Source organism: Duganella sp. Leaf61 (assembly GCF_001421905.1).
GTDB classification, from domain to species: domain Bacteria; phylum Pseudomonadota; class Gammaproteobacteria; order Burkholderiales; family Burkholderiaceae_D; genus Rugamonas; species Rugamonas zoogloeoides.
In genome coordinates this window covers 1-55133 of sequence record NZ_LMLM01000009.1, presented here as the reverse complement: position 1 = coordinate 55133, position 55133 = coordinate 1, and the positions used below count along the sequence as shown (strand labels likewise).

Genomic DNA, 55133 nt, shown 5'->3' with positions numbered 1-55133 from the left:
GCCGCGCTGACCTCGGCGCAAGTCGCTGCCCTGACCACGGCCCAGGTGCAGAGCCTGAGCACGACGGGCCTGGCCGCCCTGACCACGGCCAATATCGCCAACGGCCTGACCACGGACCAGATCGTCGCTCTGACCTCGAGCCAGATCGCCGGCCTGACCACGGCCCAGGTTGGCGCCTTGTCCACCAACAGCATCGTTGCGCTGGAAACGGCCGACCTGGCCGGCCTGACCACCGCCGGCGTCGCGGCACTGAAAACGGCGCAAGTTGCCGCGCTGACGACCGACCAGGTGGTTGCCTTGTCGAGCACCCAGCTGGCTGCCGTGACCACCACCGGTATCGCCGCGCTGACCACCGACCAGGTCGTCGCCTTGACCACCGGCCAGGCCAACGCGCTGACCACCGCGCAAGCGGCAGCCCTGTCCACCAACGCCATCGTGGCGCTGGAGACGGCTGATTTCGCCGCGCTGAAAACCGCCAGCCTGGCCGCGCTGACCACCAGCCAGATCCGTGCCCTGACCACCGACCAGATCGTGGCCCTGAGCACCACCGCTGCCAACGCGCTGACCACCCAGCAAGTCGCCGCCCTGACCACCGACGCCATCGTGGCGCTGGAAACGGCCGACCTGGCCGCGCTGAAAACCGCCGCCATTGCCGGCCTGACCTCGGCGCAAGTGGCCGCGATCACCACCGCGCAAGTGCAGGCGCTGACGACCGCGTCGCTGTCGGCCCTGTCCACGGCCAACATTGCCAACGGCCTGACCACCGACCAGATCGTGGCGTTGAGCTCGAGCCAGGTCGCTGGCCTGACCACCGCGCAAGTGGGTGCGTTGTCCACCGCCAGCATCGTTGCGCTGGAAACGGCCGACCTGGCCGGCCTGACCACCGCTGGCGTTGCCGCGCTGAAATCGACGCAGATCGCCGCGTTGACCACCGACCAGGTGGCAGCATTGTCCAGCACCCAGCTGGCGGCCTTCACCACCGCCGGCATCCGTGCCCTGACCACCGACCAGGTGGTGGCGCTGACCACTGCCCAGGCTGGCGCACTTGGCACGCTGCAAGTGGCTGCACTGACCACCAATGCGGTTGCCGCGCTGGAAACGGCCGACCTGAACGCGCTGAAATCGACGTCGATTGCCGCGCTGACCACCACCCAGCTGCGTGCACTGACCACCGACCAGATCGGCAGCCTGACGACCGCGGCACTGGGCGCGCTGACCACGGCGCAAGTGGCCAACGGCCTGACGACCGACCAGATCGTTGCGCTGGGCACCAGCCAGGCCGCTGCGCTGAGCACCTTGCAGGTCTCGTCGCTGAGCACCACCAGCGTTGCTGCACTGGAAACGCAGGACCTGAACGCGCTGAAAACGGAAGCGGTTGCCGCCCTGCGCACCAACCAGCTCGCTGCCATCACCACCGTCCAGCTGGCGGCGCTGACCACGACCCAGATTGCCAGCCTGAGCACCACTGCCCTGGCCGCCGGCCTGACCACTGCACAAGCGGTGGCGCTGTCGAGCGACCAGATCAACGCGCTGACCAGCACCCAGCTGCGCGCGCTGTCCACCAGCAGCATCGCTGCCCTGGAGACGGCCGACATCGTGGCGCTGAAAACCGCGTCGCTGGCGGCGCTGACCACGCAGCAGTTCGTGAAGTTGACCACCGACCAGTTCGTGGCACTGTCCACCGACCAGATCAAAGCGCTGACCATGGCCCAGGTCGATGCGCTGTACGCCACGACGACGCTGAAAGCGGTGATCACGGCCGACCAGCAAGCAGCGATGCCACTGTCGAGCCCTATCGTTCTCGATCTGAACGGCAACGGCATCAACACCCTCAACCTGTCGGCCGGCGTGCAGTTCGATCTGCTGGCCACCGGTAACAAATCCAACGTCGGTTGGGTGGGTGGTGGCGATGGCCTGCTGGTCCTGGACCGCAACGGCGACGGCGTGATCAACGACGGTAGCGAACTGTTCGGCGAAGGCACCACCCTGGCCAACGGCCAGAAAGCGGCCAACGGCTACCAGGCGCTGGCGGAGCTCGATGCCAACGGTGATGGCGTGATCGATGCCAAGGACACCCAGTTCAACAACCTGCGCGTGTGGGTCGATGGCAATGCCGACGGCGTCAGCCAGGCCGATGAACTGAAGTCGCTGGCCGACCTCAACATCGCCAAGCTGAACCTCGACGTGCAGAAAACGTCCATCGTCGATAACGGCAACCTGATCGGCATGGTCTCGACCTACGAGACCACCGACGGCGCTGTGCACCAGGCAGCGGACGTCTGGTTCCAGGACAGCAGCAAGACTGCCGGCAGCCTGACCTCGTCGGTGAGCAGCCTGTCGAACGCCTTGTCGAGCTTTGACGCGGCAGCCACCAGCACCGCCAACACGGCCAAGCTGGAACTGCCATCGAGCGTGAACTCGCAAGTGGCCGCCATGGCCAGCGCCATCGGCAACTTCGAGCACAAGCTGACCGCCTCGACCCACCAGGCGGCCACCGAAGACTCGCTGCGCCTCAAAGCGCTGCAAGGCGGCCATGGCCAGGGCATCCTGGCAGCCAAGTAAGCTGACGTAGTTGCACCATGAGAGCGGCAAGACCTGCGGGTCTTGCCGCTTTTTTTTCGGAGCGCGCAGCGATTTCATCCGTCGAACAGAAATGTAAAATGGGTTGTGCTTCCAAACAACAAAATCCCCCGAAGCAACACCTTGGCGGGTAGAATTCCAAGGCTGGTATCACTCCGGTTCCCCACTCCCACCAGGCCCTATGCAAGATAAATTTCCCCACACCGCGGTACAGTGCCTGACAGCGATCGCACAGCATCACGGCCTGCAAATCAACCCCGAACGCCTGATCGACGAGTACGCGCTGCGCGCGGAAGAGCCGGGCAACGGCATGCTGCTGCGCATGGCGTCCGAGATCGGCCTGAAAGCCAAGGCCGACAAGCTGACCTGGTCGCGCCTGCTGGCGCAGGGCGGCGTGTTCCCGCTGATGGCGCGCCTGATCAGCGGCAACATGGTCATCATCGTCGGCGTCAAGCCGGGCGAGGACGGCGCCCCCGACCAGGTGGCGGTACTCAATCCGGCGCTGGCCAACGCCACCGTGATCATGGTCGCGCGCGCCGAGTTCGAGCAGCGCTGGCAGGGCGAGGTGCTGTTCGTCAAGCGGGAGCACAAGTTTACCGACCCGCACCAGCCGTTCGGCCTGCGCTGGTTCATTCCCGAAATCCTGCGCCAGAAGGCGGCATTCCGCGACATTTTCATTGCCGCCATCGCCATGCAGATCCTGGCGCTGGCGTCGCCGATCTTCTTCCAGCTGGTGATCGACAAGGTACTCACGCACCAGAGCGTGACGACCTTGCAGGTGCTGGCCGTGGGCATCACCATGGCGCTGGTGTTCGACGCGCTGTTCGGCTTCCTGCGCCAGACCCTGACGCTTGCCGCCAGTAATAAAATCGACATGCGCCTGACGCGCCGCGTGTTCGGCCACCTGCTGTCCCTGCCGATCGACTTTTTCGAGACCACCAGCGCCGGCGTCATCACGCGCCACATGCAGCAGCTGGAAAAGATCCGCAGTTTTCTTACCGGCCGGCTGTTCTTCACCGCGCTTGACCTGATCTCGCTGCTGGTGTTCATTCCGATCCTGTTCAGCTACTCGTTCAAGCTGACCCTGATCGTGCTGCTGTTCGCGGCGCTGATCGGCGGCGTGGTGCTGGCCATGGTGCCGACTTTCCAACGCCGCCTCAACGCCCTGTACACGGCCGAAGGCCAGCGCCAGGGCATGCTGGTGGAAACCATCCACGGCATGCGCACGGTCAAGGCGCTGGCGATCGAGCCGTCGCAGCGCCGCACCTGGGACCAGCGCTCGGCCGAGGCGATCACCATGCACTTCCGCGTGGGGCAGATTTCGATCGCCGGCAACGCCGTCACCGATTTCCTCGGCAAGCTGCTGCCGGTCACGCTGATCGTGGTGGGCGCGGCCGACGTGTTCGACAGCACCCTGTCGGTCGGTGCGCTGATCGCGTTCCAGATGCTGTCGGGCCGCGTCACGCAGCCGCTCATTTCGCTCGTCGGCCTGGTCAACGAATACCAGGAAACCGCGCTGTCGGTGCGCATGCTGGGCGAGGTGATGAACCGTGCGCCGGAAGGCCGCGCCGGCGCCACCGGCCTGCGTCCGCAGCTGGAAGGCGAGATCAGGTTCGACAACGTGATCTTCCGCTATCCCGGTGCGCAGAACCTGGCCCTCAACAAGGCCAGCTTTACCATCGAGCAGGGCACGGTGGTGGGTATTGTCGGCCGCTCCGGGTCCGGCAAGACCACCTTGACCAAGCTGATCCAGGGGCTGTACCCGCTGCAGGAAGGCATCGTCCGCTTCGACGGCATCGACGCGCGCGAAATCGAACTGTCGCACCTGCGGCGCCAGATCGGCGTGGTGTTGCAGGAGAACTTCCTGTTCCGCGGCACGGTGCGCGAAAACCTGTCGGTGACCAAGCCCGACGCCCCGTTCGAGGAACTGGTGGCGGCAGCGGTCGCGGCCGGCGCCGACGAATTCATCGAGCGCCTGCCCCAGGGCTACGACACCATCCTGGAAGAGAACGCCTCCAACCTGTCCGGCGGCCAGAAGCAGCGGCTGTCGATCGCGCGCACGCTGGTGGCGCGCCCGCGCATCCTTATCCTGGACGAGGCCGCCTCCGCGCTGGACCCGGAATCGGAAGCAATCTTCATTAAAAATCTCTCGAAGATCGCCGTGGGCCGCACGGTGGTGATGATTTCGCACCGCCTGTCCACGCTGGTCAATGCCGACAAAATCATGGTCATGCAGCAAGGCTCCCTGGTGGATGCCGGCCGACATGAAGAACTGCTTACCCGTAGCGACACTTACCAGCATTTATGGAACCAGCAAACAAGCCACCTGTAAATCCGGGCAAGGTCCGCCAGCAAAAGGACCAGACCGAGATCGACTTCCTGCCGGACGCCGACGCCATCGAGCGCGGCCCGCTGCCGCGCTTCGTGCAACTGACCCTGCATTTGCTGGTGCTCACGCTGGTCGGCTTCATCGTCTGGGCCAGCGTTTCGCCGATCGACAAGGTCGTCATCGCCCACGGCCGCCTGGTCAACCCGCTGCCGAATATCGTGCTGCAGCCGCTCGATACGTCGATCATCCAGAGCATCGACGTGCGGGTGGGGCAAATCGTCAGGAAGGGCCAGTTGCTGGCCACGCTCGACCCCACCTTCAGCGCGGCCGATGAAAGCCAGCTGCGCATCCGTCTTGACAGCCTGAACAACCAGGCCGCCGGCCTGCGTGCCGAACTGGGCGGCAAGGCCGGCAGCACCGAGGCGGGCAGCGACGACGCGCGCCTGCAGCAGCAGCTGTCGGTGGAACGGCGCGGCAACTACGAAGCGCAAAAATCGAAGATGGACCAGAACATCGCACGCCTGCGCGCCGGCCTGGAAACCAACAAGCACGACCAGGTGGTGCTGGCCCAGCGTGTCAAATCCCTGCGCGAAGTGGAGGCGATGCAGGAGCAGCTGGTTGCCGAGAACTTCGGCGCCAAGATGCACCTGCTCGAAGCGCGCGACCGCCGCCTGGAAGTCGAGCGCGACATGGACATGCAGCGCAACAAGGCGGTCGAGATGGCCAGCGAACTGGCGTCGGTACAGGCCGAGCGCGCCGCGTTCGAGCGCAGCTGGCGACAAAAGGCGATGGAAGATCTGCTGTCCGCCACGCGCGACCGCGACGGCATCAACGAGCAGCTGTCGAAGGCCGACAAGCGCCTGAAAATGGTGCAGATGGTGGCGCCGGCCGACGGCGTGGTGCTGGAAATCGCCAAGTTCTCGGTGGGGTCCGTGATCCGCGAGGCCGAGCAGATGTTCACGCTGGTGCCGCTGGGCGCCGAGCTGGAGGCGGAAGTGCAGATCGACTCGGTCGATATCGGCTTCATCAAGACCGGCATGCCGGCCCACATCAAGGTCGATGCGTTCACGTTCATGAAGCACGGCATGCTGGAGGGCAAGGTGCGCACGGTGAGCCAGGACTCGTTCAAGCGCGACACCGCCGACAAGAACGGCGGCGGCCTCGACACCTATTACCTGAGCCGGATTCCGTACACGGGGGCATTGAAGAAGGTTGCGCCAGGCACGCAGCTGCTGCCCGGTATGACGGTCTCGGCGGAAATCGTGGTGGGCCAGCGCACCGTGATGTCGTACCTGCTGTACCCGCTCACGCGGGCGCTGGACGAGTCGATCCGCGAACCCTGAGCGAAATGGCGCAGCCGTAAACTAAAACCGCCGCTCAAGCAACTTGAGCGGCGGCAGGGGCATCCGGTGTCGATGTGGCGTTACGCTGCCGTGGCAGGCGCACCAGGCGTCAGATAGCGGATCACGCGCGCAGGATTACCGGCCACCACCGCGTTGGCGGGGACCGAGCGGGTGACCACCGAACCCGCGCCCACCAGCGCGCCAGCGCCAATGGTAAGGCCGGGCAAGATTGTGGCGCCGCCACCGATCGAGGCGCCTTCCTCGAGTACGGTCTGCGGAAATTCCCCCGGATACTGCTTGGAACGGGGATACATATCGTTGGTAAACGTCACGTTGGGTCCAATGAAGACCCGATCGGCCACCCGCAAGCCATCCCACAGGTAGTTGCCGCATTTAACGGTTACCTGGTCGCCGATGACCACATCGTTCTCGATGAAGCAATGGGCGTTGATATTGCACTGCGCACCGATGCGCGCGCCTTTCAGGACCACCGTGAATTGCCAGACCTGGGTGTCGGCGCCGATGTCGGTTGATTGCACATCGGCCAAGGCATGAATACGCGTCATGGCGGGCCTTACAGGCAGGCCGCGCGCACGGCGCTGACCACCTCGGCGGCGTCTGCTGCCGTCATGGTCGGTCCCATAGGCAGGCTCAGCACTTCGTCGTGGATGATTTCGGCGATCGGGAACTGGCCGGCATGGTAGCCCAACTCGGCATAGGCTGGCTGCAAATGCGGTGGCAGCGGATAGTGGATCACCGTGCCGACGCCGGCGGCAGCCAGCTGCTGCGCCAGCAGGTCGCGTTGCGGGTGACGTATCACGAACAAGTGCCAGGCCGACTCGGCCCATTCGGCCACTTGCGGCAGCACCAGGCCGGGAATGCCGTCCAGTTCGCGCAGGTAGATGGCGGCGATCTCGCGGCGTTTCTGGTTAAACTGGTCGAGCGTGGTGAGCTTGACGCTGAGGACCGCTGCTTGCAGCTCATCGAGGCGCGAGTTAAAGCCCGGCACTTCGTTATGGTATTTCTTTTGCGAGCCGTAATTGCGCAGGGTGCGCAACTTTTGCGCCAGATCGTCGTCGTCGGTGGTGATCGCACCGCCATCGCCAAGTGCACCCAGGTTTTTGCCCGGATAGAAGCTGAACGCGGCCGCGTGGCCGAGCGAACCGACCTTGCGGCCGTGGTACAGGGCGCCGTGTGCCTGGGCGCCGTCCTCGATCACTTTCAGGTTGTGCTCGCGCGCCAGCGCCATCAGTGGATCCATGTCGGCCGACTGGCCGTACAGGTGCACCGGAATGATGGCGCGGGTGCGTGGTGTGATGGCGGCGGCCACGCGCGCCGGGTCGAGGTTGTACGTGCCTTCGACCGGCTCGACCGGCACCGGCGTGGCGCCGCAGTGCGATGCCGCCAGCCAGGTGGCAATGTAGGTATTGCTCGGAACGATGACTTCATCGCCGGGACCGATGCCGTAAGCTTTGAGGATCAGGAAGATCGCGTCCAGGCCGTTGGCCACGCCGATCGCGTGGCGGGTGCCGCAGTAGGCGGCGTAGGCCTTCTCAAAAGCATCGACCTCCTTGCCGAGCACATACCATCCCGAGTGCAGCACCCGGCGCATGGCCGCTTCGATATCGTCCTGCTGGGCAAGGTTAATGGCTTTTAAGTCGAGGAATGGAATGGTCATGCTTGCTCCTGGGAGGTGGCAGCGCGCTTCTCGGCGACGAACTCGTTGTAATCGCGGATGTAGTCGCCTGCTTCGTAATAGTCGGATGCGAACACCATCAGAACGGCATCGCTGGAATACTTGTATTGAATGCCCCACGTCATGGGGGGCAGGTACACGCCGAGGTCCGGCGAGTCGAGCAGGACTTCGCAGCGCTGCTCGCCGTCGTCTACCACGACCGCGCAACTGCCTTTGACGCAGACCAGGAACTGGTGGCATTCGCGGTGGGCGTGCTCGCCGCGCGTTTTATCGCTGGGCACGTTCATCACCAGGAAATAACGCTTGGGCAGGAACGGGATTTCTTTTGCAAACTCGCCCACCGACAGGTCGCCGCGCGGGTCTTGCAGGAACTTGAAGCGGTGCAGGGTGACGCCGGACATGCCGAGCGCAACCACCGATGGCTGCTCGGGGAAGTTGGCGCGCTGGTGCCAGGCCATCAATGGCGCTTCGCTGGCTTTTTGCACATAATCGGTGATGCGGGCCGGCGCACCGGAAACGACGGCGTAAGGTGGAACATCTTGCGCCACCACGGCGCCTGGCGCCACGACCGCGCCCTGGCCCACGCGCACGCCGCGACAGATCAGGGCGCCGGCACCCACGCGCGCCTGGGCGCCGATGACGATGCTGGCGTTCTGGCTGGCACCGGACACCTCGGGCGCTTCCAGCGTTACGCCGGGGCCCAGTTCGGCGCCGTCGTCCAGGCGCACACCGCTCCACAATTGGGTAAAACCGAGGACGCGGCAGTTTTCGCCCACTTCTGCGCCCGGATAAACAACCACGAAATCGCCCAACGTGGCACTGCCGGCAACAAGCGCGCCGTCGTGCACTCGGGTGTTTTCTGAATGAGACATGAATGCTCCAACAAATTAATCAGTAAGTATAGTGAAATTATTGCTCCAACGCTATCTTACAGCAGCGCGTCGCGGTAGGCCGTATAACGCGCGAACGCTTGTCCCATCTGCTCGAAAACACCGGACAGGCGGTCGGTGACGGACACCAGCGTGTCGTGCATGCCGAGGAATTCGGCGGTCGAGATTGCGCCCGTTTCGTGGGCCGAAACCACCAGGTCGATGTAGTCGGAAAAATTGTTGCCGAAAAACGGATTGGAGTTGGCGTTGGAGTTCGATTGCAGGCGTTGGTCGTGGCGGAAATAGCTTAGTTCCTCGTCGATGTAGAACAGTGCGGCATTTTCGGTGAAATTGATATAGCTGGCGATATCGGCCAGGCCCTTGGTGAAGTCGTGGCTGCCGCGCTGGAATACCTTGTGCCAGCCCAGGTCCCACAGCTTGGCGCGGCGGAACATCACGGTGCTCAGTTCGCCGATGTGATTGGTCAGGTTGAGCACCATGTGGCGGTGCATGTCGATGCCCTTCATGTGGCCGCTAGCCTGGTACGCGCGCCGGGTCTGGGTGCGCATATTGTTAATGTCGATTACTTGCGAGGCCGAGAACGCGAGTTCGATGTCGGATGCCGACTGGAACGCGGCTACCATGCGCTCTATGCAGAACGGGTGCAACAGGTCATCGTCGAACAGCGGCTTGATGAACTCGCCCTTGCCGGAATAAAACGCCGAGATCACGTTCTGTTCGCGCACGGCGGTCGAACGCTGGTAGATCACGCCGGGGAAGCGTTTGCAGATGTCGCGGATTTCCTCGGTGGGGCAGTTGTCGCTGACCAAGATTTCGGTATTCAGGTAGCTCTGGCCAATGGCCGAGCGCAGGCAGGCCTCGAAGTGGCCCGGCTTGTACGAAGGAATGACGATGCTGACTAAGGGAAGGCTCATGGTTGCTCCTGTATTGTTCTTGCTCTGGTCTCAGGCCGCGACAGCGGTCACGATGTACTGCCACGGCAACGCATCTTCTACCGCCTGTACCGGATCGATGCCCGACGCGCCGGCCATCAGGCGGATCGCTGCCAGGTACTTTTCACGGGCCGGCTCGTCGATGATGCGGGCGCTGCCGCCGCTGACCTGGAAGCCCGCCTGCTGGAACAGGTCGAGCGCAGTGCCGCGCGTAAATACCCGCTTGCGCGACTTGTCCAGTCCATCGGCGCCGTAGCGCAGGTCGCCCGCATTCAGCCGTGCCTGGGTGCTCCAGTGCTGGAAGTTGTTGATGGTGGCAACGATCTTGCCGCCGGGGGCGATGCTGGTGCGGATTTTTTGCAGCAGGCTCCACGGGTCGTCCATGTGCTCGAGCGACTGGTCCAAAAACCAGCAGTCGGCGCCGCGCACGTGGTCCCAGAAGGCCGCGCCGGTGGTGTCGATGTGGTCGTGAAACACGAAGTCGCAATGCTGGCGGGCGGCCTGGGCCGGGCCTGGTTCCGCCTCGATGCCGGTGATGTTGCAGACCGGGTTGCGCTGGCGGTACGCGCGCGCGAAGGTGCCATCGCCGCAGCCCACTTCCACCAGCTTGCGCGCCGTTACCGGCACGAATTGCAGCAGATCGACATTGACCGTGGTGGCGGCGCCGGGCAGGTCGTAGTGGTGGGCCAGGACCGGCTTTACCGCACCGGCTGCGGAGCGCTGCAGGAAGCGGGGCGTGTGGGCACCGGCGCCGCCTGCGAGATCGGCACGCACCCAGTCGAGGTGCCTGATCAGGTCCGGATTGCCGCCGTGGTCGAGGGCCAGCATGGCGGCGATCAGCGGCGCGCCGTGCTTGATCGGCAGCGGCCACTGGCGCACCACGTCGAGGTTGACCAGCAGGCAGGCCGGGTCCAGGTAGCGCAAGGCGCCGTCTGGGCGGGCATAACCGAGTTCGTTGACCGCGTGGATGGCGCCCACGCCATACATGCCGGGCGCCAGTTCGGCGTGCAATGCCGCCAGCAGGCCGTCGTTGACCAGCTCCACGTCGGGGGCGAGCAGCAGCGCCTCGCCCGACAGGCCCAGGTGCTCGATGGCCCAGGCCAGGCCGGGGCCCTGGCCGATGTCGTAGCCAAAAGCGATGAACTCGACATTGTCATACCGGGTGGCGATGGCGCGGATGCGCTCGGCGACGTCCGGGTTGGAGCCGTCGATGATGGTCACGCGGTTGCTGTGGAAGCGGCGCACACTAGCCAGCAAGGTGTCGATCTGTTGCGGCGCATTGTGCGAAACGGTGATGATCGGGATCTGGTCCAGCCTGGCCGGCACGGTTGCCGGCGAGGGTCGTACGGCGTGCGCCGGCGCGGGCAGGCGCGGCGCTGCCGGTTTGGCCACGCGCTGCAGGGCCGCCTCGAAGTTGCGCACGAAGCGCGGGCTGTCGAAGAGCGCGCAGTTGAGGCGGTTGGTGGCCAGCTGGCGTTTCATGGCGGCGATGCGGGCCGGGTCGTGGGCCAGCGCCACGGCCAGTTCCTCGTAGTCGGCCAGGTTGTCGGTGATCAGCTGCGGCAAGTCCACCGCGCGCAGCAGGCTGCCGGCCATGCGCGACGAGAAGGTGCGGCCGGTGCGGGTGATCAGCGGCAGGCCGGCCCACAGGGCATCGCTGGCGGTGGTGCCGGCGTTGAACGGATACGTATCGAGGAACAGGTCGGCCAGCTGGTAGCGCGCCAGGTACTCGGCCGGCACTGCGCGGCTGTTGAAGATCAGGCGCCGGCGGTCGATGCCGGCTTGTTCCGCGTAGCGCCACAGGTTGTCGCGCACTTCGGGATAATCGGCCACCAGCCACAGCACGCTGTTCGGTACGCGGCGCAGGATGTTCATCCAGCTGGCGAACATCTCCTCGGTGAACTTGAAGTTGTTGTTGAACGAGCAGAACACAAAAGCGCCGTCGGGCAGGTTGACGCTGGCGCGCGTGGGCGTGGGCGCGATCGGGCGCTGGCGGTCGTTGATCTGGAATGCGTCGGGCATGGTCAGCGGCTTTTCGCTGAAATGCTCGGCCATTTCCGGCGTGATCAAAAATTCGTCCGCCACCACGTAGTCGATGCCGGGCAGGCCGGTGCTGCCGGGAAAGCCCAGGTAGGTCATCTGCACCGGCGCCGGCCGGTAGGCCAGGATGTTGGGCCGTGCGCCCAGCGTCAGGCCGTGCAGGTCCACCAGGATGTCGATTTCATGGGCGCGGATGGCGCGTGCGGCCTGCTCGTCGGTCAGGTGGTCGATGCGGATGTAATGGTCCATGGCCTTGACCACGCGCGCCCGCAGCGGCGAGCCGTCCTCGCGGCTCCAGCTGAAGGCATAGACCTCGACCTTGTTGCGGTCGTGCAGTTCGTACAGCTCGGCGGTGAGGATCGAGACCGCGTGCGAGCAAAAGTCCGACGACAGGTAGCCGATGCGCAGGCGCGCGTGGTCGTAGCCGTGTTCGCCGGTCAGCGGGGCGACGGCGGCGTTGACCTTTTCCACCACGAAACGGCGCGCGGCGGCCAGCTGCATGGCCGGATCGTCGGACGCGCTGAGCATGGCCAGCGCCGACGTGCCCTCCAGCATGGTGGCCTGCGAAATGTGCTCGAGGCCGCTGTACACGGGCCAGGCGCACTGCTTCTGGCGCAGGTGCACCCAGTGCGTCATCACGTTGGCTTGCTGCGGATCGACGTGCAGGCTGCGCGCCAGCATTGCTTCCGCTTCCGGGTAGCGTCGGCGGATTTCCAGCAGGCGCCCCAGGTTGTTGAGGGTTTGCACGTACAGCGCGGGCGTGGTCTTGATGTCCGGCACCAGGCCGTCATCGAGGATCGATTGCCACATGGCCAGCGCCGCATCGGGACGGCCGGTGCGCTCGAGCAGGCTGCCCAGGTTCAGGCGCGCCTCGACAAAATTGGCATTGTTGGCGATGGCTTGGCGCAAGGCTGCCTCGGCGCCCACGTCGTCGCCGGTCTGGGACAGCAGCACCGCCAGGTTGAAGCAGGCTGCATAGATCAGCCTGGTGTCGCTGTGGGCGATCCAGGTGTGGTACAGGGCGATGGCCACCTGCGGCTGGCCGCTTTCGGTCAGTACCGCCGCCGCGCCGAACAGGTCGGCGATCGCCAGCCGCCCTTGCGCCGCCAGCGCCATCACATTGTCCAGCGCACTGGTGGGGGTGTTCGTCACGGAAGCAGGGGCGGCAGGGGCAGGAGTGGTCATGAAGGCAGGTCAGATGGAGAAAAAGACGGCGCAAGTGTTCACCTATCATACCGTTTAGCCGCAGGGACATGGTCACATTTTGGCCGTGAAGCAACAACGTAAAACCCTGCCTGATCAGGGGATGGCGATGGGCAAATCTGAAAGGCGGTAAGATGGGACCCCGCCTGTTACCGAGCCCGCCTTATGCTGTCTACGCCCGCCACCTTCGAACCCCTGATCCGCCCGCAAGCGGCCGACGCGCCGCGCACCTTTGTCTTCCACCGCGGAGAGTTGTTGCTAAACAACGCCACGCTCGGCTTGCCGGCGCCCGCCATCGTTGCGGCGTTGCCGATTGCCCCCGAACGCATCCATGCGCTGGGTTTGTGGGAAGGCGTTTACTACCAGCTGGCCTGGCTCGATGCGCCGCTGGCGCCGGACGCGGAGCACGGCTACCACGGCCTGCGTTCGCTGTTCGGAGTGCTCGATGACGGTTTCCTGGGACTGGCCGGGCGCGCCTTCCAGCTGGCCGAATGGGCGCGCACCCACCGCTATTGCGGCGTCTGCGCGACGCCGATGGCACAGCTGCAGGGCGAGCGCTGCTACAAGTGCCCGAACTGCGGCATGATGGCCTACCCGCGCATTTCGCCAGCCATGATGGTCCTGATCCGCAAGGGCGACCAGGTGTTGCTGGCGATGCACACCAATTCCCCGTACAAGCGCTATACCGCGCTGGCCGGCTTCGTCGAGGCCGGCGAATCGATCGAGGAAGCGGTGCACCGCGAAGTTTATGAGGAAGTGGGCCTGCGGGTACACAACCTGCAATATTTCGCCAGCCAGTCGTGGCCGTTTCCCCATTCGCTGATGATCGCGTTTACTGCCGACTACCTCGACGGCGAAATCCGCCTCGATGACAGCGAGATCGCGGATGCGCGGTGGTTCGGGCCGGGGGATGAATGGCCGGAGTCGCCGGTGGTGGTGTCGATTGCGGCCAGGTTGCTGGCGGCGTACAAGCCCGGTTAGCGTTTGAACTCGGCCTTTTCGCGCCACACGGGACCGTCCTTGCCCTGCGCGAACTGGTACCCGGCCTCGAACAGCAGGTTCATGTCCTGCACCGCGCCCCGTAAATCCCATTTCGGATCCACCACGTCGTGCACCGTGTGGTAGACCTGGGCGTGGTAGCGCATCAGCTTGTCCTTGCCCCAGGCCGGCGGACGGCCGACGTAGTCCGGGCTCTCGCCCAGGGCGACCACCGGCACGCCGGCGCGGGCGAATTCGAACTGGTCGCCACGGTAGATGTTGCCGAATTCGAGCGGGCCTTCCGGGCGCAGCGCGCGGCCCTGGCGCCGCGCCACGGCAATCACTACATCGTCGGCGCTGGACTTGCCCATGCCGCGCAGCAGGACCGAGCTGGTGCGGCCCCAGACGTTGAGGCCGTGGATGTTCAGGTTCACCACCGTGTTTTTTAACGGATACAGCGGCTGGCGCGCGTAGTGGCGGGCGCCCAGCTGGCCGCGTTCCTCGGCGGTGGTGGCCAGGAATACGATGGTGCGCTTCGGTGGTACCGGCAGCGCCTGGTACGCTTTGGCGATTTCGAGCAGCGCGGCCACGCCGGCAGCGTTATCGCGCGCGCCGTGGAAGATCTGCTGCGCGCGCGGGCCGGGCAGGGTGTCGTCGTGGCCGAAATGGTCCCAGTGCGCGCTGTACAGCACCACTTCGTGCTTCAACTGCGGGTCCGATCCTTCGATGCGCGCCACCACGTTGCTGGTGGCAACCGTGCGCCAGGCGTTCACTTCCGTGAAATTGAGCGTGGCGCCCAGCGGCACCGGGTGAAAGTCGCGCTTGCCGGCCTGCCTGGCCAGCTTGTCGAGGTCGAAGCCGGCGGCCTTGACCAGCGCCCGGGCGCGGTCGTGCTGCAACCAGCCCGGCACCAGCGGAAAGTCAGGGTTCGGCTCTTTGCTATCGAGGAAGAAATTTTCGTTGGTCCAGGTATTGCGCAGCACTTCGTAGGAGGCGCCGGCCGTCTTCGGATCGTGGATGAGCAGCGCCCCGGCCGCACCGAGCCGGGCCGCCATCTCGAACTTGTAGGCCCAGCGGCCGTAGTAGCTGCCGGCGCCCGTGCCGAACTCCTTCGCCCCGGGCGGATCGCCGGCCAGCATGACCAGGGTTTTGCCCTTGAGGTCGATACCTTTGTAGTCGTCCCAGCGCAACGCCGGCGCCTGGATGCCGTAGCCGACGAACACCAGCTCGGAACCATGGACGTCGATTTCTTTTTGCGGGTGCGCCGACCAGGCCACGTAATCGTCGCCGAATTTGAGCTGGGTAGAGTTGCCACCGATGCTGTAGCTGAGCGTGGGGTAGCTGGAAATGGCGGCCAGCGGCACTGCCTGTACATAGCTGCCGTCCGGGTTGCCGGGCGCCAGTCCCAGCTGCCTGAATTGTTGTTGCAGGTAGTCGGTCGTGGTTTTTTCGCCGGGCGATCCGGGGGCGCGGCCTTCGAACCGGTCGGAAGACAAGGTGGTCACATGGGCCAGCCAGCTGGCGCTGTCGATGGCGCGGCGCGCTGCCGGCGACGGCTGCACGGTCTGCGATGCAGGCGTGGCTGCCAGGCTGGGTGAAATGCACAAGGCCACCAGCGCCGCCGACAGAAGGAGTTTCATAAAAAGCACAATTGTTAAGATAGGTTATCGCCATTCTGACAGATTTTGTTTCTTGTGTGCACCTACTATCAACCTTTCTTATGGCTTTCAACAGCCTCGCATTTAAACAACACCGCCACTTTATTTATCCGCTGCACAGTAAAAAGGAGATGCCATGAACCAACTGTAGTTCCAGCAAAGGCTGTGGGTGCCGTTGCTGTGCAGCCTGCTGTGCATCACTGTGATCTTCGTGGTCCACGCCTTCCAGACGCGCGAGCTGCGCTTTGAAGAACGCAAGAACGAGCTGCGCCATATCGACGACGCCGGCCTCTCCATCGTCAAGCAATTCAGTGACAAGGCCGCGTCTGGTGCCATGAGCAGGGAAGATGCGCAAAAGCACGCGCTCGAACTGATTCGTAGACTGCGCAACCTGGCGCAGCGGCCGGCAGCATGCAGGAGCAGGCGGGGAACCTGGCGGAGCTGGTGAGCCGGTTCAGGCTGGGTGGGGAGGGTGGTGCCGTCGTGGCACAGCGTACGCGCCCGGTACCGCAGCGCGTTGCCCTGAGCCGCTAGCTTATTGCGCCGGTGCTGGTGCTGCTGGTGTCACCGGAACCGGGACCGGCTCCAGCACCGCCTCCTCGAACACGAACTTGCCGCTGCCGTCGTCGCGGAACACGCCGATCAGTTCGCCGCCGTCGCCCTTGACGTCGGGATACATGGTGCAGGTCTGCGATTCCACCTGCCACAGTTCGCTGCCCGAGCGCAGGGTCCAGACGTTGTCGCCGCCGGACAGTAATTCGATCTCCACTTCGTCGGCCGGCAGGTCGGTCAGTTCGAAACGGCGCATGCAGTCGGGCAGGCGTTGCATGATCAGCTCGACCGTGGTGACATTACTCCAGAAGTATTTTTGAGCGCGGTGCACGGTCAGCGCATGGCTGCCGGCCTTGCCATCGACGAAGTACGAGGCGGAATCATCGACGCAGGCCGTCAGCAGCAGCGGCATCAGGAGAATCAGTGTCTTGCGCATGGGCGTGTTTCCATTCTTGACGGCAAACGGGATGCCCCATTATAGCGCCCACGCGCAGTGGTCTTAGAAGCGGTAACCGACACCCACGCCGACCAGCAACGGATCGACCTTCACGCGGCTGGCCTTGGCGCCGCCGATGAACACGTCGCTGCGGATTTGCACTTTTTTCACATCGAAGTTCAGCGACCAGTTCTTGTCGAGCTGGTAGTCCACGCCCGCCTGCACCGCCAGGCCGAAGCTGTCGTTCTCCAGGTCGGCGCCGCCGCCCAGCAGGTTCACGCTCGAGATGCGCGTGTAGTTGATGCCGGCGCCCAGGTAGGGCTTGAGCGGCGTGCTGTTGGTGAAGTGGTATTGCAGCAGCAGCGAGGGCGGCAGGTGCTTGAAGGTGCCGATCTTGCCGCCATCGAGGTACACATCGTGTTTTTGCGGATAGGTGAGGACCAGCTCGGCTGCCCAGTTGGGCGTGAAGAAGTACGAGATATCGACTTCGGGAATGGTCTTGTCGCTCACGGTGATACGGTCCGACGCGCCCACGCCCGCTACCGGCGCCGACTTGTCGGCCGGATCGAGGTACACCGCGCGGGCGCGCACTTGCCAGGGGCTCTCTTGCGCCGTCGCGGCGCCAATATTCAATGTCAGGGTTGCCAGTACGGCTGCTGCGGCGATCAGTTTGCTCATTTTCACTTCCTTTAAAAGTAACCTGCTCTCGGTTGGCCGGCATGCGTGTGCTTTGCTGCCGGCGCGACAGAGTATGTGGGCGCCGCCCACGGCGATAATCTGCCGCTCGGGGTGTACGCCCTATGCCACACGGCATATTTCTACGGGTCGTTTAGTAACAGGAGGAAGTGTATTGATCAGGAGCATGAAAATCCTTGATCCAGGTCAAAACGGACCGGCTTAGCGGTAGCGGGCGACGATCTGGTCGATCATGCCTTCTCGCACCATGTCGTCGAGCGCGTTGTTGATGTCGCTGAAGGGTACCCGGCTCTTGCGCGAGACCGCGCAGTGGGTCTTGAAGGCCGCGAACACCAGCTGCGTTTGCACCGTGAGGGCGGTGTTATTGCGCCGCAGGTAAGCCAGCGTGGCTTCGCTGAGGATGGTGTACGGCACCGTGCCTTTGACCATCGCTTGCAGGTTCAGCTCCATGGTGGGCGCATCCACGCGCACGAAATGCGGCCCCAGCACTTGTGAGATGCGCGTATAGCGGTAGTGGACCACCGTACCCACGCGCTTGTCGCGCAAGTCTTTCAGCGACGCGAGCGGTTTTGCATCGCGCTGGCCGGCGATCACTTCCGCATCGGGAAACAGCGGCGAGGTCCACTGGTAGTCGCCGTCGATCCACGCTGGCATCACGTGGCACAGCAAGTCGGCGCGGCCGTCGGACAGCAGCGGCTTGACGTCCTTGTTGGATGCGGTGATGTACGACGCGTGGCGACCCAGGCGCTGCGCCAGCGCGTCACCAACGTCCTTGAGCATGCCGCCTGCCAGCGCGCCATGCTCGTAGCGCGCAACCGGCATGGTCGATTCCTGCGGCGCAACCATGACCAGCTCGCCTGCCGCAGCTGTCGGCAACGCGCAGGCCAGCAGCGCGGCAGACATCAGGGAGGGGAGGCGTACAGGCATGGTTTTTCCACGAAGCATGAACATCCCGCGATTATAGCGGCCCCGGGGGCGCAAGATGGGCGCAAGGCGCCCGCAATGTTCGTCCCCGCACAGGCATGGCGGGTAGAGCATGGCATCTTGATAGGCCCTATCCCACTCACGGAGGACTTCATGAATACGCCCAACAACGGCAGCTTGTCCGGCAAGCGCATCGCCATCCTGATGACCGACGGCGTCGAACAGGTCGAGTACGAGCAGCCACGCCAGTTCTTGGAAGAACATGGCGCCGAGGTCACGCTGATTTCGCCGAAAGCCAAGGGCGAACAGGTGCAGGGCTTCGAGCACCTGACGGCGTCGCGCCAGTTCGCGGTGGAACGCGATGTGAAAGACGCCAACGCCGGCGACTACGACGCCCTGGTGCTGCCGGGCGGCGTGGCCAACCCGGACGCGCTGCGCCTGTCGGAACCGTCGATCGGCTTCATCCGCGATTTCGGCGCCACCGGCAAACCAATCGCCTCGATCTGCCACGGTCCGTGGACCCTGATCGACGCCGACCTGGTGGACGGCCGCAAGCTGACCAGCTGGCCCAGCCTGAAAGGCGACCTGCGCAACGCTGGCGCGGCGTGGGAGGATGCCGAGGTCGTGGTCGATGGCAACCTCATTACCAGCCGCAAGCCGGACGACATTCCGGCCTTCAATAAGGCCTTGCAGCAACAACTGCTGACAGCATAAAACACAGCGCCTTCGCAGCTGCGAAGGTGCAAATCTGCAAGCCCGTCCGAGCGATGTAAAACGTGCTTACTTCTTGGCAAACGAGCGCTAAACTCAAGCCGTAACACGTAGACTGGTATTGCAACCGACCTCATGCGTCTAAACCCAGGGAGACCATCATGACACACGTACTCGCAGCTGTTTTCGAAACCAGTGCCGAAGCCAACCGTGCCAAGGACGAACTGATACTGAGCGGTTATGACCGCGACACCATCCGTGTGAGCGATTCCGTCGGCGTTGCCGGCACCCATCACATCAACGATGACGAATCCATCCTCGGCAGCATCAAGACCATGTTCAGCGATCTGCTGGGCCGCGAGCACGCGGACCGCAGTATCTATGCGGAAGCATTGAATCGCGGCCACGTGGTACTGACCATCAACACCACCAGCCAGGAAACCGCCGAACGCGCCGCCGACATCATCGACGACTTCAATCCGATCGACATCGACGAGCACGAAACCATGTGGCGCGCCAGCGGCTGGACCGGCGCCGATGCGCTGCGCAGCGGCACCGGCATGCAGCAGACCACGCTCAACTCGCAGCAGACCGCCGTGCCTGAATACCACGGCATCCGTCCGCGCGAAGAGGCGGTCGATTTCGCCCGCACCGAGCAACTGGCCACCACCGGCTCGCTGCAACGCGGCGAGGTGCTGCCACCGGACATCGAGGGCCTGGCGCCGCCGATCTCGGTGGAGCCGACCGTGCAGCGCAGCGGCATGCGCATCTACCCGCGCGACGTGGCCACGCCCAACCAGGACAGCCTGAACATCCTGCGCGGCGACGACAGCACCAGCGACCCGGCCTACTTCCGTTCGCACTGGGAGAAGACCTACTCGTACACTGGCGGCACCTTCCAGGACTACGACCCGGCTTACCGCTACGGCGAATCGATGGCCGGCAACCCCGGCTACAAGGACAAGCCGTGGGAAAGCGCGGAACCGGATTTGCGCAGCAGCTGGGAGTCGAACCACCCACAGTCGAGCTGGGAGAAGTTCAAGGATGCGGTAAGGGAGGGTTGGGAGCGTGTGACGAAGTAATTCGCTAACCCGGCAACGTTCTCGCGAAGGGGGGCCAGCCTGTTGATCAGGTTGGCCCTTGTCTATTCGGAGGATAAGTAGAGTGGAATGCCGTCTTCCAGCATGGCGCGTTGCAGGGCAGGATTTGTCACCTCATGCAACAGCGAGACATCGAGCCGAAACAGGATGGGCAAATCGTCCAATGCCATCCATAGCCGGGAGAATTCGCGAACCGACATGGTGGGCGCCACCACTGCCAGGTCGATATCGGATTGGGGGCGATAAAACCCGGTGGCGCGCGATCCGTAAACCAGTACCTGTTCGACTTGCGGGAAGCGGGAAAATGCCGTGCATAGCCAGTCGCGCAGGGTGGGGCTGAGGCCGAACAGCGGCTTTGTGGTGATTACGCCGTCCACGACCGCACCTTGGTTGCAAGTTGAGAGAAGAGCTTGACACCATCCGTTTTGACAAAACGATAAACCAGCAGAGCTTGTGCATCGTCGTAAGTATGACTGGTTAAATTACGCATATGGTGCAACTGGCTCCAGCCGTCGCCATCCTCGAGCAGTCCTTGCTCGAGAGCGCCCTGTAACGATTCCTTGGCGTTCAAAGCGGATATCTCCCTCGCTTCAAGCCATAGTTTGATGGCCTTCCATGCCAGTTCGTAAGTGAATTCAAAGCGTTGGATCGTGGCATCGCGCAGAAAGGAATTCTCGGGCTGTGCGAGTGCCTCTTGTAGCCGGGTGTAGGCGGACAAGAAATCTTTGCTGCGTTCGGCGAGTCGCTTGGTCATGACCATGAAAGGCTAGGCTTGATGATTGATTATAGCTTCGGGGGGGGCACTCGAAGCCGGAGTTTGGTTTGACAGCGCGGCGCCGGTTTCGTTCACTTGACGAACCAAAGAATTTGGGTCGCATGTCATGATTGCTCTAAATCAAAATTTCCTAACGGCAGCAATGCCATCATCGACATCCTGTACCGCGCCGCCGCCGCGCTTGCCCTGGATGCCACGATGGAAAAACTGCTGCCATACTACGAACGCGAACTGAGCATGCTGCGCCGCGCCGGCGCCGAGTTTGCTTCGCGCTATCCCAAGCTGGCCGGCAGTCTGCAAATCCACGGCGAAACCTGCGCCGATCCCCACATCGAACGCCTGCTGCAAGGCGCCGCCTTCCTCAACGCCCGCACCGCCAAGCTGCTCGACGACGGCTACGCCGATTTCACCGAAGCGCTGCTTGGCATGCTGTACCCGCACCTGCTGCGCCCCATGCCGGCCTGCGCTATCGCCCGCGTGGATTTTTCCGGTGCCAAGGCCAACCAGATCAACAGCGTCACCACCCTGCCGCGCGGCACCGCCATGAAGTCGCAGGGACGCGGCGCCGTCACCTGCCGCTTTCGCACCGCCTACGATGTGACCATCGCCCCGGTCGCCATCAGCGCTGCGTGGTTCGAGCCTTACCTGCAGGCGCCGGCCACTTTGCCATTGCCGCCGGATGCTGCATCGGCCATCTGCATCACCATCGAGAGCACGGTAGCCAACCGCGCGCTGTCCACGCTGGAGCTGAACCGGCTGCGCGTGTTCATCGACGGCGAAGCCTCGCTGCGCGCCACCTTGCGCGACCTGCTGTTCATGCGCACGCGCTGCGCCTGCGTGCAGGCGGGCGACCAGTGGCATCTGCTGGAACGCCCACCCATCGTACCGGTAGGCTTCGCGGACGACGAAGCCTTGCTGCCCTGCGCACCATCGGAACACAGCGCCTACCGCCTGCTCTCCGAGTACTTCGCTTTCGCCGACAAGTTCGATTTCTTCGACCTGGACCTGGCCGCGCTGCTGCATGGCGCGCCGCCCGGCTGCACCAGCATCACCGTGCGCCTGGCGCTGGCCGACGTGCGGCCGGACGACCCGGTGGCGCGCCTGCTGCGCACCCTCACCGCCGACAACCTGGTGCTGGGCTGCGCGCCCGTGGTCAACCTGTTCGCGCAGCCGGCCACGCCGATTCGCATCAACCACCGCCGCAGCAGCTATCCGCTGGCGCCCGACGAGCTCCCCGGCCACGCCTGCGACATCTACAGCGTGGATTCGGTGCAGCTGCTGCGCAAAACGCCGCAGGGCAGTACCGTCACCGAATTCCTGCCGTACTACGCGCTGGGCCACGCAGGCAACCAGGGCAACTACTGGCGCGTGCAGCGCGACGAGGAGCTGGCATCGATTGGCGCCGGCCACGACATGTCGCTGGCGCTGGTGGACCGCGATTTTTCACCGTTGAAGGTGGACGACGGCACCGCGTCCGTACGCGTGACCTGCACCAACCGCAACGTGCCGCACGATCTGCCGTACGGCCGCGCCGGTGGCGACCTGGCGACCGAGACGCAGTGCGGCGGCTTCCCGATCCGGCTGCTGCGCCGGCCCACGCAGTCGTACCGGCAATCGACCGGCGCCAACCAGCAGTGGGGCCTGGTCGCCCACCTGTCCCTGAATCACCGCTCGCTCACGCAGGAAGGCTTGCCGGCGCTGGCCGCCATGCTGCGCCTGTACGCGCGCGCCGACAGCGTGGTCTCGCAGCGGCAGATCGACGGCATTGCCGCGCTGTCGCACCGGCCGGCCATCGCGTGGGTGCAGCAGGAGCGCGGCGCCGCCTACCTGCGCGGCGTGGAGGTGCGCGTGTGGCTCGACGAGGACGCGTATGCCGGCACCGGCATCCACGCCTTCGCGCAACTGCTCGATCACGTGTTCGGCCTGCACGTCCACCTCAACAGTTTTACCCAACTGGTGGTGCTGTCGCACCCGGACGGAAAGGAGCTGCTGCGATGCCTGCCTCGCAACGGAGCGCTGACACTGGCGTGATCGCCGAACTGATGGCCGCGCCGCACAGTTTTGAATTTTTCCAGGCGGTGCGGCTGCTGGCACAGGCGCGCCTGCCGCAACCGCGTTACCGCAACCGCCTGTCGCTGGCCTTCCCGCCGAACCAGATCGAGAACATCGGCGAGGAAGCCGACGGCCGCATCCGCCTCACGCCAGCTTTCATCGGCATGCTGGGCAGCCACGGCGTGCTGCCGCTGCATTATTCCGAGTGCGTGAATCGCCACGAGAAAAGCCACAACGACGGCGGCCCGCGCGCCTTCCTTGATTTGCTGTCGCACCGCGCCACCGAACTGTTTTATCAGGCCTGGGCCAAACATCGTCCCGAAGCCATGGATGGGCCGGACGAGGGCGACAGTTTTCTCACCATGCTGCTGGCGCTGGCCGGCGTGCCCGCGTGCGACAGCGTGCAGCCCGAAACGCTGGCGCGCTACGCCATGCAAATCCGTAGCCGCTGCGTGTCGGCGCCGCAGATGGCGGGCATGTACGCCGAATACTTCAACGTGCCGTTCGCGGTGCAGCAACTGGTCGGCCAATGGCAGAACCTGGAACCCGAACACCAGGCGCAACTGGGCCGGGTCAACGTCGATCTGGGCAGCGGCGTGCTGCTGGGAGAGCGCATCTACGGCTGCGACGCGCGCGTGCGCCTGCGTATCGGCCCACTGGCGCAAGACGCGTACGAACGCTTCCTGCCCGGCGGCGCCGACGCCGTGCAACTGGCCGCGATGCTGGGCCTGCACTGCGGCGCCAGCATGACCTGGGAGGTATGCCTGGTGCGCGAAGGCAGCGCCATGCGCGCACCGCGTCTCGACGGCGCCAGCCGCCTGGGCGTGGATGCGTTCCTGGTGGACGACAAGGTTGGGCACACCCGGCATCCTGACCGCGAAGAGCTGATGTACCTGCTGCATACCTGAGGAGCGCAAGTGGACAACGACTTTTTCAGCTTCATGGGCCTGGCCAAGGAACTGGTGACCAGCAACCGGCCCTTGCGCCTGCGGCTCGATCTGCCGGGCGGTATCAACGACGACATGCTGCTGCCGCAGCGCGTGATGGGCACCGAAACGCTGTGCGGCGGCATCGAATACCGCGTGCTGTGCGTATCAGGCAGCGCGCATCTGCCGCTCAAGCAGATGATCGCCGTGCCGGCCGCACTGGACCTGGTCACCGACACCGGCGCCCTGCGCAGCGTCTGTGGCATCGTCACCGAAGCGGCCGCCGGCGACAGCGACGGCGGCCTGGCCAGCTACCAGCTGGTGTTGCGCGACGCGCTGGCCATCCTGGAAAAGCGCACCAACACCCGCGTGTTCCGCGACATGAACGAAGTGGAGATCGTCCAGCGCATCCTCAACGAGTGGCGCCAGAAAAGCCCGATCCTCGGCACCACCTTCGCGCACGAAGTGGACGAAGCATTCGCCCAGCGCGAGTATCCGCGGCGCGAATTCACGATGCAGCACAACGAATCGGACGCCGCCTTCATCCGCCGCCTGCTCAAGCGGCGCGGCATCGGCTGGTACATCCGCGCCGTAGGTGACGGCGAAGCGCCGATGCACACGCTGGTCCTGTTTAACAACGCCGACAGCCTGCGCCAGAACGCCGCCGGCATCGTGCGCTACCACCGTGACGGCGCCACCGAAGAGCGCGACGCCATCACCTCCTGGACGGCGGTGCGCACCCTGCAACCGGGCGTGGTCACGCGCCACAGCTGGGACTACCGCAACCCGCAAGGCCGCGACTTCATGACCACCGATGCCGTCAGCGGCGTGGACCAGGGCATACACGGCAACGAACTCGCCGCCACCCTCGACGACTACCAGATCCTGATGCCCCACGCCGGCGACGACAACGAAGACCTGTGCCGCCTGGGCCAGCTGCGCATGAGCCGCCACGACTACGAATCGAAATGCTTCCACGGCGAAGGCAGCGTGCGCGACTTCTGCGCCGGCGAATACTTCACCCTGGCCGAGCACCCGGAGGTGGACGACCACGCTGAAGAAGAGCGCGACTTCGTCCTGACTGCGCTGCGCGTGCACGCCCAGAACAACCTGCCCAAAGCCCTGGCCGCCCGCGTGGAACGGCTGTTTGCACGCAGCCGGTGGGGTACGGAATCGGCAGACTCCCTGTTATCGCGCGACGCAGCCGATGCCGTGGCCTCCGGGCCACTGCGCGTGCACGTCCAGTTCACAGCAGTGCGGCGCGGCGTGAACATCGTCCCCACCTACGACGCCCGCACCGACCTGCCGGCCGCACTGATGCAAAGCGCGATCGTGGTAGGGCCGGTGGGGGAGGAGGTGCATTGCGACCAACTGGGCCGCGTGAAGATCCGCTTTCCTGGTACGCGGCCAGCGGATCACGAGACGGCTGGAGGTGCGGGAGCTTCGGACACGGAGGCCGATTCCGCGTGGGTGCGAGTGGCGTCGAACTGGGCGGGGAATGGGCCGGGGAGTTTGCAGCAGTGCGGGACGGTGGGGTTGCCGAGGGTTGGGACGGAGGTGCTGGTGAATTTTCTGGGTGGGGATCCTGATCGGCCGGTGATTGTGGGGCAGATGTTTAATCAGGGGGCGGAGCCGGCGGCGTTGAGTGAACTGGGAAACCTTCCGGGTAATCGGTACCTGTCCGGGGTGAAGAGCCGGGAAATCAAGGGAGGACGCGCGAACCAGCTGCGATTTGACGATACCAATGGCGAAATCAGTGTGCAGCTCGCTAGTGAGCATGGTTCCAGCCAGCTTAATTTAGGCTGGTTGCCTCAGCCCCGATTTGACGGGCACGCCTTGCAGCGCGGATCTGGCGTGGAGCTTCGCAGTGACATGAGCGCAGCGATACGAGGTATCCAAGGCGTTTTAATTACCGCAGAACCCGCCGATCCCAATATAGGGATTCACCTTGAACGCTCTGCCATGATTGGGGTAGCAGAGCGCTTGCTAAAAATTGATTCGCAGTTGAGTGAGCAGGCAGTGCTGCACGCTGGAGATTCGCCAAAAAATAAAGAACTTTCAAGTCTTATCGAAAATTTGAAGAGCTTTGACGAAAATGGTGCACCAATTGTTGCATTGAGCGGGCCTGCCGGAGTTATATGTGCAAGTTCAAAAAATATTGCGATGGGTGCCGCTACTACTATCGATATCGTTAGTGGTGCAGCCACAGTGTTAGCGTCTGGAGAAACTACGTCTTTACGCTCTGTACAGGCCTTAAGCCTTTTTGCTAACGAAGGTGGAATAAAACTAACGGCAGCTAGCGGCCAAATGTCCCTGCAAGCTCAAGACGATCAATTACAGATACTAGCCAAGAAGGTTGTTGAAATAATAAGCAATGAGGACTGGGTAATAATTAATGCAAAGAAGGGGGTCCGAATTAATGGCGGTGGAACAGAGTTAGAGTTAAGTGCAAATGGTATTAGAGGCTACACTAGCGGTGCTCACGAAATTTATGCATCCGATCACCAAACTTATCCTGGTAAAGACAAAAAAATTTCTTTCGGAAGAAATAAAATTGTTCACAAAATATGTGTTCCATGCCTGTTGATTGCTGCGCAGGCACATGCTCCATTTTCTAAACCAGGTAATTAAAATGGCATCTACCTACATACTGATTGACACAACTTTGATTGGAAATTGGGAAAATAAGCTGTGGATGAAAAAAAATAAAAATTTTAATTGGTTGGGAACTATATATGATCAGAACGCGTTGTCGGTAAGCCCTATTTTGATAGATGTACAAAGCGCATATTTCAATAATAAAATACCGTTGTTAATGAGCTTAGTGAATTCTGTTTTTCCTCAACTAGGGATATCTTTTATAGATACTGATCTGACATTAGAAGAGCTACAACAGCATTTTAAAAAATTCATATATATAAAGACGGAAGATCATCGGGAGTTAACACTAAGGTTTTCAGATTGTTTGATTATTAATGAGCTTGCCAATTTTCTTGAAGAGGAACAGTGGGCATCGATCGTAAACCCATTTGTCAGCTGGAAAATTCATGGAAACAATGGGGACTTAAGAACTCTTCCTATGCGTCGTTTGCAGTCGCCGTCTGTAGCTCCGTTAACCTTGAGTACGGCACAGATAAATGCAATCGAAAATTCGATGGGTACCTATCAACTTTTGGTAAATATAGGCAATACATGGCCAAATTTTCTGGAAGATTTTTCGAGTTTGATAGCCTATGAATATGCTTCAAAAGCACGTGCATGCTGGTTGTCCTCAGGCCATGTGGAAAACATCCGGCTTGTATTATTCACATATGGTGTTTTTAAAACTGAAGGATGGTTACTCAGTCATCAAAAATTAAATAAAATACTGAGTCAACATGATGAAGTATTAATATGCAGTGAAATAAAAAATATTATAGATGGTTACTTGATGGAAGTTTCATCATGAAAAAAATATTTGTTGGGATATTTGCAATTGCGATTACGGTATCTTTCTTCATAATTTCAATTTTTAGTGAAAAACAATTAGATTTGAAGGAGAAAGGTTTTATCGCAGTTTCCGTATTAGGTGTGCATCATCTCGGCCATAACTATAGTATTCCAGAATTTTACATAAATAAATATGGGGGAGCAGGCATACAACGTGAGGGCGGTGGGGGGGGGATCATTTGTTGCGTAATGATTCCTAAGGTGTGGCGACCTGGATTCAGTGTTCAAGTAAGGTGGAAAGTTGAGGATTGGTCGCAAGAAAATCGAACCGAAATTGAGGCAGGTGATTTTTCAAGTGTTATTCTAGATGGGGTATATATTGCACAGGTAGCTGTTGAAAAATATGAAAAACCCGGTGATCTATATTTACATTTCTTCCCTGACGCCAGGGTCAGAGTACTTGCTTCAGTGCACCCGCCTCTTAGCACATTGCATCCAGTTCCATATGGAAAAAGACTGGGGGGGGATAATGCGGCTTCTGGAACACGCGTAGAGGAGATGTTTTCTGAAGCTGAGAAAAAAGATATAGAAAACTGGAGAAATCCATGGAAATAAAAGAAAAAATAGTGATTTTTAGCGTTGCAAAGAATTCGCCAAAGAAAAAAATAAAGTCACCGTCGCCAAAAGAATATATCGCTCCAGCAGCATGTCAAACAGTATTGCAAATAGGGATATTTTTCGACGGCACGGGAAATAATTTAAATTTGCACAAAGCAAGTAAGAGCCATTCAAACGTGGCGAGACTTTACGAAACCTATCCAGCTGAGCCGGCGGAAGGCAAGTATTCAATATATATTCCAGGCTTAGGGACACCTTTTCCCTTGGTTGGAGAGGAAACTGAGCGATATTTTGGTGGCTCATTTGGAGATGGAGGAGATTCAAGAATCGCCTTTGCAATTTTAAATGTTGTGGATATTTTGCATAAAACTTTGTTTAATACCACGATGTTTCCTCCTCCGCTCTTAAGGGCGCTGTGTCACGCCAAACCAGGATCTATCGAGCAGAAGTTCTTGGATAAACTTAAGCTTGATACCAGTTTAACTGATGGTGAAGCAAGATCACGAACTAAAAATTTTTTAAGCGTATGTCTAAAAAATATTTTGATTAGAATGACGAAAAATACGGTTCCAAAAATATGTGAAATATCCATCGACGTTTTTGGCTTTTCCCGCGGTGCAACTGAGGCTCGAGTGTTTTGCCATTGGATCAGAGATTTACTATCCAACTCAACATTAGTGGGGATACCTTTTCGATTCAGATTTTTGGGACTGATGGATACCGTAGCGTCCGTAGGGATATGGGAAGGAATAAAAAATGATCAATCTGGATCAACTGGAGGACATTCAAATTGGGCCACAGTTGAGGCTATGAAGATTTTACCCGAAGTAGAAAATTGTTTGCATTTGATCGCGATGCATGAGTTACGTAAAAATTTTCCTCTCGATACTGTTTTGGTTGGTGGTTTACTGCCATCTAACTGTTTGGAATTTTGCTATCCAGGTTCACATAGTGACATAGGGGGGGGCTATGCACCTGGCGAGTTAGGTGTGTCTCCAGATGACAGCGAAAAACTGTCCCAAATTCCTCTCAACCACATGTTCGATTGTGCGGTAGCGGGAGGGGTTCCATTTTCAAGAGAACGATTGGGCAAGGATGGCCAAGCAAATTTCATAATCGATAAAAAATTACTTGAAGCATATAATAAATTTATAGAAATATTAACTGAAGCCCCACGGACTTTAGGAGAATGGATGCTTCCCTATTTAGTCTGGCGCTGGCAAACAAGATTAAAGTATCATGATAATATTCAATTTAAGAGATCTAAGGATGATGAAAAAGAATATTTAATGGCGGGAAATATTAAGTTTTGTTACGATGATGATCTGCTGAAAACTTATGGTGACTACTCGAAAATTTCCATGCGTAAAAAGCGCCCATATGACCGTGACGGAACACAAGTAACGAGACTTGCACTCGAATCCGAAGCTTCAGAATTGAGAAAAATCATAGTTTTAGAAAAAAATATCAATCCGGAGCTTGCATCATTTTTTGATAATTATGTGCACGACTCTGTGGCCGGCTTCCGTAAGCAATTTGTAGAGGTGACAGGACATTGGCGGTATCGTCGAATATTTTTAGGAACTGAAAAACCTCATGCGGGTTAATATAGATAACATTTTATGTAATCGTCTTTATTATTTAACTGGGAGCAGCTCATGAAAGATAGTAACGGTCGTGGCGTTATCCGAATTGGAGATGCAACATCTCATGGTGGAAAAGTGATCTCGGCGTGCAGCGATTTTAAAGCTTTAGGAAAACCTATTGCTGTCAGTGGTGACATGACACAATGCCCAAAATGCAAGGGAAACTTTCCGATCGAGGTTTCATTCAGTGATAGACGTCATAAGGGAAAGATGGTCGCATACGATGGCGACAAAGCTGTTTGCGGGGCATCTTTAATTTCTTCGCTATAATTTTAAATATTTTTAATAATATTTTTGATTAAAAATAATCCCTCTCTAGTTTTCTGATTTAGATAAAATTAAATCGCTTCCGATGACGCTTCAAATAAGATAAATTTCCCTGACTTAACGGTTGTATTTGCGTGAATCGATCTAGACCAAAAATTACCCCATCCTTGCTACTGAGCAAGGGAGATACCTGTAACGCGCCCGTCTCCGAAAACGAGATAAGCCCCTGATCAAACAATCTATCAATATGCGGCGCCAACAAAAGCCCATTTTCAACATCCAAACGCTCAGCATTGTTGGAAAGTGCCCAAGCATTAATATGCGACGCCACCATCAAATTGACGTTTTGCAAACCAGTCAGCGCACATTGACCGCCCCACCTTTTGATGACATCAGCCCTGAACTTGCCCTGCCCAATGCGGGACATCACCAGCGCTTCGCGTGTCGTTGCAGAGATCTTCGCAGAGTCGGGCGCCCCTGAGCTAATGAATGCTTCTTCGCAGCGAGCCAGCTGGTTGACCGCTTCGAGAAGATACATGCCTGCATCCGCCGGCAGGTGCGCCATGTAAATCTGGTTCAGCGTCGCCTGGTTACTGAATAATGACGGCGCACTACGATTGTTAAATCTTGCCATGAACTCCGTGGCGATTTCGTCGCGATGAACCTTGCGGTCGATCTCGACAATTTGAACATCGACGCGATTACCGATGACATCCCATTGTTGGAACGCGCGGGACATTGGGCGCGCCTCGGTGTACGAGTCGTCGTCGGCGATGGCCAGGAAGCTGATTCGCTGGTCATAGCAGCAGAAAATGATATCGCCCTGCTTGACCTTGCCAACATTGTCCCAATAAAGCCGCGTAACTTCGTTCCCAACTTTGCTCACGGAGCTTTTAGGCGCCCACAGAAAATGCTGGTCAATGACTGTCTTGTGAGTGCCGCCAATATTGACCCAATAAAATTCCATGTAACTCCCGAATGCGATGCTTAGTTATCAATTGATTTAAGGCATCACTTTACCATTTATTGATGAATTCGCTTATTTATTAAGCGAACCCATCTATTGATGGCCAATCTCGGTGGGGAGAAATTTTTCAGGACATAAAAAAAGGCGCTCAACAGAGCGCCTTCGATGTCACAGCTTTGCGGACTTACACGTCAATATTCCCCGCCCGTAACGCATTATTCTCAATAAACGCCCGCCGCGGCTCCACATCATCCCCCATCAAGGTGGTGAAGATCTGATCCGCAGCGATCGCATCCTCAATCTGCACCTTCAACAACCGGCGCACGGTCGGATCCATCGTAGTCTCCCACAGCTGATCCGGATTCATCTCGCCCAGACCTTTGTAGCGCTGCTTGGACACCACCCGTTCTGCCTCGTCGCGCAGCCAGCCCATCGCCTGGTGGAAGTCGGTGACGGCCGATTCCTTGGTACGCTCGCCTTCGCCGCGGCGCACGTAGGCGCCTTCGCCCAGCAGGCCGGTGAAGGTGGCGGCGGCGTCGGCCAACACGCGGTAGTCGGCGCTCTGGACGAAGTCGGCGTCGATGGCGCTCACTTTCACGTTACCGTGGTGCATGCGTTCGATCCACAGCATGTGCTTCTCGGACAGTTCGTCCGAGCGCACCGTGACCTTGATCGCGATGTCGTTGATGTTGTCCTGCAGCGCACGGGCCGAGACTTCGGCCAGTTCCAGCGTGTCCAGGTTCAGGGTCACGCCGGTCATGATGGCGGTCAGCGCGGCGCGGTCGATCACGCGTGTCAGGCGCGTCATGATGACGTTGGCCAGGTTGAACTGGCGTACCAGTTCGGCCAGCGGTTCGCCGACGATCGGGTTGGCGCCTTCGCGCGGGGTGAGGGCGGCGGTGTTGAGGGCCACGTTCATCATGTACGTCGCTTCTTCGGCGTCGTCTTTCAGGTAGCGCTCGTCGCGGCCGGCTTTGACCTTGTACAGCGGCGGTTGCGCGATGTAGATGTGGCCGCGTTCGACCAGTTGCGGCATCTGGCGGTAGAACAGTGTCAGCAGCAGGGTGCGGATGTGGGCGCCGTCGACGTCCGCATCGGTCATGATGATGATGCGGTGGTAGCGCAGTTTTTCGACGTTGAATTCATCGGGGCCGATCGACGTGCCCAGCGTGGCGATCAGGGTGGTGATCTGCTCGGAGGACAGCATTTTTTCGAAGCGCGCTTTTTCCACGTTCAGCACCTTGCCGCGCAGCGGCAAAATGGCCTGGAATTTGCGGTCGCGGCCTTGCTTGGCCGAGCCGCCTGCGGAGTCACCCTCGACGATGTACAGTTCGGACAGGGCCGGGTCTTTTTCCTGGCAGTCGGCCAGCTTGGCCGACAGGCCCAGGCCGTCCATCACGCCCTTGCGGCGGGTGAGGTCGCGGGCCTTGCGGGCCGCTTCGCGCGCGCGCGCTGCTTCCACGATCTTGCCGCAGATGATCTTGGCGTCGTTCGGTTTTTCCTGCAGGTAGTCGGCCAGGGTTTTGGCGACGATTTCTTCGACCGGGCCGCGCACTTCGGACGACACCAGCTTGTCCTTGGTCTGCGACGAGAACTTCGGTTCCGGCACTTTCACGGACAGCACGCAGGTCAGGCCTTCGCGCATGTCGTCGCCGGAGATTTCCACTTTCGCCTTTTTGGCGAACTCGTGTTCTTCGATGTACTTGTTGATGACGCGGGTCATCGCCGCGCGCAGGCCGGTCAGGTGGGTGCCGCCGTCGCGCTGCGGAATGTTATTGGTGAAGCACAGTACCTGTTCATTGTAGGCATCGTTCCACTGCATCGACACGTCCACCGAGATATTGGTGTTCTGGTCGGACATGCGCTCGCCGGTGGCCTGGAACACGGTCGGGTGCAGCACGGTCTTGGCCTTGTTGATGTATTCCACGAAGCCACGGGTGCCGCCTTCGAAGGCGAAGATGTCTTCCTTGCCGGTGCGCTGGTCGGAGAGGCGAATGTTGACGCCGTTATTCAGGAACGACAGTTCGCGGATACGCTTGGCCAGGATTTCGTAGTGGAATTCCACGTTGCCGAAAATGGTTTCGTCGGCCCAGAAGTGGACGTCGGTACCGCGCTTGTCGGTTTCGCCGATGACTTTAATCGGCGAGACGGCCACGCCGTCGCGCATTTCCAGTTCGCGGTCCACCGGCACGCCACGGGCAAATTCCATGAAGTGGACTTTGCCGTCGCGGCGGATGGTCAGTTTCAGGGTTTTCGACAGCGCGTTCACGCACGAGACGCCCACGCCGTGCAGGCCGCCCGAAACTTTATACGAGTTCTGGTCGAACTTGCCGCCGGCGTGCAGTTCGGTCATGACGATTTCGGCCGCCGAACGTTTCGGGTCGTGCTTGTCGTCCATTTTCAGGCCGGTCGGTACGCCGCGGCCGTTGTCGGTGATCGAGATCGAGTTGTCCGCGTGAATGGTCACGTGGATCTCGGTGCAGTAGCCGGCCAGCGATTCGTCGATCGAGTTGTCCAGCACTTCGAATACCAGGTGGTGCAGGCCGGTGCCGTCCGAAGTGTCGCCGATGTACATGCCGGGACGCTTGCGGACCGCTTCCAGGCCTTCAAGGATCTGGATGGAGGCGGCGCCGTATTCTTCGACTTTGGCCGGTACTGGTGCTGGAATCTCTTCTGGAATAGCGGACATTGACTGCTTTCTCTATGTAACGTGTTACTGGGGCTGCGGTGTCGTTTCCGTGTTGGGCGGGAATCCGGGAACATTGGATTCCCGCCTGCGCGGCGGTCCGCCGCTGCGGAATGACGGGGCTACTGCTGCTGGTACTTGCTGAGGCTTAGATACGCATCGGCATGACAACGTATTTGAAATCGGTGTTGTCGGGGATCGAGATCAGCGCCGACGAGTTCGAATCACCAAGGGCGACGTTGATCTGGTCGCACTTGAGGTTGTTGAGCACGTCGAGCAGGTAAGTAACGTTGAAACCGATATCGACACTGTCGCCGCCGTAGTCGATTTCCAGTTCTTCCACTGCTTCTTCCTGGTCGGCATTGGTGGAGCTGATCTTCATCACGCCCGGGCTGATGATGCAGCGCACGCCCTTGAATTTATCGCTGGTCATGATGGCGGCGCGCTGCAGCGAGCGCAGCAGTTCATCGCGGCCGATCGTGAATTCGTTGGTATAACCCTTCGGGATCACGCGCGTGTAGTCCGGGAACTTGCCTTCCACCAGCTTGGAGATCAGCTCGATGTCGGCAAAGGTCAGCTTGACCTGGTTGCCGGCGATGTCGAGCTGGACGGTTTCGTCGTTCTCTTCCAGCAGGCGCTGCAGTTCGATGATGGTCTTGCGCGGGATGATCACTTCCTGGCGTGCAAAAGTCTGCTCGGTGGCGACCTGGCAGAAAGCCAGGCGGTGACCGTCGGTAGCGACCGCGATCACGTTGTTGCCGTCCAGGACCAGCAGCAGGCCGTTCAGGTAGTAACGGATGTCTTGCTGGGCCATCGAGAAGTGCACCATGTTAAACAGGTGCTTCAGGGTTTTTTGCGGCAGGGTCACATTGGCGCTGTAGGTCTCGGCCTGTTGCACGGTCGGGAACTCTTCGGCGGCCAGCGTTTGCAGGGCGAAGCGCGATTTGCCGCTTTGCACGGTCAGGCGCTTGTTCAGCAAGGTCATCGTGACGTCGCCGGATTCGGGCAGGGCGCGCAAAATGTCGAGCAGCTTGCGGGCGGCCACGGTGGTGCCGGCCACTTCAGCGCCGGAACCGATGGCAGCGTTGGTGGTGATTTGGACTTCCGTGTCGGTGGACAGGAAGGAAACGTTCTCGCCGTCTTTGCGGATGAGGATATTGGCCAGAATCGGCATAGTGTGCCGACGCTCGACAATACCACTCACGATCTGCAGTGGCCGGAGAAGCGTGTCTCGGGTGGTTTTGACCAATTGCATAGATTATCCTCAGTAGTAAAGATGTAATTTTTTATAAGGTTGGCAGTGCGCCGGTTGCTGGAATCATAATGGCAAACCGGTCGCTCCGCCACTCTGCCTGCATCAGCCTTTCAAGGTCTGCTCGAGCACGTGCAGCTCGTGGTTGCATTCCGGATTCTTGGTACGGTCCAGCGCGATTTTTCGCACCGCGTGCAGCACGGTGGTGTGATCGCGGCCGCCGAACAGTTCGCCAATTTCCGGCAAGCTTTTTTGCGTCAGTTCCTTGGCCAGGTACATGGCGATCTGGCGCGGCCGGGCGATATTGGCCGGGCGGCGCTTGGAATACATGTCCGCGACCTTGATATTGAAGAAGTCGGCCACGGTCTTCTGGATGTTTTCCACCGAAATCTGGCGGTTTTGCACCGACAGCAAATCTTTCAGTGCTTCCTTCACCACGTCGATGGTGATGTCCTTGCCGTGGAAACGCGAGTACGCCAGGATCTTGCGCAGTGCGCCTTCGAGCTCGCGCACGTTCGAGCGCAAGTGCTTGGCGACGAAAAACGCCACATCGTCCGAGAAGGTTACGCCTTCCTGTTTTGCCTTCTTCAACAGAATCGCCACCCGCATTTCCAGCTCCGGCGGCTCGATCGCCACCGTCAGGCCGGAATCGAAACGCGAAATCAGGCGGTCGTCCATGCCCGTGATTTCTTTCGGATACGTGTCGGACGTGATGATGATCTGCTTCTTGGCTGCGATCAGCGCTTCGAACGCGTAGAAGAATTCTTCCTGCGTGCGGCTTTTGCCGCCGAAGAATTGAATATCATCGATTAGCAGCATGTCCAGCGAGTGGTAGTAATGCTTGAAATCGTCGAAACCCTTGCGTTGGTAAGCGGTCACTACGTCGCGAACGTACTGTTCCGCGTGGATGTAGCGGATCTTCGCGCCGGGCTGGTCGGCCATCACCTGGTTGCCGATGGCGTGAATCAAGTGAGTTTTACCGAGGCCCACGCCGCCGTAGAAGAACAGCGGGTTGTACGACACGCCCGGGTTGTTGGCCACCTGGATCGCTGCGGCGCGCGCCAGCTGGTTGGCCTTACCGGTGACAAAACTGTCGAACGTCAGGTCGGTGTTGATGCGGCTTTGCTCGCGGCGCGGCGGGGCGCTGGCCGGCAGTTCCGGCACCGATGGCACCGGGTCGTGCAGGGACGAGGCCGAGGCCGTGGCCATGCGCGAGCCGCCGGTGGGCACGCCGCCGTTGTGGTCGGGCACGGGCGCCACCGTGGTCGCTGCTTTTTTGGGCGCGGACAGGCGCGGATCGAGGATGAACTGCACCTCGGTCGGCTGTTCCCAGTACTGGCTGGCCAGCGCGGTAATGCGGCTGGCGAACTGGGTTTTCACCCAGTCGAGCTTGAACCGGTTGGGCGCGGCCACGCGCAATTTTCCCGCCTCGTAATCGATGGGGATAAGCGGCTTGATCCAGGCACTGAATTGTTGCGGCGTCAGCTCCAGCTCTAGCTGGGCGGAGCAGGTCTGCCAGAAATTTTCCATGAAATCGACTGTCGTTTCTTACTGTATGCAGCGTGTGTGCAGTAAGAGCGTCGTGACAAAAACAACGGTGGTTTCTTACTGCGTATTCTGCGGATAAAGGTGTGGGCAACTTCGAAGTTTTTCACACGTAACGCGCTATTCTACTCTCGTCCGCACAAGTTATCCACAGGCGCGATGCGTTTTTCGCGTTTGCGAACCTGCCGTCGCGGCCAAAGTCCGCCGTCAGTTGTTGACAAGGGGGATCAAAATGCTGATAATTCAGGGTTCCCCGCCCGTATTCCGTGTTTATTCACTTGAACGTCAATATGGAGTAAGCGTGGATTATTGCGGGCGATGAGATGGACCCAGCTTGTGCCGTAGCGTTGGCATGGGTGCGCGAAGTGTCATTGGCACCAAAAACTGACGGGCTGTCATACCCGATTTTGCATTTTTTTCTGCTTTAAGCGAGACCAACATGAAACGTACTTACCAACCATCCGTTGTGCGCCGTAAGCGCACCCACGGCTTCCGCGCACGCATGGCTACCCGTGGCGGCCGCCAAGTGCTGAACGCGCGTCGCGCCAAAGGCCGCAAGCGTCTGGCTGTATAAGCCAGACGCTTGTTAGCTGATCGCGTGGAAAGCTGTATTTCAAGCGGCTCGACAGGCGAAGGTTCACACGACTTCGCGCGCGTTCGGCGTATCGTTAAAACGGATGAATTTTCATCCGTTTTTCGTTTGCGCCCTACACAAAAAAGCGCGCACTTCGTGCTCTACACCTGTCCGAACAACCTGCCGCATGCGCGGCTGGGCGTCGTGGCGGCCAAGCGCTTCGCGCCGCGCGCTGTCACCCGCAACACCATCAAGCGCATTACACGCGAGCTGTTCCGTACTACCGGTTTGCCCGCCATCGATTGCGTGGTGCGCTTGTCGCGTCCGGTCAATAGCAAGGATGGGCCGGCCACCACCGCCAAGCTCAAGGCCGAGCTGCGCGTGGAGCTGACGCGGCTGTTCTCGGCGCAAGCCCGGATCGGCCGGCCGCCAGCAGTGGCCGCATCGCCCGGTGCAGCGCAGGCCTTGCCTTCGGCAACGCCGCCCCCACCTTAGCCCACCATGACCCGTCTGCTTCGTTTCCTGCTGCGCGCTTACCAGTTGGCCATCAGTCCACTGCTGGGGCCCCGTTGCCGCTTTTACCCGAGTTGCTCGAGTTACGCGATGGAAGCGCTGCAGATGCACGGCGCCGCCAGGGGCAGCCTGCTGGCTGCCAAGCGCGTGTGCCGCTGTCATCCCTGGAACGAGGGTGGCTTCGATCCGGTGCCACCGCCGGCCGACCCGAAATCTTCTTCATCGACCGCTTGCGGTTGCAACCACTCCTGATAAGTACCTAATGGATATCAATAAACGTACCATTTTGTGGATCGTCTTCGCCGTGTCACTGGTCGTTCTGTGGAACAACTGGATGGTGTCGACCGGCCAGCCGTCCATGTTCGCACCGCAACCGCCGGCCAAGACCGCGCCGGTTGCCGACGCCAAGAAATCCGAGTCTGCCACCGCCGCCGCCACTGCGGGCGCCTTGCCCGGCGCTGCCGCAGCGGCAGCTGTCGAAGGCGCCGCTGCGCCATTCAAGAGCGAGCTCATCACCATCACCACCGACGTGGTCCGTGCCGACATCGACACCCAGGGTGGCGTGATCCGTCGCCTGGAACTGCTGAACTACAAAGAGAACAGCCATCCAGGCTGGTTCAACGGCTGCTTTGGCTGGTTCAAATGGTGTCAGCCTGGTGACAACGGCAAGAACGTCGTGCTGTTCGACATCGACTCGAGCACCAACAAGACCTACCTGGGCCAGACCGGCTTGATCAATGCCCCGGGTGCGCCTAACCACACCAGCCCGTTCGTCGCCAAGCCCGGCGCGCGCATGCTCAACGACGGCAACCAGGTGCAACTGGTGCTGGAATCGGAATCGGGCGGCGTCAAGCTGACCAAGACCTTCACCTTCAAGCGCGGCGATTACGTCGTCGACGTGCGACACGACGTCACCAACACCGGTACCGCGCCTGTCAATCCGACCCTGTACATGCGTTTGGTCCACGACGGCAACAAGCCGGCCACCGATTCGTTCTTCAGCAGCAGCTACACCGGCCCGACCATGTACACGGCCGAGAACAAGTACGAAAAGCTGAAATTCGACACGCTGGAAAAAGAAGCCAAGGAAGCCGAGAAGACCGGCAAGCCGATGGTGCAAGACCACGTGACCCACGCCGACAACGGCTGGATCGCCATTTCGCAGCACTTCTTCGTCTCGGCGTTCATCCCGCAAGACAAGCAGATGCACGAGATCGCCACCGAGAAGATCAGCACCAACCTGTACGGCATCGGCGTCAAGCAGCCGCTCGGTACCCTGGCGCCAGGCGCCACCATCAGCAATAACGCGCGCCTGTACTCGGGCCCGCAGATCTCGAAACTGCTGGAACCGGTCTCGCCAGGCCTGGAACTGGTCAAGGACTACGGCTGGCTGGCCATCATCGCCAAGCCGATGTTCTGGGTCATGGAACACATCCACGCCGTGCTCGGCAACTGGGGCTGGACCATCATCGCCTTTACCATCCTGATCAAGCTGCTGTTCTTCCCGCTGTCCGCAGCCGGTTACAAGAGCATGGCCAAGATCAAGCTGGTTACGCCGAAAATCCAGGCCATTCGCGAGCGTTACAAGGGTGACCCGGCCAAGATGAACCAGGCCACCATGGAGCTGTACAAGACCGAGAAGATCAACCCGCTGGGCGGCTGCCTGCCGATCCTGATCCAGATGCCGGTGTTCATTTCGCTGTACTACGTGCTGCAAGCGGCCGTGGAAGTGCGCGGCGCGCCGTGGATCGGCTGGATCACCGACCTGTCGCAACATGACCCGTTCGGCATCCTGCCGGTGCTGTACGCGATTTCGATGTTCATCACCACCAAGCTGAACCCGGCGCCTGCCGATCCGATGCAAGCGAAGATCATGCTGTTCATGCCGCTGGTGTTCTCGGTGATGTTCTTCGTGTTCCCGTCCGGCCTGGTGCTGTACTGGGTGGTGAATAACGTGCTGTCGATTGCCCAGCAGTGGGTAATCACCAAGAAGTATTCGGTGCCGGAACCTGCCAAGGCTTAACTTCCGTCACCTGGAAAAACCCGCGTTGATCGCGGGTTTTTTTTAATCCTCTACAATTGAGACCATGAACCTCGACTCTTCCCCCATCGCCGCCATCGCCACCGCACCGGGACGCGGCGGCATCGGCGTGGTGCGCGCCTCCGGCAAGAACCTGCAACCGCTGATCGCCGCGCTGTTCGGCGCCACCACCTTGCAGCCGCGCCACGCCACCTATATCCCGTTCAAGCAGGCTGACGGCGCCATCATCGACCAGGGCATCGCCATCTGGTTCCGTGGCCCGAACTCGTACACGGGGGAAGACGTGCTGGAGCTGCAAGGCCACGGCGGCCCCATCGTGCTGCAGATGCTGCTCGCGCGCGTGCTTGAAGCGGGCGCCGAACTGGGCCTGCGCCTGGCCGAGCCCGGCGAATTCACGCGCCGCGCCTACCTCAACGACAAGCTCGACCTGGCGCAGGCCGAGGCCGTGGCCGACCTGATCGACGCTTCCACCGAAGCGGCCGCCAAGTCGGCGTCGCAGTCGCTGTCGGGCGCGTTCTCGCGCACGGTCAACGACCTGGTCGGCGGCGTCACCAACCTGCGCATGCTGGTGGAAGCCACGCTGGACTTCCCCGAAGAAGAAATCGATTTTCTCGAAAAATCGGATGCGCGCGGCCAGCTGGCCGGCATCGTCACCGCCCTGGAAACCGTGTTCCGCCAGGCCGCCCAAGGTGCGCTGCTGCGCGAGGGCTTGAACGTGGTGCTGGTCGGCCAGCCCAACGTCGGCAAGTCTTCGCTGTTGAACGCGCTGGCCGGCAACGAGGTCGCCATTGTCACTCCGATCGCCGGCACCACGCGCGACAAGGTGACCGAAACCATCCAGATCGAGGGCATTCCGCTCAACATCATCGACACGGCCGGCATCCGCAACGACGACGAGGCGGTGGACGTGGTCGAGCGCATCGGCATCGAGCGTACCTGGGGCGAAGTGGGCAAGGCCGATGTAATTCTGCATTTACTGGACGCCGCGCATGGCCCCACCCGCGCCGACGAAGATATCGTCGCGGCCTTCCCGGAAGGCGTGCCGGTGCTGCGCATCTGGAACAAGATCGATTTATCGGGCCACAAGCCGGGCGCGGACGTGATGCCAGACGCCACCCATGTGTACCTGTCGGCCAACGAAAAAACCGGCATCGACCTGCTGCGCGCCGAACTGCTGCGCATCGCCGGCTGGCAGCAGACCGGGGAGTCGCTGTACCTGGCGCGCGAACGCCACCTGATCGCCCTGAAAAACGCCGGCGCCCACCTGGCCCGCGCCGGCGAACACGCGGCCCAGAACGACCAGTCGCTCGACCTGTTTGCCGAAGAACTGCGTCTGGCGCAGGTGCAACTGTCGAGCATCACCGGCGAATTCTCGTCCGATGATTTGCTGGGGGTGATTTTTGGGCGGTTCTGTATCGGGAAGTAAAATCAATACGGCGCGCCGTTGATCCCCAGCCGCACTTGCCACACTGCGCCGGCGCCGGTTATGAACAGGGTTTTGCCGTCAGGCCCGCCAAATGCCGCGTTGGTCACGTTGGCATCGACGTGGATGGTGGCGATTTGCTTGCCGGCCGGGGTGAACACGCGCAAGCGTTGATCGGCGTGTTCGGTTACATAGAGATTGCCCTGGCAGTCCACGGCCATGCCATCAGGGATGCCCAGTCCTTTGACAAGGTCGCGTCCCTGTTGCGGCTTGCCGTTGACAATCGGGTACGCGCGCAGCACGCCCTGTTTGCCTTCCATGCCGTTCACGTACAGCACGTCGCCGGCGGGTGACAGCGAGACGCCGTTCGGATTGACCAGGCCATCTTCCACCACCGTCACCGCGCCATCGGGGGCCACGCGATACACGCGGGTTTTATCCTGGCCGCCCGGTGCGGCGTCGCGCTGGAAGGCGGGGTCGCTGAAGTAGATGGTGCCGTCGGCGGCGATCGCCAGGTCGTTGGGGGAATTGAAAACCTGGCCCTGGTATTTGCCGGCCACGTCGCTGCGCTTGCCGTCCAGGGTGAAGCGCGACACGCTTTTGTACTTGTGGGTACCGGCCACGATATTGCCCTGGCCATCCACCGCCAGGCCGTTGCTGCCGCTGTCAGCAATCGCGGTGCTGACCTTGCCGCTGGCGTCGAGCTTGAGAATGCGCGACGGGAAGCCGGGACCGAACGTGAAATGCGAGAAGTACAGCGCATCGCCAATCCACACCGGCCCTTCGTACAGCCCCTGGCCCGGGCCGCTTACGTTGGCAGCCTGGACGCGTGTGGCAGTCAACTCGCCGGTAGGCGCGGTGCCCTGGCAAGTGGCCGGTGCGGCCATGGCGGCAGAGGTCGAGAGAGCTGTGGCAAGGCTGAGGATGAGATAGCGTAATTTCATGGGCATGATCCTGTTGTAGTACGTTGGCAACTATCATTTCCAACGTTTTCATTAAAAAATTTTTCTTTCCTATGAGAGTGGCAATTTTGACCCCGTGCGGCCAATTTTTGCCCTGGCGGCCTGTATAACCGCCGCCACTATCCTGCTATGATTTACCGGTCGCACTCTGCCTGAATTTGCATCACCTTGCGCATTATCATAGGTGGAAATATTCCACTAAAGTAATCTTGCTAGCCTGAGCACTGCCTGATTGGGAGGGATCGTGGAACCGACACAAGACAGCGTACCGGACGACGGCACGGGTGCCAGCGCCACCGCGTCAGCGCCTCAAGCAGCGCTGCGCACGCGGCAAGCTTTGCCGCCCAAGGGCGCGTGCTGGTATTGCGACAGGCCGCTCGACAATGTGCGCCGCTTCTGCGACAAGGAGTGCGCCGACGCCTTCGACGAAGAAAAGGAATTTACGCGCTGAGCTTGCCCTTTGCTCCTTCCAGCACCGCCAGCGCCCCTTCGAAATCGAACTGGTGCGCCGCTTCCGTTACCTCCTGAAATACTTCCACGCCCAGCCCGGCCGCCAGCACACTGGCCGAACGCTCCAGCACGTCGATGGCGGCGCCGTCGCCTTCCTCCAGCAGCCGCGCCAGGTGTTGCACCAGCATGCCGGTTTCGGGCGCGCCGCCGGCAGCTATGGCGCTCGCAGCCGCTACTGCAGGCGCGGCAGGCGCCGCTTCCAGTTCCGCATCGATGGCCACCATCAGCGCGCGCAGCGCCTGTTCCAGTTGCACCAGCGGGCCGATGCATTGCGTGGGAGGGCCGGCAAACAGCGGTTCGAGCGCCATCGACAGCAGGTAAAGTTGTTGCGCGCCGATCATGCCGGCCGCGCCCTTGAGGGTGTGGACGGTGCGCTGGGCCGAGACGGCGTCGCCGGCGAGCAGCTCGTTGCGGGCTTGCTCGGCGCTGTCCTGGTAGCGTTGGCGGAACCGGCGCAGGATTTGCCGGTACAGGTCGTGGTCGCCCATCAGTTGCTGCAGGCCAGTCTCGACCTCCAGTACCGTGCCTGCGGGAAGGTTGGTGGTTGACATATCAGCGGGTGGTAAAAGACCAGTCCTGCGCCACCGCCATGCCGTGCACCGCGCCGCGGAAGCTGACATCGTAGGTCGTGTTGCCACGCAGTACAGTGAGCGGCACGATGGCAGCTACCGTGCTACCGGTGGCTGCATCGCTGGCGTGGCTGAGCAGGCGGGTGGTCAGCACCGCGCCGCCGCGCGGGGCCACAGTAAAGCTCTGCACGGTCAGGTTGCCAGAACGTCCACTGTCGGCATGAACGCTGATCGGATAGCCGACCTCGTTCTGGTCGGGCACGGGATCAGGCTCTTCCCGGTCGCTGAAGAAATTGGTGGGCACGGCGGTCTGGCCGGCAACCGGATAGACGGCGATCTTGCCCGCACCCAGGCCCGAGCCCAGGCCATTGTTAGCGGCCACGTCAGCTGTGAAATACGTGTAGGTCCCGTTGGCGGTCACCGCGCCGGTGCCGATTTCCTTGAACACAGGCTCGAAGATCACAAAGCGGTGATAAATGGCCGCAATCAGTTCTTCCGCGTGATAATGGCCCGAGGTATTGCTGGCGGCCGAGATGACTTCGCCAATAGCCCAGCGACCGCCGAGCGTGTAGCCGGCCGCCGCCAGGCGGTTGGTGAGCTTGATGCCGGTAAACCCGGACTGGCCGGTGGCCTGGTCGTGCGAGATGGTGTTATTAAGGCGCAGATATTGCGAATGTCCGAGTGCCGCTGTGTCGATGGTGGTATTACGCGTCAGCTCGGACAGTCCCAGCATTGCGCGCCGGTAGTTGAACCAGTTGAAGCCGTCGGTAGCGGTATTCCCCGTGAGCGCAGGGGCGTTGGAGGGAACCGTGGGCGTGGTCGGGGTGCCGGTCTGATCGGGCGGGGCGGTCACGACCGCGCCGGGGGCGCTGCTCTCGCCACCGCCGCCGCCACCGCAGCCCGCCAGCAGCGCGGCAAACACGGCTGCCGCCAGCAGGGTGGGGGATGCAGGCAACGACGGGCGACGGATGGTACGCATGGCTTCTACTCCTGAAGTAGGTCCGTTCGATGCGGACCTTGACCGACGATTCTAAGCCAGATTTCCCACGTGAAGCACGCAATTGGCGCGTGCAGTGAATGCCAGCCCGCGTGCCGGGTGCCTGACCTGGTAACGACAATGGTAAGCTTGCGCCTGACCCGCCGCTTGCCGGCATTTTCGGATTGCCAGTTGAAACCTACTAACCAGGCGCGCATGCGCCGCGCCAAATTTGCCCTGCCCAGCATGGTGACCCTGATGTCGATCGCCTGCGGCTTCGGCAGCATCGTCATTTCCGTCGATAACGCCCTGGTGGGCGACCCGTCCGATTACTGGCTGGCGGCCGTGCTGCTGGTGCTGGCCGGCGTGTTCGACGCGCTTGACGGCTTCGTGGCGCGCGCCACCAATACCCAGTCCGAGTTCGGCATGCAGCTCGACTCGATCGCCGACGTGATGAACTTCGGCTGCGCGCCGGGGCTGTTGCTGTACTGCTACGGCTTCGTGCACGTGGGCCTGGACTCGGAAACCCTGCTGCGCGCCGGCGGCATCGCCAGCTTCTTCTTTGTCGCGTGCGGGGCCTTGCGGCTGGCGCGCTTCAATGTCAGCGTGGGCCGTACCGATCCGCGCTATTTCGTCGGCATGCCGATCACCGCCGGCGCTGCTTGCGTGGCGGCCGTGGTGGTGGCTTGGCCCGAGCGGCCGACGACCATGCTGCACGCGGCGGGGATCGTGGCGCTGCTGTTCGTGGTGGGCAGTCTGATGGTGTCCACGGTGCGCTTCCCGAGCTCGAAGCAGAAAATGAGCGCGGGCCTGATCGTGGCGTTGCTGATCAACGTGGGCTTGCTGGTGTGGTTGAAGGCCAGTTATTTCGTGCTGTTCTTCCTGGTGTACATCGTCGGCACGCTGGCGCTCAACCTGGCGTGGCGCACCGGCTGGACCGGTATCGCGCCGCCGGTCATCTACCAGGACGAGGACGTGCTGTAGACCTCGATAACCTGCGGCGCGTCCTTTAACTCAAGCGACCTCGTGCCCGCGCGCGGCACGCAGGATCTCGAACCACTGCGTGCGCGACAGGCTGAACTGCGTGGCCTGCACTGCTTCGGCGATGGCGGCAATGCGGCCCGAGCCGGTGAGGCCGATCGGGCGGCACGGCAGCTGCATGATCCACGCGAACACCACGCTGGAAAACGGCTGTTGCAGCGCATCGGCCACTTCGGCAATCTTGGCGCGCACGCGCTGCGCGGCCGGCTCGTCGCTGCTGAACAGACGGCCGCCAGCCAATGGCGACCAGATCATCGGCGCCACGCCCAGGTCTTGCAAACCATCGAAAGTTTCATCGAACATCGGCGCCAGGCACAGCGGCGAAAACTCGACCTGGTTGGTGGCCAGCGCAATGCGGCGGTTGAGCGACTCGAACTGGTGGCGGCTGAAGTTGGATACGCCAAAATGCCTGACCTTGCCATCCTGGCGCAGCCGCGCAAACGCGCCGGCGATCTCGTCAAAATCCATGAGCGGGTCGGGGCGGTGGATCAGCAGCAGGTCGAGGTGGTCGGTGCCCAGCTGGCGCAGCGAGTGCTCGGCCGAGGCGATGATGTGGCTGGCGCTGGTGTCATAGTGCTGAATGGTGTGATCCGGGCGGGCCGGGCTGATCAGCTTGATGCCGCACTTGCTCACCAGTTGCATCTGGTCGCGCAGCGACGGTTTGATGGCCAGCGCTTCACCGAAGGTGGCCTCGACCTCGTAGCCGCCGTAGATGTCGGCGTGGTCGAAGCTGGTTACGCCCAGGTCCAGGCATTGTTCGATCAGGGTCAGGCGCTGCTGCGGCGACATGCCCCATTCATTCATGCGCCACATGCCGGCCACGATGCGCGACAGGGACAGACCGTTGGGGCTGGTGGTGATGGCAGGACAGGTGTGGCTCATAAAGTCTTTCCAATAGATGCATAAAAAAGCCCGCTTGCGCGGGCTGTACGGTGCTAAGCGACGATTACTTCATCCACAGGCGGATCGAATCCCAGGCGCGGCCGAAGATCGACGCTTCTTCCACGGTTTCCAGCGCGACCACCGGCAAGTCCAGCAGCGGCTTGCCATCGACCATCATCTTCAGCGAACCGACGCGGCTGTTCTGCGCCAGCGGCGCGACCAGCGGGTCTTTGCGCTCGAGCACAGGTTTGAGCTTGGCTGCGACGCCCTTCGGCACCGTGACCAGCACGTCGTTGGTGAAGCCGATCTTGACTTCGCTCTTCGAGCCTTTCCAGATTTCCGGCGTGGCAATCGCCTGGCCTTTCGAGTACAGCTTGACGGTATCGAAGTTCTGGAAGCCCCAGTTGAGCAGCTTCTGGCTCTCTTGCGTGCGGGTGGAATCGGAGTTGGTGCCCAGCACCACGGTGATCAGGCGGCGTTCGCCGGTGCCGTTCGGACGGCGCGCCGAGGCGATCATGCAATAGCCGGCCGCTTCGGTGTGGCCCGTCTTCATACCGTCCACGGTCGGGTCCAGCCACAGCAGGCGGTTGCGGTTCTGCTGGGTGATCTTGTTGTACGTAAAACTCTTGACCGAATCGATCTTGTAGAACTCGGGGAAGTCGAGGATCACGCGCTTGGCCAGCACCGACAGGTCTTGCGCGGTGGAGTAATTGTCCGGGCTTGGCAGACCGTGCGGGTTGGCAAAGCGGGTGGACTTGAGGCCCATGCGCTCGGCTTCCTTGTTCATCATCACTACGAAAGCGGACTCGTCGCCGGCGACTGCTTCGGCCAGCGCCACGGCAGCATCGTTACCCGATTGAATCATCAAACCGTGCAGCAGGTCGCTGATGCTGACCGGCGTGGCCGGATCGATGAACATCTTCGAGCTGCTCGAATCGACCTTCCAGGCGCGGGTGGACACGTTGACCATCTGGTTCAGCGTGACTTTCTTGTCGCGCAGCGCGCCAAAGACCACGTACGCGGTCATGATCTTGGTAAGCGAAGCGGGTTCGATGCGCAGGTTCGGGTCTTGCGAGGCGATGATCTGGCCGCTGGTCGCGTCCAGCAACAGCCACGATTTGGCGGCAATGGTCGGTGGCGGCAGGGTTTGGGCCACAGCGGCGGACAGCATCAGCACACTGGTGGCCAGTGCCGCGATAAATTTTTTCATGGGCGTGTTCGGTGTAGAGTTAAAAAAAGCAGCGGACATTATAAAAGCTTAGTCCGCCGTGGTTCCGTCCGTTTCCAAGTCGGCAACATCGCCAGGGCGGCGCCACAGCTGGGTGACCCAGCCCTTGATATGGTGCAGCTTGCGGTGGAAGAAATGGTCGGCGCCGGGTATCACCAGCACCGGGATATCTTGCGGACGCACCCATTCGAGCACATCTACCAGCGGAATCGTGTCGTCGTTTTCGCCGTGAATCAGGATGGTGTCTGCCGGAATGTCGGCCATCTGCCATTTCTTGGCGGCAGCGCCGACCAGTACCAGGCGCTCGGCCGGCGTGCCGGCAGCTGCCAGGCGCTGGCCCAGCTGCGACTGCACGTAGGTGCCAAACGAAAAGCCGGACAAGGCGAAGGGCAGGCCGGGGAATTTTTCCACCATCCAGCCGTGGACTTGCGCCATGTCGTCGGTTTCGCCCTGGCCATGGTCGTGCACGCCTTCGGACTTGCCCACGCCGCGGAAGTTAATCCGCGCTACCACGTAGCCGAGCTTGACGAAGGTGCGCATCAGCGTGACGGCGACCTTGTTGTCCATGGTGCCGCCGAACAGCGGGTGCGGGTGGGCCACCAGGGCGATGCCGCGCGGCGCGCCTTCCGGGTGGTCGAGTACGCCTTCGATGTTGCCGGCGGCGCCGGCCAGGGTGAATTTTTCTACGGTCATGATGTATTCGGTAATCAGATTTTCAGACGGTCGACGACCTTGCCGCCCACGATGTGGCTGTCGATGATTTCATCGATGTCTTCCTTGTCCACGTAGGTGTACCAGGTGCCTTCGGGATAGACCACCAGCACCGGGCCTTCCTCGCAACGGTCGAGACAGCCAGCCTGGTTGATGCGCACCTTGCCGTGACCGTTGATGCCCAGTTCCTTGCAGCGTTTCTTGGCGTGCTTTTGCGCGACTTCGGCGCCGTGATCGCCGCAACTGTTGCGGCCGTCATCGCGCTTGTTCATGCAGAAAAAGACGTGGTGCTTGAAATATGGCGTGTCGCTCATGGCTGTATCTCGGGTTGGGCGTAATCCTCTATGATACCCGCCCTTGGCCGGCGGCGTTGAGCTTATGGGACGGCAGCCACAGGAACCAGATCGCAAAGAACGGCCACAGCAGGCTGAGGAATTGCGCGGCACCGTTGAAGTTCAGGAACTTGCCTTGCACCCAGGTTTGCAAAGTCGCCACGAAGTAAGGGTTGGCCGGCGTGGTGTTGATGATCACCAGGGCCAGCAGCAGCGTAATCACCGCCACCCGCCGCTGCGCCGCGTGCGGCGCGAAGCCCAGGCCGGCCAGCATGATGGCGCCGATCAAAAAGCCCCCTTCGGCGCCGGGCGTCATCCACACGAACGCATTCTCGGGCGCAAACAGCAGCGCCGACGCCAGCGCCTTGACCAGGATCGCGCTGGCGATCATGGCCGCGACCAGCATCGCCCGGGGCGACGGTTTGCGCAGCAGGCACAGCAGCGTCAGCGATGCACCGACCATGCCGCAGGCGGTAATGATGGTTTCCGACAGCCAGTACTGCTCCACCGTGAGCACCACGTCCGGGCGGATATAGCTGGCCAGGTCGATCTCGGCATCGGCTGCCCACGACAGCCAGTCCGACAGGATCGGCAGGATCTGGCCCAGGCCGAACAGGAAGTTTTGCGGATAGATCTGCGCCAGCGGCCACAGGGCCAGCAGCACCAGGCCTTGGCTGGCGTGCGGCGCGAACCATGCCTGGCGCAGGCGCTGCAACTGGCTGCGGTCGAGCAGGCGGCGCACGGTCAGCACGCCGATCAGCGCGCCCACCGTGCAGCCGGCGGAGTTGGTCCAGAAGTCGAGGTTGGACGATACCCGCGTGGGTAGAAAAGTCTGCACCGCTTCCATGGTGCCGGACACCAGCACCCCGGCCGTCGCGCCGATCAAGAAGGCGAAGAATTTGCGCACGTGCGGGTACAGCGCGTACACGAGCAAGGTGCCGAGCGGGATGTAGCCGACCACGTTGGTAATGGCGTCGAACTTGGTCCAGTACCGTGGCATGGTATAGGTTTCGAGGAAAATCCACGGCGACAGGCCCTGGTTCTGCCAGCCCGAGAACGGGAACCAGCTGGCGTAAATAATCAGCAGCAGGTAGGCCAGGAACGCGGCGCGGGCCAGTGGTGACGATTTGCTCGCGGGCGTGGGCAGCGGCTTTGGTGGCTTGGGGTTTCTGGCGCGCCGGCCACGCCTGCCAGGCTTGGCGCCTGGTGCTGGCTGGGAAGAAGCGGCTGGCAGGGCGCCGGGCGTGGCAGCCGCTGCAAATGTCGCCGCTGTAGCCGCAGCCGTTTGTCCACCCGGGGCGCCTGTGGCGTCGCGTGGCTCGGCGTCTGGCAGCGCAGTCGTGGCAGCAGCGGTTGACGCGGTCGCAGCGGTGGCAGAAGGCACTGCAGGAACCGGAGCCGGAACCGGGACCTCAGCATCAGCTTGCGCCATGGCTGCCGTCGAAGTCGTCGCTGCAGTCGCCAGATCCGGCGTTTTCGCATTAGCGGCCACTGGATCTGGCGGCAATTCAGGCGCGGGCGCTGGCGCCGGCGGTCTCTCCGTCATTATTTTGGCGCTGGCAGGGTTGCCAGCCAGGCCAGGACATCGCCCGACAATGCATCGGCGGCGTCGGCCAGCGCGCGGGCGCCGCCGGCGGCATCTGCCGTGGGAGCGGCCACGCTGCGGGTAAAGCTTTTTTGATCCACCAGCTTGTGGCTCGAGAACACCGAGGCGCGCAGCGTGATGGTGCCGTTGCTGGCGGTGGCGCTGTCGAAGTTATGGGCGAAGTCGTCGAGCTCCGTGCGCAGCAGCATGGCGCCTGCCGCCGCATCGGTGGTGGACAGCACTTTTACGCCCGATTGGGCGATGCGCGCCTTCAGGCGCTGCGTCATCAGCTGCAGCGGCGTCGCGGTCCATTGATTGTAGGCGTAGGGCCGCTGCTGGCGCGCATCGGCGTACAGCAGGCGGTAGTGCATGCGTTCCGAATCGAGCGCCGCCGGCCCGGTCATGTCAGCCACGATGATCGGCGCGATGCTGCCGGCGGTAACAGCGGCCGGTTGCGGCAGCGGGCCGAAGTCGAAGTGGGCCTGGGTGGGGCCCTTGCTGGCGCAGGCGCCCAGCAGGACGGCCAGGGCGGCGATGGCAAAACGGTTGCGCAGGTTGGTCATGACGGGTGATCCTTATTTGGCCGGTGCAATCGGTGCAGCAAATCCATCTTCGCCGGGCCCGGGCGGAATGCCGGGCGCGCCGAAGATCAGGCTTTGCGGACGATCGTTAATCTTGTTCATGGTGCGGCGCACGGCGCGCATCGAGGCGCGGGTGTCGTCCGACAGCGAATTGACCTGCGGCAGCGTGTCCATCTCCAGGCCGCCCGCCACCGACTCCACCGACGTGGTGATGCGCTCGACCGAATCGCTGACGCGCTGGATCGGGCCATCAGGCGCCTGCAGGCTGGTACTGAGGCGATTGAGGTCGGTGGCCAGCGCGTTGAACGAGTCGAGCGTGCTTTGCGCGTGGTTGGCCAGCGCCGGCAGCCTGGCGATCGTTGGTTCGAGCTTTTCGGGCAGGTCGCGGTACTTGTTGGCGGTGGTGCTCACGTCGGCAAAGGCGGCCAGCATGATCTTCTGGTTCTCGGGGCTGAGCAGGGTGTTCAGGCGGCGCGTGACTTCCTCGGTCTGGGTAAGGATTTCGCGGCCGCGCTTTTCCACCTGGTCGAGGAAACCCTGGCGCAGCGGAATGCGGGCCGGGTGGTCGGTATTGGTGGCCAGCAGCGGCGAACCGGTTTTTTCGTCGTCGAGCGAAATGAAGGCGATCCCGGTCACGCCCTGGTAGCCCAGCGTGGCAAACGTGGTGCGGGTGATCGGCGCATCGGTATTGATGTTGAGGGTGACCAGGATCTGGCCGGCCATCTGCGGATCGAAGGCGATGCTGCCCACTTTACCGACTTCGAGGCCGCGATAACGCACCGGCGCCTGCGGGTTCAGGCCTGGCACCGCCTGGGTGGTGGCGATCACGTAGGGCACGCGCTCCACGCGGTCCTGGTTGAACCAGATGCCGAACAAAATGGCCGCGATCAGCAAGGTGATCGTAAAAAAGCCGGTGGTCAGTGCATGCGATCGGTTTTCCATCAGTGCTCCTTGTTGGTCTTTTCATCGAGTGCTTCCAGCGCGCGGCGTCCGCGGTCGCCAAGGAAGAACTCCTTGATGAAGGGGTGATCGACCTTGAGCAGGTCCTGCAGCGGCCCGAGGGCGATCACGTGTTTTTCAGCCAGTACGGCGATCCGGGTGGACAGTGCGAACAGCGTGTCCAGGTCGTGCGTGACCATCACCACCGTCAGCCCCAGCTCGCGGTGCAGCGATTTGATCAGCGCCACGAACGCTTCGGACAGGTCGGGGTCGAGGCCGGCCGTGGGTTCGTCGAGGAACAGCAGCTTCGGTTCCAGTGCCAGCGCGCGCGCCAGCGCCACCCGTTTCACCATGCCGCCCGACAGGTCGGATGGCATCTTGTTCGCCTGTTCCGGTCCCAGGCCCACCATATTCATTTTCAGCAGCACGGCATCGCGCACCAGGTCTTCGGGCAGCACCTTCAGTTCGCGCATGGGCTGGGCGATGTTCTCGAACACCGTCAGCGCCGAGTACAGCGCACCCTGCTGGAACAACATGCCCCAGTGGTTGCGCAACTGCTGCAGCTGCTCGGCGTTGATTTCGCTGATATCTTCGCCGAAAACCTTCACGCACCCGCGCGCGGGACGTTCCAGCCCCAGCATCTGGCGCAGCAGCGTGGTCTTGCCGGTGCCGGAGCCACCGACGATGGACATGATCTCGCCCTGTTCGATTTCCAGGTTGAGGTCCTGGTGCACCACGGTACGGCCGTACTTGGTCCACAGGCCGGTGATGTCCACGATCGGCACGCTGCCGTCCAGTGTCAGTTCGCCGGTGCCGGGGCCACAGCTGTTGTCATCTTCAGTCATCAGAACCCCACACCGGAGAAGACGATCGCAAACACGGCGTCGGCCAGGATCACGGCGGTGATCGCGGTAACCACCGAGGTGGTGGTGCCGCGCCCGAGGCTCTCGGTATTGGGCTTGATGCGCAGGCCGAAGTGGCACGATACCAGCGCGATCAGCACGCCGAACACCACGCCCTTGCCGATGCCGATCATGTAGTTGGCCAGCGGGACCGCCTCCGGCAGTTTCAGCAGGAAGTACTGCGGCGACAGGTTCAGCTCTACTTTGGCCGAGATCATGCCGCCGATCAGCGCCACGGTATCGGTCCAGATTACCAAGAGCGGCATCGCAATGGCGAGCGCCAGTACCTTGGGCATGATCAGGCGGAAGCCGTGCGAAATGCCCATCACCAGCATGGCGTCGAGTTCTTCGGTCACGCGCATCACGCCCAGCTGGGCGGTGATCGAGGAGCCGGAGCGGCCCGCGACCAGGATCGCCGCCAGCAGCGGCCCGAGTTCGCGGATGATGCTCATGCCCAGCAGGTTGACCAGGTAGATGTCGCCGCCGAAGTTACGCAGCTGCTGCGCCGACAGGAACGAGAACACCACGCCGATCAGAAAGCCCACCAGCGCGGTGATGCCGAGCGCCTGGAAGCCGGCATGGAAGATATTGGCCGAGATTTCCTTCCACGGCCCGCGCTGCGGCGCGCGGATGAAGCGGCCGAGATCAAGCGTGAGCTGGCCGATCAGGCGGATGAACGCCGTCATGTGCTCGAAGAACAGCATCACCGCGAAGCCGAGCTTCATTACCAGCGTCAGGCGGTGCTGGCGCGTGTTGGGCAGTTCGATCTTGCCGGTGGCTTCGAGGCGGTTGAAGAATTCTTCCTGGCCCGGTGCGAGGTGCAGGTTGGCGGGGCGGGTTTTGCCCCAGGCGTTCCAGAGCAGCTGGGCGCCGATGTGGTCCATGCTGTCGATGGCGCTCAGGTCCCAGCGTAACTGGTCGGCCTTGAGTGACTTGAGCATGCCCGTGATGGTGGCCATGGCCTTGCCCTGTGCCAGTGCATGGACTTGCCAGGTACCGCCCGCCGCGATGGACGGACCGTTGGCGGCACCAGGGGTGAGGGTGAGGGTAGGCTCTTGGGCAGTAGGCATATGTGCCAGTTTAAGGGACTTTCGCCCGGGCCGCCACCTGTGTTCGTCGATGCAGGCGTGCGCCAGTCAGCCCAAAAGACAGAGCCGGGACCCGCACTGCCACCCTCCGGGTTGCGGGGCGGCGGATCAAGCAGCCAGCCTGCGCGCCTGCCGCTTGGGCGCCGGCGTCTCCACGGCCTTGGTCTTGGGCCCGGAATAATCACTGGCCAGCAGCGCATCGGCATCAAGCTTGTACATGCCGCGCACCTGCAGGTATTTGCCCACCATCGCCACCAGCCGTTCGAGCGCAATCCGGTGGGTAGCATCGGTATTGGCGTACAACCAGTCCGAAAACGCCATGAAGTGCTCGAACGCAGAGTCGCCGAGCAGCACCGGCAGGGTATTGGTGAAGCGCCCCGAGTTGGCCACCAGGTCCCAGTAGCGGGCAAAGCGCACCAGCCGCTGCATGGTGGCGAAGTCGATATCGCGGTTGGCCAGGATGGTGTACGGCGCATACGGATCGAACACCAGGCCGTATTCCTGGGTGTGGCGGATGATCGGCGTGCCGCGCAGGCGTTTCAAAATGCCGAACTGGATCTCGTGCGGATTGAGCGCCCACAGTTTATTAAAGCCCTCGGCGAAGCTCTCGACCGTCTCGCCGGGCAGGCCCGCGATCAAGTCAACGTGCATGTGCGCGTGCGATTGTTCGGTAAGCCAGCGGATATTGTCGGCCGCTTTCTGGTTGTCCTGCTTGCGGCTCACCAGCGTCTGCACTGCCGGATTGAAGCTCTGGATGCCGATCTCGAACTGCAGCGCGCCATGCGGGAACTTGCTGATGCCTTCCTTGAGGGCGTCGGGCAGGTGGTCGGGCACCAGCTCGAAGTGGGCGTACACCGGATCGTCGGGGTTGGCTTCGAGCTTATCGAGGAAGAACTGCATGATCTTCAGGCTGGTCTTGATATTCAGGTTGAAGGTACGATCGACAAACTTGAACAGCCGCGCGCCGCGCGCATGGAGCGACTCCATCTCGGCCAGGAACGCATCGAGCGCAAACGGCCAGGCCGTCTTGTCCAGCGCGGACAGGCAAAACTCGCACTTGAACGGGCAGCCGCGCGAGGCTTCGACATACAAGGTGCGGTTCTTGATGTCGTCGTCAGTATATAAAGAGTAGGGCAGCTTGATCTCGGCCATCGGCGGCTGCACCCCCGCATGGGTTTTCATCAGCGGCTTGGGGCCGTTGAGGATCTCGCCGCACAGCTTGGGGAAGGTGACGTCGCCCCAGCCGGTGATCAGGTAGTCGGAGATTTTGACGATCTCCTGTTCATTCGATTCGTACGACACTTCGGGGCCGCCGAGCACCACGATAACGTGCGGCGCTACGCGCTTGAGCATGGCAATGACCTTGGTGCTTTCCTCGACGTTCCATATATAGATACCGAAGCCGACGATCTTCGGTGAATACGCCAGGATGCGCTCGACGATCTCGGTGGTCTTGGCGCCGATGACGAATTCCTGCAAGCGCGTTTGCTCCTGCAGCTCGCCCATATTTGCCAACAGGTAGCGCAAACCGAGGGAAGCGTGGGTGTAGCGGGCATTGAGGGTGGTGAGCAGGATAGACATGAGCGCGGCGAAATCGGATAAACCGTTATTTTACCCTTGTCAGCCGCTGCGGCCTTTGCTATGATTCGCCCCCTCGCAGAACACCGCATGCAAATGCAGAGTGAAGCGAAGGTAAAAAAGTACGGAAAAGAAGGTTGACGAAACAAGCTAAACGCTTCATACNCCTGCGGGCTTGGCTATAATTCGCCCCCTCGCAGAACACCGCATGCAAATGCAGAGTGAAGCGAAGGTAAAAAAGTACGGAAAAGAAGGTTGACGAAACAAGCTAAACGCTTCATACTCTTTCTTCTTCGCGGCAGACAAAACGATCGMMGCGAAAYGCAGTACCGAATAAGTTCTTTAAAAATTAACAGTCGATAAGTGTGGACGTTTGATGACAGTGCACACGCTGCTTGCAGCGTGATACTTAAAWTATCAAATGTTCACAAGAAGTAATGAAATAGGCGCTATGAAAATAGTGGCCT

The 55133-nt window shown here is 61.2% G+C and carries 49 protein-coding genes; 21 read left to right on the top strand and 28 right to left on the bottom strand.

The window, feature by feature from the left end; translation table 11 throughout:
• From ASF04_RS27745 to ASF04_RS08850, 3 genes are all read left to right on the top strand, one after another.
• A partial coding sequence (locus tag ASF04_RS27745; protein ID WP_373922129.1) for a beta strand repeat-containing protein occupies positions 1 to 2562 on the top strand: 2562 nt, incomplete at its 5' end.
• 199 nt (positions 2563 to 2761) lie between these two features.
• Complete coding sequence (locus tag ASF04_RS08855) at positions 2762 to 4912, top strand: peptidase domain-containing ABC transporter (protein WP_056140146.1); 2151 nt, start codon at positions 2762 to 2764, stop codon at positions 4910 to 4912.
• Positions 4885 to 6252 (top strand): HlyD family type I secretion periplasmic adaptor subunit, encoded by a 1368-nt coding sequence (locus tag ASF04_RS08850; protein WP_056140143.1) that lies wholly within the window; start codon positions 4885 to 4887, stop codon positions 6250 to 6252. Before ASF04_RS08855 ends, ASF04_RS08850 begins: the two co-directional genes overlap by 28 nt.
• An 80-nt stretch (positions 6253 to 6332) precedes the next feature.
• Here ASF04_RS08850 and ASF04_RS08845 read toward each other — a convergent pair whose 3' ends face one another.
• Genes ASF04_RS08845 through ASF04_RS08825 form a run of 5 tightly spaced genes read right to left on the bottom strand, consistent with a single transcriptional unit; the run spans position 6333 to position 12995 of the window.
• Positions 6333 to 6818, bottom strand: a complete 486-nt coding sequence (locus ASF04_RS08845) for an acyltransferase (RefSeq protein WP_056140139.1) — start codon at positions 6816 to 6818, stop codon at positions 6333 to 6335.
• 8 nt (positions 6819 to 6826) lie between these two features.
• Positions 6827 to 7930 (bottom strand): DegT/DnrJ/EryC1/StrS aminotransferase family protein, encoded by a 1104-nt coding sequence (locus ASF04_RS08840; protein ID WP_056140136.1) that lies wholly within the window; start codon positions 7928 to 7930, stop codon positions 6827 to 6829.
• Positions 7927 to 8820, bottom strand: coding sequence for a WxcM-like domain-containing protein (locus ASF04_RS08835; protein ID WP_082488652.1), 894 nt, complete (start codon positions 8818 to 8820; stop codon positions 7927 to 7929). Before ASF04_RS08835 ends, ASF04_RS08840 begins: the two co-directional genes overlap by 4 nt.
• A gap of 56 nt (positions 8821 to 8876) precedes the next feature.
• Positions 8877 to 9752 carry a glycosyltransferase gene (locus ASF04_RS08830; protein WP_056140131.1) on the bottom strand — a complete coding sequence of 292 codons (876 nt, stop codon included), beginning with the start codon at positions 9750 to 9752 and terminating at the stop codon, positions 8877 to 8879.
• Between the two features lie 30 nt (positions 9753 to 9782).
• Positions 9783 to 12995: a methyltransferase domain-containing protein gene (locus ASF04_RS08825; protein WP_056140129.1), complete on the bottom strand. Its 3213-nt coding sequence runs from the start codon at positions 12993 to 12995 to the stop codon at positions 9783 to 9785.
• 183 nt (positions 12996 to 13178) lie between these two features.
• On the opposite strand from ASF04_RS08825, the gene nudC reads away from it, so the two are divergent.
• On the top strand, positions 13179 to 13994 hold the full coding sequence (nudC, locus tag ASF04_RS08820) for an NAD(+) diphosphatase (protein WP_082488650.1): 816 nt from the start codon (positions 13179 to 13181) through the stop codon (positions 13992 to 13994).
• Here nudC and ASF04_RS08815 read toward each other — a convergent pair.
• Positions 13991 to 15631, bottom strand: coding sequence for a M20/M25/M40 family metallo-hydrolase (locus ASF04_RS08815; protein ID WP_056140128.1), 1641 nt, complete (start codon positions 15629 to 15631; stop codon positions 13991 to 13993). The two genes, nudC and ASF04_RS08815, sit on opposite strands and share 4 nt — an antisense overlap.
• A gap of 187 nt (positions 15632 to 15818) precedes the next feature.
• On the opposite strand from ASF04_RS08815, the gene ASF04_RS08810 reads away from it, so the two are divergent.
• Positions 15819 to 16097: a hypothetical protein gene (locus ASF04_RS08810; protein ID WP_056140126.1), complete on the top strand. Its 279-nt coding sequence runs from the start codon at positions 15819 to 15821 to the stop codon at positions 16095 to 16097.
• An 87-nt stretch (positions 16098 to 16184) separates the two neighbouring features.
• On the opposite strand, the gene ASF04_RS08805 is transcribed toward ASF04_RS08810, so the two are convergent.
• The 3 genes from ASF04_RS08805 to ASF04_RS08795 all read right to left on the bottom strand — a co-directional run bounded on the left by ASF04_RS08805 (position 16185) and on the right by ASF04_RS08795 (position 18260).
• Positions 16185 to 16637, bottom strand: coding sequence for a hypothetical protein (locus ASF04_RS08805; protein WP_056140124.1), 453 nt, complete (start codon positions 16635 to 16637; stop codon positions 16185 to 16187).
• Between the two features lie 63 nt (positions 16638 to 16700).
• A complete protein-coding gene (locus ASF04_RS08800; protein ID WP_156368584.1) occupies positions 16701 to 17315 on the bottom strand; it encodes an OmpW family protein in 615 nt (204 codons plus the stop codon).
• A gap of 219 nt (positions 17316 to 17534) precedes the next feature.
• The gene (locus tag ASF04_RS08795) at positions 17535 to 18260 is read right to left on the bottom strand and encodes an ABC transporter substrate-binding protein (protein ID WP_056140121.1); all 726 of its coding nucleotides are present in this window, start codon (positions 18258 to 18260) and stop codon (positions 17535 to 17537) included.
• A gap of 150 nt (positions 18261 to 18410) precedes the next feature.
• Here ASF04_RS08795 and ASF04_RS08790 point away from each other — a divergent pair, with 150 nt between their 5' ends.
• Both ASF04_RS08790 and ASF04_RS08785 read left to right on the top strand, forming a co-directional pair.
• The gene (locus ASF04_RS08790; protein ID WP_056140117.1) at positions 18411 to 18971 is read left to right on the top strand and encodes a type 1 glutamine amidotransferase domain-containing protein; all 561 of its coding nucleotides are present in this window, start codon (positions 18411 to 18413) and stop codon (positions 18969 to 18971) included.
• Positions 18972 to 19129: 158 nt separating this feature from the next.
• A complete protein-coding gene (locus ASF04_RS08785; protein WP_056140114.1) occupies positions 19130 to 20050 on the top strand; it encodes a hypothetical protein in 921 nt (306 codons plus the stop codon).
• Between the two features lie 62 nt (positions 20051 to 20112).
• Here ASF04_RS08785 and ASF04_RS08780 read toward each other — a convergent pair whose 3' ends face one another.
• Positions 20113 to 20445 carry a nucleotidyltransferase domain-containing protein gene (locus ASF04_RS08780; protein WP_056140111.1) on the bottom strand — a complete coding sequence of 111 codons (333 nt, stop codon included), beginning with the start codon at positions 20443 to 20445 and terminating at the stop codon, positions 20113 to 20115.
• Entirely contained in the window at positions 20433 to 20822 is a 390-nt protein-coding gene (locus tag ASF04_RS08775) for an HI0074 family nucleotidyltransferase substrate-binding subunit (protein ID WP_229204977.1), read from the bottom strand. Before ASF04_RS08775 ends, ASF04_RS08780 begins: the two co-directional genes overlap by 13 nt.
• A gap of 219 nt (positions 20823 to 21041) precedes the next feature.
• On the opposite strand from ASF04_RS08775, the gene tssF reads away from it, so the two are divergent.
• The 7 genes from tssF to ASF04_RS26685 are packed head-to-tail and all read left to right on the top strand — an operon-like array spanning position 21042 to position 29784.
• On the top strand, positions 21042 to 22874 hold the full coding sequence (gene tssF, locus ASF04_RS08770; protein ID WP_056140105.1) for a type VI secretion system baseplate subunit TssF: 1833 nt from the start codon (positions 21042 to 21044) through the stop codon (positions 22872 to 22874).
• Positions 22838 to 23803 carry a type VI secretion system baseplate subunit TssG gene (tssG, locus tag ASF04_RS08765; protein WP_229204976.1) on the top strand — a complete coding sequence of 322 codons (966 nt, stop codon included), beginning with the start codon at positions 22838 to 22840 and terminating at the stop codon, positions 23801 to 23803. The genes tssF and tssG overlap by 37 nt, the downstream gene beginning before the upstream one ends.
• 9 nt (positions 23804 to 23812) lie before the next feature.
• On the top strand, positions 23813 to 26452 hold the full coding sequence (locus ASF04_RS08760) for a type VI secretion system Vgr family protein (RefSeq protein WP_229204975.1): 2640 nt from the start codon (positions 23813 to 23815) through the stop codon (positions 26450 to 26452).
• 1 nt (position 26453) lies between these two features.
• The gene (locus tag ASF04_RS26700) at positions 26454 to 27269 is read left to right on the top strand and encodes a DUF4123 domain-containing protein (RefSeq protein ID WP_162241429.1); all 816 of its coding nucleotides are present in this window, start codon (positions 26454 to 26456) and stop codon (positions 27267 to 27269) included.
• Positions 27266 to 27865: a DUF3304 domain-containing protein gene (locus tag ASF04_RS26695; protein WP_082488647.1), complete on the top strand. Its 600-nt coding sequence runs from the start codon at positions 27266 to 27268 to the stop codon at positions 27863 to 27865. The genes ASF04_RS26700 and ASF04_RS26695 overlap by 4 nt, the downstream gene beginning before the upstream one ends.
• Positions 27856 to 29475 (top strand): DUF2235 domain-containing protein, encoded by a 1620-nt coding sequence (locus ASF04_RS26690; RefSeq protein ID WP_082488646.1) that lies wholly within the window; start codon positions 27856 to 27858, stop codon positions 29473 to 29475. The genes ASF04_RS26695 and ASF04_RS26690 overlap by 10 nt, the downstream gene beginning before the upstream one ends.
• 51 nt (positions 29476 to 29526) lie before the next feature.
• Complete coding sequence (locus tag ASF04_RS26685; protein ID WP_082488645.1) at positions 29527 to 29784, top strand: PAAR domain-containing protein; 258 nt, start codon at positions 29527 to 29529, stop codon at positions 29782 to 29784.
• 58 nt (positions 29785 to 29842) lie between these two features.
• Here ASF04_RS26685 and ASF04_RS08755 read toward each other — a convergent pair whose 3' ends face one another.
• From ASF04_RS08755 to dnaA, 4 genes are all read right to left on the bottom strand, one after another.
• Positions 29843 to 30748: an HNH endonuclease gene (locus tag ASF04_RS08755; RefSeq protein ID WP_056140102.1), complete on the bottom strand. Its 906-nt coding sequence runs from the start codon at positions 30746 to 30748 to the stop codon at positions 29843 to 29845.
• A 184-nt stretch (positions 30749 to 30932) separates the two neighbouring features.
• Positions 30933 to 33437, bottom strand: a complete 2505-nt coding sequence (gene gyrB / locus ASF04_RS08750; protein WP_056140099.1) for a DNA topoisomerase (ATP-hydrolyzing) subunit B — start codon at positions 33435 to 33437, stop codon at positions 30933 to 30935.
• A 145-nt stretch (positions 33438 to 33582) separates the two neighbouring features.
• Positions 33583 to 34689: a DNA polymerase III subunit beta gene (gene dnaN, locus ASF04_RS08745; protein WP_026637774.1), complete on the bottom strand. Its 1107-nt coding sequence runs from the start codon at positions 34687 to 34689 to the stop codon at positions 33583 to 33585.
• 102 nt (positions 34690 to 34791) lie between these two features.
• Positions 34792 to 36216, bottom strand: coding sequence for a chromosomal replication initiator protein DnaA (gene dnaA / locus ASF04_RS08740; protein WP_056140096.1), 1425 nt, complete (start codon positions 36214 to 36216; stop codon positions 34792 to 34794).
• A 454-nt stretch (positions 36217 to 36670) separates the two neighbouring features.
• Here dnaA and rpmH point away from each other — a divergent pair, with 454 nt between their 5' ends.
• The 5 genes from rpmH (at position 36671) to mnmE (ending at position 40785) form a co-directional block, all read left to right on the top strand.
• Positions 36671 to 36805 carry a 50S ribosomal protein L34 gene (rpmH, locus tag ASF04_RS26680; protein WP_040378179.1) on the top strand — a complete coding sequence of 45 codons (135 nt, stop codon included), beginning with the start codon at positions 36671 to 36673 and terminating at the stop codon, positions 36803 to 36805.
• Between the two features lie 36 nt (positions 36806 to 36841).
• Positions 36842 to 37300: a ribonuclease P protein component gene (rnpA, locus tag ASF04_RS08735; protein WP_082488653.1), complete on the top strand. Its 459-nt coding sequence runs from the start codon at positions 36842 to 36844 to the stop codon at positions 37298 to 37300.
• A 6-nt stretch (positions 37301 to 37306) separates the two neighbouring features.
• Positions 37307 to 37570, top strand: coding sequence for a membrane protein insertion efficiency factor YidD (gene yidD / locus ASF04_RS26675; RefSeq protein WP_082488644.1), 264 nt, complete (start codon positions 37307 to 37309; stop codon positions 37568 to 37570).
• A 10-nt stretch (positions 37571 to 37580) separates the two neighbouring features.
• Positions 37581 to 39341 (top strand): membrane protein insertase YidC, encoded by a 1761-nt coding sequence (yidC, locus tag ASF04_RS08730; RefSeq protein ID WP_056140090.1) that lies wholly within the window; start codon positions 37581 to 37583, stop codon positions 39339 to 39341.
• Positions 39342 to 39405: 64 nt separating this feature from the next.
• Positions 39406 to 40785, top strand: a complete 1380-nt coding sequence (mnmE, locus tag ASF04_RS08725) for a tRNA uridine-5-carboxymethylaminomethyl(34) synthesis GTPase MnmE (protein ID WP_056140087.1) — start codon at positions 39406 to 39408, stop codon at positions 40783 to 40785.
• Between the two features lie 2 nt (positions 40786 to 40787).
• Here mnmE and ASF04_RS08720 read toward each other — a convergent pair whose 3' ends face one another.
• Positions 40788 to 41726 carry an SMP-30/gluconolactonase/LRE family protein gene (locus tag ASF04_RS08720; RefSeq protein ID WP_229204974.1) on the bottom strand — a complete coding sequence of 313 codons (939 nt, stop codon included), beginning with the start codon at positions 41724 to 41726 and terminating at the stop codon, positions 40788 to 40790.
• Between the two features lie 262 nt (positions 41727 to 41988).
• On the opposite strand from ASF04_RS08720, the gene ASF04_RS08715 reads away from it, so the two are divergent.
• Positions 41989 to 42195, top strand: coding sequence for a hypothetical protein (locus tag ASF04_RS08715; protein ID WP_056140083.1), 207 nt, complete (start codon positions 41989 to 41991; stop codon positions 42193 to 42195).
• Here ASF04_RS08715 and ASF04_RS08710 read toward each other — a convergent pair.
• Complete coding sequence (locus ASF04_RS08710; protein WP_056140080.1) at positions 42185 to 42805, bottom strand: Hpt domain-containing protein; 621 nt, start codon at positions 42803 to 42805, stop codon at positions 42185 to 42187. The two genes, ASF04_RS08715 and ASF04_RS08710, sit on opposite strands and share 11 nt — an antisense overlap.
• 1 nt (position 42806) lies before the next feature.
• Complete coding sequence (locus ASF04_RS08705; protein ID WP_056140077.1) at positions 42807 to 43802, bottom strand: CAP domain-containing protein; 996 nt, start codon at positions 43800 to 43802, stop codon at positions 42807 to 42809.
• Between the two features lie 213 nt (positions 43803 to 44015).
• On the opposite strand from ASF04_RS08705, the gene pssA reads away from it, so the two are divergent.
• A complete protein-coding gene (gene pssA / locus ASF04_RS08700) occupies positions 44016 to 44783 on the top strand; it encodes a CDP-diacylglycerol--serine O-phosphatidyltransferase (protein ID WP_056140073.1) in 768 nt (255 codons plus the stop codon).
• A 30-nt stretch (positions 44784 to 44813) separates the two neighbouring features.
• On the opposite strand, the gene ASF04_RS08695 is transcribed toward pssA, so the two are convergent.
• The 10 genes from ASF04_RS08695 to ASF04_RS08650 all read right to left on the bottom strand — a co-directional run bounded on the left by ASF04_RS08695 (position 44814) and on the right by ASF04_RS08650 (position 54669).
• On the bottom strand, positions 44814 to 45722 hold the full coding sequence (locus ASF04_RS08695) for an aldo/keto reductase family oxidoreductase (protein WP_056140071.1): 909 nt from the start codon (positions 45720 to 45722) through the stop codon (positions 44814 to 44816).
• A 64-nt stretch (positions 45723 to 45786) separates the two neighbouring features.
• Positions 45787 to 46932, bottom strand: a complete 1146-nt coding sequence (locus ASF04_RS08690) for a D-alanyl-D-alanine carboxypeptidase family protein (protein ID WP_019924489.1) — start codon at positions 46930 to 46932, stop codon at positions 45787 to 45789.
• Between the two features lie 48 nt (positions 46933 to 46980).
• Positions 46981 to 47643 (bottom strand): alpha/beta hydrolase, encoded by a 663-nt coding sequence (locus ASF04_RS08685; protein ID WP_056140068.1) that lies wholly within the window; start codon positions 47641 to 47643, stop codon positions 46981 to 46983.
• A gap of 14 nt (positions 47644 to 47657) precedes the next feature.
• Positions 47658 to 47975 (bottom strand): ferredoxin, encoded by a 318-nt coding sequence (locus ASF04_RS08680; protein ID WP_019924487.1) that lies wholly within the window; start codon positions 47973 to 47975, stop codon positions 47658 to 47660.
• Positions 47976 to 48003: 28 nt separating this feature from the next.
• Positions 48004 to 49140 carry a VanZ family protein gene (locus ASF04_RS08675; protein WP_056140150.1) on the bottom strand — a complete coding sequence of 379 codons (1137 nt, stop codon included), beginning with the start codon at positions 49138 to 49140 and terminating at the stop codon, positions 48004 to 48006.
• Positions 49141 to 49538: 398 nt separating this feature from the next.
• On the bottom strand, positions 49539 to 50141 hold the full coding sequence (locus tag ASF04_RS08670; protein ID WP_056140065.1) for an ABC-type transport auxiliary lipoprotein family protein: 603 nt from the start codon (positions 50139 to 50141) through the stop codon (positions 49539 to 49541).
• A 12-nt stretch (positions 50142 to 50153) separates the two neighbouring features.
• Positions 50154 to 51101, bottom strand: coding sequence for an MlaD family protein (locus ASF04_RS08665; protein WP_056140062.1), 948 nt, complete (start codon positions 51099 to 51101; stop codon positions 50154 to 50156).
• Complete coding sequence (locus ASF04_RS08660) at positions 51101 to 51943, bottom strand: ABC transporter ATP-binding protein (protein WP_056140059.1); 843 nt, start codon at positions 51941 to 51943, stop codon at positions 51101 to 51103. Before ASF04_RS08660 ends, ASF04_RS08665 begins: the two co-directional genes overlap by 1 nt.
• Positions 51943 to 53070, bottom strand: coding sequence for an ABC transporter permease (locus ASF04_RS08655; protein ID WP_056140057.1), 1128 nt, complete (start codon positions 53068 to 53070; stop codon positions 51943 to 51945). The genes ASF04_RS08660 and ASF04_RS08655 overlap by 1 nt, the downstream gene beginning before the upstream one ends.
• A 126-nt stretch (positions 53071 to 53196) precedes the next feature.
• The gene (locus tag ASF04_RS08650) at positions 53197 to 54669 is read right to left on the bottom strand and encodes a B12-binding domain-containing radical SAM protein (RefSeq protein WP_056140054.1); all 1473 of its coding nucleotides are present in this window, start codon (positions 54667 to 54669) and stop codon (positions 53197 to 53199) included.
• Between the last annotated feature and the right edge of the window lie 464 nt (positions 54670 to 55133).

Excerpts from the sequence above, each read along its gene's own strand:
- ASF04_RS08785 (WP_056140114.1), top strand. The coding sequence starts at position 19,130 with ATGACACACGTACTCGCAGCTGTTTTCGAAACCAGTGCCGAAGCCAAC.
- ASF04_RS08845 (WP_056140139.1), bottom strand. The coding sequence starts at position 6,818 with ATGACGCGTATTCATGCCTTGGCCGATGTGCAATCAACCGACATCGGC.
- ASF04_RS08850 (WP_056140143.1), top strand. The coding sequence starts at position 4,885 with ATGGAACCAGCAAACAAGCCACCTGTAAATCCGGGCAAGGTCCGCCAG.
- yidD (WP_082488644.1), top strand. The coding sequence starts at position 37,307 with ATGACCCGTCTGCTTCGTTTCCTGCTGCGCGCTTACCAGTTGGCCATC.
- gyrB (WP_056140099.1), bottom strand. The coding sequence starts at position 33,437 with ATGTCCGCTATTCCAGAAGAGATTCCAGCACCAGTACCGGCCAAAGTC.
- ASF04_RS08840 (WP_056140136.1), bottom strand. The coding sequence starts at position 7,930 with ATGACCATTCCATTCCTCGACTTAAAAGCCATTAACCTTGCCCAGCAG.
- ASF04_RS26695 (WP_082488647.1), top strand. The coding sequence starts at position 27,266 with ATGAAAAAAATATTTGTTGGGATATTTGCAATTGCGATTACGGTATCT.
- yidC (WP_056140090.1), top strand. The coding sequence starts at position 37,581 with ATGGATATCAATAAACGTACCATTTTGTGGATCGTCTTCGCCGTGTCA.
- ASF04_RS08855 (WP_056140146.1), top strand. The coding sequence starts at position 2,762 with ATGCAAGATAAATTTCCCCACACCGCGGTACAGTGCCTGACAGCGATC.
- ASF04_RS26690 (WP_082488646.1), top strand. The coding sequence starts at position 27,856 with ATGGAAATAAAAGAAAAAATAGTGATTTTTAGCGTTGCAAAGAATTCG.
- ASF04_RS08705 (WP_056140077.1), bottom strand. The coding sequence starts at position 43,802 with ATGCGTACCATCCGTCGCCCGTCGTTGCCTGCATCCCCCACCCTGCTG.
- ASF04_RS26685 (WP_082488645.1), top strand. The coding sequence starts at position 29,527 with ATGAAAGATAGTAACGGTCGTGGCGTTATCCGAATTGGAGATGCAACA.
- ASF04_RS26700 (WP_162241429.1), top strand. The coding sequence starts at position 26,454 with ATGGCATCTACCTACATACTGATTGACACAACTTTGATTGGAAATTGG.
- tssF (WP_056140105.1), top strand. The coding sequence starts at position 21,042 with ATGGAAAAACTGCTGCCATACTACGAACGCGAACTGAGCATGCTGCGC.
- ASF04_RS08660 (WP_056140059.1), bottom strand. The coding sequence starts at position 51,943 with ATGACTGAAGATGACAACAGCTGTGGCCCCGGCACCGGCGAACTGACA.
- pssA (WP_056140073.1), top strand. The coding sequence starts at position 44,016 with ATGCGCCGCGCCAAATTTGCCCTGCCCAGCATGGTGACCCTGATGTCG.
- ASF04_RS08710 (WP_056140080.1), bottom strand. The coding sequence starts at position 42,805 with ATGTCAACCACCAACCTTCCCGCAGGCACGGTACTGGAGGTCGAGACT.
- dnaN (WP_026637774.1), bottom strand. The coding sequence starts at position 34,689 with ATGCAATTGGTCAAAACCACCCGAGACACGCTTCTCCGGCCACTGCAG.
- ASF04_RS08720 (WP_229204974.1), bottom strand. The coding sequence starts at position 41,726 with ATGAAATTACGCTATCTCATCCTCAGCCTTGCCACAGCTCTCTCGACC.
- mnmE (WP_056140087.1), top strand. The coding sequence starts at position 39,406 with ATGAACCTCGACTCTTCCCCCATCGCCGCCATCGCCACCGCACCGGGA.
- dnaA (WP_056140096.1), bottom strand. The coding sequence starts at position 36,216 with ATGGAAAATTTCTGGCAGACCTGCTCCGCCCAGCTAGAGCTGGAGCTG.
- ASF04_RS08665 (WP_056140062.1), bottom strand. The coding sequence starts at position 51,101 with ATGGAAAACCGATCGCATGCACTGACCACCGGCTTTTTTACGATCACC.
- ASF04_RS08655 (WP_056140057.1), bottom strand. The coding sequence starts at position 53,070 with ATGCCTACTGCCCAAGAGCCTACCCTCACCCTCACCCCTGGTGCCGCC.
- ASF04_RS08690 (WP_019924489.1), bottom strand. The coding sequence starts at position 46,932 with ATGAAAAAATTTATCGCGGCACTGGCCACCAGTGTGCTGATGCTGTCC.
- ASF04_RS08835 (WP_082488652.1), bottom strand. The coding sequence starts at position 8,820 with ATGTCTCATTCAGAAAACACCCGAGTGCACGACGGCGCGCTTGTTGCC.
- ASF04_RS08650 (WP_056140054.1), bottom strand. The coding sequence starts at position 54,669 with ATGTCTATCCTGCTCACCACCCTCAATGCCCGCTACACCCACGCTTCC.
- ASF04_RS08795 (WP_056140121.1), bottom strand. The coding sequence starts at position 18,260 with ATGCCTGTACGCCTCCCCTCCCTGATGTCTGCCGCGCTGCTGGCCTGC.
- rpmH (WP_040378179.1), top strand. The coding sequence starts at position 36,671 with ATGAAACGTACTTACCAACCATCCGTTGTGCGCCGTAAGCGCACCCAC.
- ASF04_RS08790 (WP_056140117.1), top strand. The coding sequence starts at position 18,411 with ATGAATACGCCCAACAACGGCAGCTTGTCCGGCAAGCGCATCGCCATC.
- ASF04_RS08695 (WP_056140071.1), bottom strand. The coding sequence starts at position 45,722 with ATGAGCCACACCTGTCCTGCCATCACCACCAGCCCCAACGGTCTGTCC.
- ASF04_RS08815 (WP_056140128.1), bottom strand. The coding sequence starts at position 15,631 with ATGAAACTCCTTCTGTCGGCGGCGCTGGTGGCCTTGTGCATTTCACCC.
- ASF04_RS08680 (WP_019924487.1), bottom strand. The coding sequence starts at position 47,975 with ATGAGCGACACGCCATATTTCAAGCACCACGTCTTTTTCTGCATGAAC.
- ASF04_RS08830 (WP_056140131.1), bottom strand. The coding sequence starts at position 9,752 with ATGAGCCTTCCCTTAGTCAGCATCGTCATTCCTTCGTACAAGCCGGGC.
- tssG (WP_229204976.1), top strand. The coding sequence starts at position 22,838 with ATGCCTGCCTCGCAACGGAGCGCTGACACTGGCGTGATCGCCGAACTG.
- ASF04_RS08755 (WP_056140102.1), bottom strand. The coding sequence starts at position 30,748 with ATGGAATTTTATTGGGTCAATATTGGCGGCACTCACAAGACAGTCATT.
- ASF04_RS08685 (WP_056140068.1), bottom strand. The coding sequence starts at position 47,643 with ATGACCGTAGAAAAATTCACCCTGGCCGGCGCCGCCGGCAACATCGAA.
- ASF04_RS08825 (WP_056140129.1), bottom strand. The coding sequence starts at position 12,995 with ATGACCACTCCTGCCCCTGCCGCCCCTGCTTCCGTGACGAACACCCCC.
- ASF04_RS08670 (WP_056140065.1), bottom strand. The coding sequence starts at position 50,141 with ATGACCAACCTGCGCAACCGTTTTGCCATCGCCGCCCTGGCCGTCCTG.
- ASF04_RS08800 (WP_156368584.1), bottom strand. The coding sequence starts at position 17,315 with ATGAGCAAACTGATCGCCGCAGCAGCCGTACTGGCAACCCTGACATTG.
- ASF04_RS08805 (WP_056140124.1), bottom strand. The coding sequence starts at position 16,637 with ATGCGCAAGACACTGATTCTCCTGATGCCGCTGCTGCTGACGGCCTGC.
- nudC (WP_082488650.1), top strand. The coding sequence starts at position 13,179 with ATGCTGTCTACGCCCGCCACCTTCGAACCCCTGATCCGCCCGCAAGCG.
- ASF04_RS08775 (WP_229204977.1), bottom strand. The coding sequence starts at position 20,822 with ATGACCAAGCGACTCGCCGAACGCAGCAAAGATTTCTTGTCCGCCTAC.